Origin of the sequence: Aliiglaciecola sp. SL4 (assembly GCF_041538045.1) — a bacterium.
Classification (GTDB): Bacteria; Pseudomonadota; Gammaproteobacteria; order Enterobacterales; family Alteromonadaceae; genus Aliiglaciecola.
The window spans coordinates 173,014-230,684 of the sequence record NZ_JBGOSE010000006.1 but is presented as its reverse complement, the minus strand read 5'-3'; the positions used below and the strand labels follow the sequence as shown (position 1 = coordinate 230,684).

Here is a 57,671-nt window from a genome sequence, read left to right as displayed (position 1 = left end):
ACACACATGTATGACATATAATACTCTCCAGTGGGAGCATAAACGCCAAATTCCTCCAACTTCTCACAGACTTTGACCAATACGCTATACAGATTCTTTGATTTTGGATGCGGTAGTGTCCAATCATTTAAATCATCAATATCATTTAAAAAGTTGAACAATTTGTTTTGTTGTATATATCCAATAGTTGGACTTGCTTCAAGTGTGAAAGGAGCAACTTTTAAACTGCGGTGAGCACCTTTAACAGCGTTTTCCAAGGCATCGATTTCTTCTTGGCTTAACTCTAACTCAGGTGCATCGAGGGTTCTATGCAACTTACCTTCTGCAACTTCTTTAATCAATTTATTTGCAATGGTGTAAAACTTATATTGGTTTTCAGCGTCATGTGCAAAGGCTCCGGCTAGTGCCTGAAATACTGAATAGAGTTCCTCATTTAATGCTTTATAATAAGTGGGGATTTTTTCTTCATCACCATCATTTTCATCGAAATAATCTTTTACCTGCCATTCATCTGGTTCAATTATAAAAATATTACCAGCGAAATGTTCAAGCATTCTTCCGGCTCGACCAGTAATATTATTGATTTTCACATCATCCAACCTTTCAGGAGCACCCATTCCCTTTGATTGCATTGGCTTATATAGAAATAGGTTCTTGGCAGGTAAATTCACACCTTCAGCCAATGTACTCGTACATGCAACAAACTTTATCTGATCTTCTTTAACGAGGTTTTCGATCATCACTCTCAAAGAACTAGGCAATGGGCCATAATGAAAGGCAACTCCTTTACGCAGATTACTAGCCAATGTAAAACGGTTGTGGATAAACTCTTCCACATAGTCTGCGGCTTCTTCAAGCTCGTCAGTTGTATCAAAATTTTCTATTTCATTGGCAATATTTTGTGCAATATTTTCACAATGGTCTGTTTGATTTCTATAAATAATATTGCTTTGACCTTGCCCAAGCCTTAAGGAAATATTTGCTAGATGCTTACCTGTAAAATTTTTTGGAATTCGTATGTTATCTTCGGTATTGAGCCTATTAATCACTAGATCTCTTCCTACAGGCTTTATCTCCATCATAATTTTGGCAACGGGTGAAAAAGATGTAATTTCTTTTTTGAATTCAACATCTTTAAATACAGATGAAAAGGAATCTTGATAGCTTGCAGAAGGCATACTTACAATTACTTGAGGGAAGCTATCTTCCAGCAATTTATCTATTGTCAAGTGAAGTAATACGCCTCGGCTCTCATCAGTAATATTGTGAGCTTCGTCAATAAATAAAAAGTTAAAAGATATGTCACCTGATTGCAGTACATCAAATAACCTTTCTTGGGTCATTACGAAAAATGTTTTATCGGCATAACCACCATCTTGTGGAACAGTGCAAATTTCAATTTCCTGTTCAAAATTCTGCTCTTTGGCAATTTCATATAATTTACTAGCCACTTCAGAAATTAACGCTCTAGTTGGAACGATTATCGCAGCAAAAGCACCATCTGAGTCAATCATCCGCCGTGTTAAATAACTCAAGATAATATGAGTCTTTCCCGCTGACGTTGGCGCAACAGTAATAACATCATTATCGGACGTTAAATTCCCCCAGAGCGTTCTTTGGAAGTCCGTGAGTGGAAAATTTAATTCCTCTACTGTATTCAACTCTTGTCTGAACTCCATTTCAGCTTCAGAATAAAAACTATATCTAAAGTTGAGTTCGGGATAATTATTTTCAATAAGCGTAATATTAGGAAAATCACCTGTGCTTGAAAATACCTTATTCGCAATACCTATTATTTCAGGGTATGTATCACCACATACATCTATAAGCATTGAGAGCAATGCTGCCCCTTCTTTTCGAAATTTGCTATCATTAACTTGATATAAGTATTGGGCTACTGAAGCCAATTGTTTTACATGTGCCCTGTCAAGCTTCCAATTATCCCCTACCATCTTGAATATATAAGAGCGAAATAATTCATTGCTAGCACTTTTAAATTCATCACTAGCCATAGCTTTTAAAGTGAGCTTTTTTACAAATTCACTCATTTTTTAATATCCATATATTTAATAAACTGCTTAACGAGATCATCTATACACTCGAAAGGTAATATCATCAGTACCGTTTTATTGACAGACAACTCTTGCTTTTCAAGCTTCCTATAAAAATCACCAATATACTCACCAGCAATATCAATATACTTTTGCTGGAATTCATCTGAGGTGCATTCATGTAATTCCGGTTTAGCAAAGCCAATGAAGCAGGAGTTATGCAAAATGTCTTCGAGGTCAGAGTTAGACGCTGGGTTTAAAATTTCTAAAAGGTGCTCCTCCAATTCCACGTCCAAATTTGGAAAGTCCATGAAGCTATCTATTAGATCAAACTCATCTTGATACTTGTCTTTTGCTGATTTAATTGATTTAGTAGCGTCACTTGCAGCAGATTTAAAATCCTTATAGAGTTTAGATTCTCCTAAGAATAGTTTAAATTTACCATCATAAAATTGCCCATGTACGCCATCAGCACCAAAAACAGGAACCCTTCGAGAGGTCTTAGTAGATATCTTACTGAGTAACTTGGGTGCTTCTAAATAAACATCCATTAGCGTAAATAATATTAACTCTCCCAGTTCCCCTTGAGCAGTGTGTTGGCTTAATTTTCGAATTGCCTTTTCAAAGAGTCTATTGGCAGCCCCGTCTTTCTTAATGCCAAGTTTCTTTTCTATTTCTGAACACTTAAAAACAAAATTAGCCATTATTCCGTTTTTAATCGCTGAGAAAAAATGGGTGAGTGAATTATTTGTACTGTTAGGAGGCAAATATACCAGCAAAGTTTCGACGCTTCTCTCATCAGATAATTGATAGGTAACATCAACTTTTCTTAAAACAGTTTTTATTTCTTCATTATTTTGTATTTGCGGTTCTAAACGTGCTTCCATATCGTTTTTATTATTTCCCTTTTATTTAGATATATTTTAATGAAAACCACTTGTCAGTTAATAAATTAGGTATTATCACCAACATGCTCATCTGCTTCATCTTTAGCGAGGCTTGTATAGTGGAAACTGGTTAATTCAGAAGTTAAGAAATCATCCATTAATAGTTTTATAAATAAATTCTTTGATACTTTTGTATCTAATTGTATTTTATCATTGGTTGCATTAAATCTAATTTTCCCTTTCAATGACGGGAATGCCCTACAAAAAGCGACAATACGCTGATTTTCAATACCTGCTTTTAATACGGGTGAATCCTTTGCTATCTTAGTGAGTTTTCTAGCGGTTGTTACATCGTCAATTAACTCATGTAAAGTTTCTGGATTTTCCAACAATTCTATAGCTTCAACTGCTTCGACCCCTAGCATAGCCTCTTTTTGTATTACCTCGTGGAAGCCAAATGATTTTTCCAAAGTTTTTAGATCAATTACCAATAATGAACCATCTATTCTAAAAAATTGAAAATTTGGGCTTAATCGGAAAAACTCTTCTTTCAACTCTTCAAAGCGATGAGCTGATTTTTTTAGAAAGAAACTAGATCGCCCGTAAATATTAACCTGAGCCATCGTTTTATATAACACAACTTGATTTTGCTCATCACCTATTTCGATGATAAGAGCTGCTACAGAATTAATTTCATCATGCTCAAGATCAAAAGTTTCCTGTTCGTCTGACTCCAGTACTGACTGCAAACCCTGCAACGATTCAGGTATATCAATGTCATATTCATAAAGAACATTTTTTCTTTCGTCTGAAGTAGACAAGGGAACAACACTTAGCTCTTCATCACTAATTATTGTATCGACAAGGCTTCCAACAAACATTGATCTAATACTAGGAAGATCATCCGCTCTTATATCTAGTTTCTTGGGAACATTTTCGCCTTTCAAAAATACATATACTGTAGCGCCAATTTGCTCAATATTGTCAGAGAAGTATTGCAGCTTATTATTCAGTTCTTCCTTGTTCATTATTCAACTATTGCTCCGTAGTAAATTCTTTCATCTAATTTTATGTATGATACTCGGTCTAAACTTTTTAACTTACATCGAGTAATGATTATTATATTTTGCCTAGACTCATTGTTTTTGAAGTCACCGTCTGCCTTATAGATATGAAACCCCAATAAGGCCAATGAAGGGTTCGCATAAAATAAATCTGTCTTTATGTAGATCACTCCCATAAAAACTAATAACAAACCTAACACAATCAAATATCTAGTGCTTTCAAAATCAAAGGTAACCAATGGGATTATGTAAGTCGCCAAAAATGTTAAATGCTCGTAATTAATACTTTCAACTTTAACCAACTTAAACGGAATATTGGTTGAGCCTTTTATTGCAAATTCAAATACTTTGAATTCATATACGCCCCAGAGCAAACATACAAAACATATAACCGGGACAACAATGGAAGAATTCAAATTAGAAAAACCGATAAAGTGACAATCATCACCCCAACACATCGGAATTTTCACTGTAATGATTATTACTAATAAAAATAATAACCAAAGAGAAATAACGTATAGTCCAAATTTCCGTCTGATCATTGGCCCTCCCTTTTAGTAGCATTCTTCGCCACACGCTCTAATGTCCGATGCACTGTAGGTCTACCTACATCGTACTTTCTAGCAAGGCTAGCGATAGACTCACCATTTAATTTATCTTTTAATAATTCTTTAGCTTGCTCATCTGATAACGCAGGAGATCTACCGAGATGTTTTCCTTTAGCTTTTGCTTCTTCTCGCCCTTCTGCTGTTCTCACTTTTATTAAATCACGTTCAAGTTGAGCGAAGACTCCACACAAGTTAATCATGGCGTTTGAGAAAGGATTATCATTACTAGTATTAAGTGAACCGTCAATGATATTTAAGCAAGCACCCTTATTGTGGATACTATCAATAGAATCAAGAATGGACTTTAATGATCGCCCAAGGCGATCAAGGCGAGTAACAATAACTTCGTCACCTTCACGAATAAAATCGATCAGTTCCTTTAGCTTTTCTTCATTTTTGATAGAAGCACCAGATTGCTTTCCTTGAAAAATTTTTTCACAACCGAATTCATTCAATTTAGATAATTGAACATTTAAATCTTGTTCTTGAGTTGATACTCGTGCAAAACCAACTTTCATATGTACGAAACCTATAACTTTCGTACACACTAGCAACCAGATGAACGAAAGTCAACAAATACAGTTTCGTACATGAACGAATTAAAAAATATACATACGTTCACATTCGAGATAAAACGTTCAAAATAATCCAATATTTTATCGAACAGCCTAAAAGTGACTTTATTTGCACATTTAATTGAAAAAATCAAAAAACATACTAAAGTTAATTAAGTTAAATAACTTAATTAACTTATTTTGAGGGTGATATGGGTAGAAGAGCTGAATTTTCAGATCAACAGATAATTGAAGCTGGAAAAGCGATTACCGCTGAAGGTAAATTAGTTAGTCCATTTGCAATACGAAACAGGTTGCAAGGTGGAAGTTCTGAGCGTATTAAGATCGTTTGGTCTGAATATTTATCCCAACAAGAATCAATAGTTGAGGAAAAAGTAGAAGAAATTGAACTACCAACGGAAATAGCTGAAAAGTTGGAGAAGAACCAACAAACAGCTATAAATCAACTTGAGAAGCTAGCAATGGAAAGCTACAAAGTCGCACAACAAGTTGCAGAAAAAAGAGTTAAATCAACTATTGATGATTACCAATCAAAAATCCTTGAATATGAGGAATCTGAAAATCAAGCAAGCCTCGCTATTGAATCAAGCGACAATAAAATTGACGAACTAGAAGCTGAAATAGATGTTTTGCAATCTAGAAACGAAGAGCTAGTGGCAGAAAACTCAAGACTACTTGGGTTACTAGAAGCAAATGAGAGTCGTATCAAACAACTTGAAATTAAAGAAGTAGAGTTTGATAAGCTCCAACGAGCTTACGGCAAGCTAGAAGGGAGATTTGAGTTATTAAGCAAATAACCCATTAATTGATTTTAAATTACCTTTAAAACTCCGTGGTACATTTTCATCTGGTAATGAAACTCACACTCACCGGGTATTAGTTCTTTAATATTCACTTGATTTACTTCATTTAATTTGAGCTGTTCGTTTATATTTCGTGGAATATTTCGAAGACAGCTTTGATAGTCGGAAGAAGAAATAGCACTTAAATCTAACTGATGTTAACTGACCATATGATTTATTTATAAATAAACATGATTTCGATTTTTTTATGCATATTGAGCTTGCATTGTTTTCTGTTTATTGGGTTTTAAATAAAGATAATTAGAATTAAATGAGAGCACTTTTTGAAACTAATAAAGGAAAAATCGATACGAAGTACCCAATAATTTCTCACCTGCGCGTTGGTACGAATATTGAAAGTATTTTAATAATCTCGAAATATAGAAGTTATTTAAGAAAATATTTCAAAACATACGTATTACCGAGTAAATATTACATATGAAATGCATAAATTTGTAGCGATGATACTAACCTCGATAATTGTAATGTTTATTCTGATGAAGATAACGTTAAAGTAACTACCAATAATAAAGGTCAAGAAAATTAAGGAGATAACGATGAGTAAGACCGCAATAGTTTACAGGATGGTATCTAACGATCATATCTGTCCTTATGGGTTGCGCTCAAAAGACTTATTAAAAAGAGAAGGTTATAAAGTCGAAGACAACCATTTAACTTCGCGTGAAGATACCGATAAGTTTAAAGATAAGTACGGAGTTAAAACTACACCACAAACTTTTATTGATGATGAACGAATAGGCGGATATGACGACTTGCGCAAATATTTCGGTAAAGCAGAAGCAGGTCAAACGGGCACCACTTACACCCCCGTAATTGTAATCTTTTCCATAGCAGCGTTATTGACTTGGGCTTTTCAGCATTTTGCTACAGGTGAATATTTATCCACTCGAACCCTGATGCTTTTTATCGCGTTCTCTATGACGATGCTCGCAGTACAAAAACTCAAAGATTTGTATAGCTTTACCAATTCATTTATCACATATGATTTACTAGCGATGAAATGGATTCGGTACGGATATATTTATCCATTTGTTGAGGCATATGCGGGTATTGGAATGGTTGCACAATTACCAGCCTTGGCGGTAGCGCCCTTTTCTCTATTTATTGGAACAGTAGGCGCTATCTCAGTATTTAAAGCTGTCTATATAGATAAGCGAGAGCTAAAATGCGCCTGCGTTGGTGGTGATAGTAATGTCCCTCTCGGATTTATATCACTGTCTGAAAATTTATTCATGATCGCTGGAAGTTTAATTATGCTTTTGAAATAGTTAAACGTATATCAAGCCTTCGATTCACGGATGAGTCGAAGGCTTGATAAGCATCAGATATCGCCTAATACTAAAAACGTCAATATAGTTTATATAACTGACAAGATATCACCAAATTAACTGTGACAAAATCGCGCAATGATTATGCCGCCAATATTTCTTAGTAATCACACTGCACATTTTAAATTACCTTTAAAACCCCGTGATACATTTTCATCTGGCAATGAAACTCATACTCACCGGGTATTAGTGCTTTAATATTCACTTGAGTTATTTCATTTAATTTGAGCTGTTCACTTATTTCCAAGGACGGAAATAATAATGTTTCAGAGCAAGGATTCTGATCATTACGAAAAAACGTCAATAAAATAGGTCTGTCTGCTGCCACTTGAATTAAGGCTGGCGAATAAATTCCATCTTTTACTTCAATCATAATTTCATTATTTTCGACAACAGTTTCTTGTGGCTTATATAGCCAAAACCACCAAACTATTATTGCGATCAAAACTAGTCCAATTATATTGATTACAATCATGTGTATTATCCTTAGTGCTCTTGAGCTTTAAACAAACGGAGTCGATTAGCGTTAGACACTACTGTCAACGATGAAAGTGCCATCGCAGCGCCTGCTATTACAGGGCTTAGCAAGATACCGAAGAATGGATACATCACGCCTGCTGCTAATGGGACACCAGCTACGTTGTAAATAAACGCTCCAAATAGATTTTGCTTAATATTGCGAAGGGTTGCCTTACTTACTGCGATAGCATCTACCAAACCATGCAGAGAGCCTCTCATCAAGGTAATATCTGCACTTTCAATAGCTACATCTGTACCTGTACCTATAGCAAATCCAACATCAGCTAATGCAAGCGCTGGCGCGTCATTTATTCCATCTCCTGTCATGCCAACAATTTCACCACTGCGTTGTAATTCTTCAACTTTATTGGCTTTATCTTCTGGCAAAACTTCAGCTAGAAATTCAGTAATTCCTACTTTCGTAGCAACTGCGGTGGCAGTTTCCTTATTATCGCCAGTTAGCATAATTACGCGTATGTTATTCGCTTGAAGTCGCTTGATAGCTGAAATGGAATCAGGTTTTATTGGGTCAGCCACTGCAATAAGAGCTGCAAGGTGTCCATCAATAGCAAAGTACATTGGTGTTTTTGCTTCTTTAGCTAAGGTTTGAGCTTGCTCAATATGACCAGTTACATCGACACCTTTTATTTTCATCAGCTTTTCGTTGCCGAAAAGTAAAACGCGATTTTCACAGTTTGCCTCTACACCAAATCCTGTGATGGCTTTAAAAGAATCGATTTTTAAAAGTTCAATGTCTCTTTCCAAAGCACTCTCTACAATGGCTTGTGCTAAGGGGTGCTCTGAACCACTCTCTAGACTAGCGGCAAGCTGTAATACTTTTTTATCGTCCTTTGAATGTGCCAAAACGATATCTGTTACCTTAGGTGCCCCTTCGGTAATTGTGCCTGTTTTATCTAATATCATTGCTGTGATTTTGGAGGCTGTTTGTAATGCTTCTCCATTTCGAATAAGTACACCTGCTTCGGCTGCCTTGCCCACCCCAACCATAACCGACATAGGCGTTGCCAAACCTAATGCACAAGGGCAAGCGATAATTAACACCGTAGTTGCAGAAACGATTGCAAATGCTATCGCAGGAGCTGGCCCAAAGTTAAGCCATGCTAATGCGCTTAAAACCGAAATAATCATCACCACAGGAACAAAGTAGCCTGAAATCACGTCAGCAAGACGACCTATTGGTGGTTTAGAGTTTTGTGCTCTTTTCACCATATTGATGATCTGTGCTAGCGCAGTATCTTTCCCTACTCGTGTTGCCTTAAAGAAAATCACACCTGACTTGTTTAAAGTGCCCGCAACAACTTCATCTCCTTCAGTTTTCTCTACAGGCATTGGCTCACCAGTAAGCATTGATTCATCAATAGATGTGTGACCTTCAATGACAACACCATCAACAGGCATTTTTTCACCGGGCTTTACTTTAACCACATCTTTCAAAAGGACTTGCTCAATACCAATTTGAACTTCTTTTTTATCGCGAATCACCGTTGCTGTTTTAGCTTGCAGCCCAATGAGACGCTTTATCGCTTCCGATGTTTTTCCTCTGGCTTTCAGTTCAAGTGCTAAACCCAAATTAATCAAACCAATGATCATAGCGGTTGCTTCAAAATACACATGCCTAGCCATCATCGGGATAGCATCAGGCACAAAGACAACAACCATTGAGTAAATCCACGCTGTACCAGTTCCTAATGCAATCAGAGTGTCCATATTGGCAGAATGGTTTTTAAAGCTCTTCCAAGCACCAACATAAAAATGCTTACCTGAAAAGTACATAACGCCAAAAGTTAAAACACCAACCATGAACCACGACATTCGTTCAGCGTTTGTTTCTACTGTCATTTCGCCAATAACAATACTGTAGATCATAAGGGGTATGCCTAGTGAAAGTGCAATAAACGTATCTCTCATCAGCTTTTTGTAATAAGCCCAATCAGCCGCTTCTTTTTCATCTAGTACATCAGTTTCCGAGCTATCATCAATTGGTTTCGCGTTATAACCCACAGACTCAACAGCTTTGATCAATTCTTCGGTTTTAGCTGTCCCTGATACTATTACAGTCCTATCAGCAAAATTCATTTCCGCACTGACTACACCAAGAGTTGCCTTTAACGCCCCTTCAATTTTGCCTACACAGCTAGCACACCCAGCTCCTTCAATAATGAGATGAATATCGGATTTAGTATTAGTCATGGGAACCACCATATTCCTTTGTAGGTTCAAAACTATCTATGAGGTGACATACCATAGTTGACGTTGGAGTTTTATCTTCCTTGACATCCCATTGTGCTAGCGCATCGTTCATATTTTTACGCAACGCTAACATTGCCTGAAATTGTTTTTCGGTGTCAGCTAACCTTTCTTTAATAAGAGATCTAACTAAAGGGCATGCTGATTTTCCGAGACTTGCCTCATCAATAATATGTCGTATATCCGACACTGAAAATCCGAGATGTCTTGCACTTAAAATAAACTTCAGTCGAGAGATTTCTGTTAAAGGGTAATACTTATATCCGTTTTCTGACTTAGCTGGGTTAAGTAACTTTAAGCGAGTATAGTACCTGACAGTATCGGGTGTTGTTCCAAACTCTTTGGCTAATTCGGTAACTTTCATAAACAATCCTAACTCAATAAATTGATTAACTAAGCTCAGTTTAAACCTGTGTGTAAGACACAGGTCAAGCCTAATATAATAATTTCTAATTTAATGTGACCAGTGGATGTGTTTGATTTTACATTCACCGTTTTGTTTTTCTAGCACCATTGTTTTCATACCTTGGTAATCGCGCTATTTACGCTTGTGAATACCTATGGAGTGTCTACGCGAGGCTGATATTGGGTATTACCAAATACCATCACTTGGTGCTCTAGTGATTCGCTCTTCATAGCCGCAAAGCACTCATATCAGACAACATATGATGATGAGCGTATCCGTCTGCACTTCTTTGTTTCGACATGCCCCTCATAAATGGTGACATCATCAGCTAATTGAGCACGCGCAAGCTCTTTGTTACTTGGTTTTAACGCTTCATTAAAAGCTAATACAACCATTGCGGCAGGGGTATCTAGTCCTTTGAATATTCTTTTATCTTTTTGTTTGTCACCATGAGCCTGAACTCCAAAGTTAAACGTCATTAATAGAACGAGTAGTATATTTATTTTTTATTTTCATTCTCTTTTTAGGTTTAATTTACAGGGCCGACAATACTAGTAAGCACTGCTGTTACAGATAAAATGGCAATAGCTACAAACATTTCAATTGAGATTGATTTGGATAATGCTTTTCTGCCATCGTTGCTTTTGAGTTGCGGAACTAATTTCAATTTGTGTGTAGCGGCTATCGTCAATATGCTAGTCACTAGTAACAATTTAACTAATATGGTTTGTCCATAATTACTAGTAAGAAGAGCCTCTATTCCGCCAACCAACTGAATTACCAATAATAAGCCTGCGATTAAAAGTAAGCTCACCATGACGCTAGCTTGTTTTCCAAACCTTTCCATTATTTGATAGAGCTTTTCAAGTTCCAACATATCGCAGGCTTTTTTAAGAGGATAAAGGGCACCAAACCACCATGCCATAACTATGACATGTACCATTAATAGCCCTTTTTCAAATACTCCCATTTCGGAAACATGCCCAACCAACGTATAAGAGTAAGAAAAAACAAGTAGACATATGACTAGCAAGAGTTGTAGGACATTTAAACTTCGATTTCTTACTGTCATTGGAGAAGAAAAAACTACTAACATTATTGCCCCAATCAAACCAATTGAGCGCCAAATTGCAGTATCGCCTATGGATGAATCCCACATGATAATAATCATATCAAGGTCTAAAACCCCACCAATTCCTTCTTCAGCTATTGCACCCGTATTAGCAAAAAACCAGACAGTATTTGCTATAAAAGCGATTAAGGCGGTCATAAAGGTAATTTGACTAAACGACCTTTTATCTTCAGTTTTCATCGTATTGCCGCTATACGATCCTCCCCAAAATGTATATCCAGCTATGCAAGCAAAGCCCACGTAAAACAAAATTTTTGACAAAACTATGATTGCATTCCAGATATACATTTCCATAATGATTACTCTAATTAATGAACCATGAATCCAAAGCTATTCTTCATTTTATGACCGTCATTACCTAAGAAAGTCACGTCCACGATATAATTGGCGGGAGACAATTTAGGTAATTTCCACGAAAATGTGCCGTTTGCTTCTTTTGAAGGTATAAAACCAAATTTTACTTTTTCCCCTTGCTTATTTTTTAACGATACTTTGACTAAACGCACTTCTTTACTGAACTTAAGTTTAAGTTCTTCCGGTGTTTTCATTAACATTGCATTATCAGCAGGCACGGTTTTTTCAAGATGCACATGCGCAAATACCGCACTACTAAAAACGACACTGATTACGGTTAAAAATTTAATTAGTGTTTTCATATTTACCTCTTTTTTAAGTTTATAATTTAACGACGAAATTTATTTTTTGGATAACGCTTGGTTGAAGATATTTATGTCTCGCTTCTTAACAATTGAATAAATTGCTGGCAGTACAATGAGTGTTAGTAATACTGCGCTCGTCATACCACCTACCATTGGCGCAGCTATGCGACTCATTACCTCCGAACCTGTTCCTGTTCCATATAAAATAGGGAAAAGACCAATGATGATTGTAGCTACCGTCATCATGACAGGGCGCACACGCAAACCAGCTCCATGCAGTAAAGCTTCGCGGTACTCACCATCTGATATAGGTTTTACTTGCTCCTTGGCTTTTTCCTTAAGCTCGGTAAGAGCTTGATTCAAGTAAACCAGCATGATCACCCCAATCTCAACGGCAACACCTGCTAGCGCAATAAAGCCTACGCCTACTGCAACAGAGAAGTTAAACCCTTCTAAATACATCAACCATAGACCGCCAATCATCGCCATTGGCAATGTCACAACAATAATGGCCACTTCGCTAAATGAGCGGAAATTCAAATAAAGCAAGATCAAGATTATCGCTAGCGTTAAAGGCAATACATAAGTTAATTTTTCTTTTGCTCTTTCCATATATTCATACTGTCCAGCCCAAGAAATTGAGTAGCCTGCTGGTATGTCTAAATTTTTATCAAGATACTCTTTGGCATTTTCTACATATGTGCCGACATCAACGCCTTCAATATCAATAAATGCCCAGCCATTAATGCGAGCGTTTTCACTTTTTATTCCCGGTGCGCCATTTTCAACACGGATATCTGCAACATCACCTAGTGCGATGCGCTGACCATTCGGTGTAATAACAGGTAATCTTGCGAGTTGCTCTGGCGAATCTCGATAGTCTTGTGGGTATCTTAAATTGACGGGGTAGCGCTCTTGTCCCTCAACTGTTTGAGTGACGTTCATGCCTCCAATAGCCGTCGATACCACCTGCTGGACGTCAGCAATATTTAGCCCGAATCGACTCGCCTTTTCACGAGAGATATCGACCTTGATATAACGGCCTCCTGCAACACGCTCAGAATAAACAGACGCTGTTCCTTCTACCTTTGGCAACAATTGTTCTATCTGTTGACCAATTTCTTGAATCGTATCAAGATCAGGTCCAGCTACCTTTATTCCAACAGGCGTTTTGATGCCTGTCGCTAGCATATCTATTCGGGTTTTTATTGGCATTACCCAAGCATTTGTTAAGCCGGGGAATTTAACCAACTTATCAAATTCAGCTTTTAAACTTTCAGTGGTTACACCTTCTCGCCACTGCTCTTGTGGTTTCAACTGAATGAAAGTTTCAATCATAGTTAAAGGGGCTGGGTCAGTGGCGGTTTCAGCACGACCAACTTTACCAAAAACGGTTTCAACCTCAGGTACTGTGCGAAGTAACTTGTCCGTTTGTTGCAATAACTCACGAGCTTTACCAATAGAAATGCCCGGATAAGTGGTTGGCATATACATCAGGTCACCTTCATCTAGTGGCGGGATGAATTCACTACCAATCTTATTAACAGGCCAAAAACCAACTACCGTAATCAATATTGCTATTACAATTGTCGATTTAGGGAATTTCATCACTTGCCTTAAGACAGGCATATATAGCGCCGTTAGCACGCGGTTCAATGGATTTTTCTTTTCAGATATAACCTTGCCACGAATAAAATAGCCCATAAGAACGGGAACTAGCGTGATTGCTAATCCAGCAGAAGCTGCCATTGCGTAGGTTTTTGTATAGGCAAGAGGGGCAAACATTCTTCCTTCCTGCGCTTCTAAAATAAAGACGGGTAAAAATGATACTGTGATAATTAACAAACTGAAAAACAACGCAGGTCCAACTTCACTTGCTGCTTTAGCAACGATTTGCCAGCGATTTTCATCCGTTAAAGGTGTCTTTTCCATATGCTTATGCATATTTTCAATCATGACAATTGCGCCGTCCGTCATAGCTCCAATCGCTATTGCAATTCCGCCTAATGACATAATGTTGGCATTGATACCTTGCATATACATGATGATAAAAGACACCAAAATACCTAACGGCAACGTAATAACTGCCACAAAAGAAGATCGCAAGTGAAACAAAAATGCTGCACAAATAAGTGCTACCACTATTAATTCTTCAACCAATTTATCTGATAGGTTACTAACTGCTCGATCAATTAACTTAGATCTGTCATAAACAGGCACAACTTCAACTCCCTCAGGTAAAGAAGACTTCAATGAATCAAGTTTGCCTTTAACACCAATGATTGTTTGTTGTGCATTCTCTCCAAAGCGCATGACTATAACGCCGCCTACAACTTCTCCTTCACCATTTAATTCAGCTATCCCACGACGCATCTGTGGACCCAGTCCAACATCAGCAATATCGCCAATACGCAATGGCGTGCCCTGCTCATTAACGCCTAACGGAATTTCTTCAATGTCACCGACAGATTGAATATAACCAGTCGCCGTTACCATATACTCAGCTTCGGCCATTTCAACTACAGATGCACCTGTCTCTTGGTTACCTCTTTTCAGCGCCATTTGAACGTGAGTCAATGGTATGCCGTAAGCTCGCAACTTATCTGGGTCAACTTGCACTTGATATTGTTTAACCATGCCACCAATTGCAGCTACTTCAGAAACTCCCGGCACAGTTTGGAGTTCATACTTGAGGAACCAGTCTTGAATACTACGTAACTGACTAAGATCATGATTTCCTGACGTGTCCGTAAGCGCATATATATAAACCCAGCCCACACCTGTTGCATCAGGCCCTAACTGTGGTTTTGCCGAATCAGGTAAACTCGGAGCTACTTGACTCAAATACTCCAACACCCGACTCCTTGCCCAATAAAGGTCTGTATCGTCGTCAAATATAATGTAGACGTAAGAGTCACCGAAGAAAGAGTACCCTCGAACCGTTTGTGCTCCCGGCACTGAAAGCATTGCGGTTGTTAAAGGGAAAGTAACTTGATCTTGTACTACCTGAGGTGCTTGGCCCGGATAACTGGTTTTGATAATTACTTGTACGTCTGACAAGTCAGGTAGCGCATCGACTGGTGTATTTTTTAACGCAAACATACCACCAAAAGCGAGGATAAGCGTGGTTAATAAAACAAAGAAACGGTTGCCCACTGACCATCTAATTATTGATTCAATCATTACTAATCTCCCTATTTAATGATTCGAATGATCGACAACAGCTTTCTGTACATGATTTGTCTCATGCTCGTTGCTGTTTTGTTCATTTGATTCAAGGGACATTTCAGTGATAACCAATTCACCTCTCTCTTCAAATGTGAATATGACGCTGTCACCAACACTAAAGTCAGCGATTTCTATATTTTCCCCGACGACAAAATCCATCGTCGCAGCAGGTCTATCCCACTTCTCTACAGGGCCTCGACTAATATTGAAAGTGCGATTGCCTAAGGTTATTTCATTAATTAAACCTGAGACTGTTGCAGAGGATACTTCTGGCTCACTCATGATATGAATACCAGTTACTTCATATCCACTATCTTCGGTTTTAGACACCTCGAAGTGTAAAGATTGACCTGACTTTAAAGAATCAACATCGATTTTCTCAGCCACATCAAAGTCCATTGTCATTTCAGGCCAATCCCAAGCTTCAGCCGGGCCATGTGTAATATTGACCATACGATGTCCTGTCATGACGCTATTGACTTCACCTTGCATCCAAATTGAGTTCGGCACCTCATCATGGGTCATACGTTTAAAGTCGGATGATTTACTTGATTCAGAATCAATTAAGAATTGAGCAGACGTAACAACCACATCTTCTTCAGTTAATCCATGCAAAATCTCGATACTATCGATATCGACTCGACCAATAGTGACTTCAATAGACTTAAATTGTCCTTCACCTAAAGCAAGTACCACTCGGTCTTGCTTACCTGTGCGAATGACGGCCTCTTTAGGGACAATAATCGTACTGTCGGTTTGATTTGCATGAATCGAAACTTGTGCGAACATATTGGGCTTTAATTGAAAATCAGGATTATCAAATTTCAACCGAACTCTAAGGGTGCGAGTTTTGTTGTTTAAAGTTGGGTAAACATAATCAACAACACCAGTCCAATCTTCACCGGGCAGATAGTCCAGAGTCATTGATACTGGCAACCCTTCTTTGATCATCGCAGCATCTCGTTCAAACACTTCAGCTTCTACCCATACTTGGTCAAGTTTGCCGATACTAAGCAACGTATTTCCCGGCTTCACATAAAAGCCTTCTCGTATCTTTAACCCATCCACAACACCAGCTTGAGGTGAATAAAAAGTAATGGATTGCTGAACTTTTCTTGTTTGCTCTAATTCTTTAATAAAGTCTGCTGAAAGTTGCAGCGCTTTAAGACGATCTTTAGCTGCCGTAACTAGAGAGCTGTTATTGCGCTTTAAGGCAATTAACAATTCTTCTTGAGCATTAACTAACTGGGGAGAATATAAGGTGTAGAGTGGCTGCCCTTTTTCTACAGGGTTACCAGTAGCCTTGACATAAAGCTTTTCGATCCAGCCATCAACACGTGGGTGGATATGAATTAGCTTATCCTCGTCATATTGTACATAACCTACCGTAGAGATTTCAGTATGCATATTTTTTAGTTCAACAGGTGCGGTACGAACACCAAGATTGTTTACGACATGAGGAGAAACTTTAACTGCGCCGGGGCCGAAGTCATCACTTGATGATTCATCTTCATATACGGGAATTAAATCCATCCCCATAGGAGACTTACCGGGCTTGTCCCGGCGGTAGTTAGAATCCATCGGGGCAACCCAATAAAGCGCCTTCTTTTCTTCAGATTTGGCGATCGAGCTATCATAGTTCGAGTTTTGGAATATACTCAAGGTCCCAGCACCTATTGCAGCTCCTATGATGATTGCGATAATTATTTTCGTATTAGATGACATTACTTTTCTCCAAATTTACTGGTGTGCGCAAGTACTGGTTTGGTATTTGACTGTGCGAAGAAATAATTGATACGAGCGACTGTTTTTAATGCATCAACATCTATTTTTAAGGCTGATATTCTGGCATTAAGCCCAGCTATTCTTGCTCGAACCACTTCAGAAAAATCGCCATCATCGTTGGTGTAAGCAGTCAATGAAGACTCAGCCTGTTCGTTGGTTTGTTTAAGCAATTGATCTTTATATATCGATTGTCTTTCTGATAATCTTTTTAGCTGACGTAGCTCTTTTTCAATTGCGCTAATCATTTGTTTTATTAATAACAATTTCTCTGTTCTGATAGCTTCTGATTCAGCGATTGATGCAGCAACTTGTTTATCTTGTCTATCTTCAGTGAATAACGGTAAATCAAATGTCACGCCAACAGAAAACAAGTCCGATCGACTATCTCCTGATGGCATATCATCACGATAGGCATAGCTAGCGTTAACTCCCCACTGGGGCTTATATTGTTGTTTGGCTATAGTAATTGCTTTTTCAGACACTTTTTTCTTAACATCAATTGCACGAATGGCAGGATGGTTTTCTAATGCTAATGCCAGAGCATTTCGCGAATAATGAACCTCAGTTAAAACAGCAGGATTTTGCAATCGAATTGCAGGTAGATCTTCTGAGACATTGAACTCTATTGGCTGTGAATCAAAATCAAACGCTTTTTCAAAATCACTGTCATTATAAAGATGAAGCCATTCGTTTAGACGAGCGATAGACGTTTCTAATTTTTGCTTTTGAACTGTCAATCTATCTTCTAATTGAACGATTTCTAGCTGTGCTCGAATGACATCTTGTTGCCTTGTTTTTCCTACCGCATTCGAATAACTAGCTTTTGCAACCTCCGCCATTTGCTCGAATAGCTCCCAATCGTTTTCGATTAACTTAATCGTTTGTTGCGCTAAAAAAGCATCTAACCAAAGTTGGGAAACTTCACTTTTTAATTTTGCTTTACGGTCTTCACGTAACAATGGGTATTGAGTTGATTTAATTTTTAACTGTTGTTGTTTGAGTGCCAAACTATCTCCTCTAGGAAACATTTGAGACACTCCAACTTTAAATTGAGTCATACCTTCTTGGTCGAAGTTCCATGTATCTGTTGGCAAGTTCATCATACCAACAGATATTTTAGGGTCAGGTAATGTCCCGGAAGCTATACTCATATTCTCTACAGCCTGTTGTTTCAAGCTGCTGCCGTGTAACCAAGGATCATTTTGTTGAGCTAACTCTATAGCCTGTTGAAGTGAAATAACTTTTTCGGCTTGGGCGTAAAATGCAGAAAACCCAATCATTAAACCAACAGTAACCTTTGATAAGTTTTGAATTCCTAATTTCATTAGAATTGCTCCTCATAGGTATTCACTTTTGCATAGACTTTGCTAGTTCCATCCTTAAAAAAAACCAACACGTTATAAGGCATAAAACGTTCACCGACTTCCATTCCCGGAGAGCCAATAGGCATCGCAGGAACTGACAAACCAATGGCGTTGTCGTGTTTTTCAGATAAAAATTGTTTTATGAATTTGGCAGGTACATGACCTTCAAACACAAAGCCATTTCTTGTAACGGCTGTATGACAAGAGCGATAATTAGGTTTGATACCGTACTTAGTTTTTATATTGGAGATGTTTCGGAAATCTTTGGAGTCCGCAATAATTCCTTCATCTTCAATATGAGATATCCATTTTTTACAACATCCACAAGTAGGAGTTTTATAAACTAATAACTCGATTGGTTTAACTTCAGCATTACTTTTATGATTATGCTCGGTTGCGTGAGTAAATGCTGGTACTAGCAGCACAACTACCGCTAACTTAAAAAATATTTTGATCATTTTTGCCCCCAGACAATGCTGGACAATATTTAGGCGCAATAGCGCTTAATTAATTAACAAGAAAAGTTATTTTGTGCGTAAATTTTGGACGCACTAATCCTGTGTTAGGCAAATATTGGAGGGCGGTAAAGGGAAGTAGAAATTGACTTTGGGTGTTCAGCACCTTGGTTCACTATAGTGTCAGTAAACCCTAAAATATCAGTTGAACCACTGTTTGCATTCAAAAATGTGACTGATGTACATGCATTTGCAGGACAAATACAATCTTGGTCGCAGCAGTCTTCTGAACTTGAAGCACTAGTTTTCATATCACTATGATCCATTCCCTCATGAGAATTCATTGAAGAATGATCCATAGTCATAAGAGATTGATGAGAATTTTCCGACATTTCACAAGACATAGCTGTATAAGCTAATGCTTGCCCAACAAAGGCAATCAGCATAGCTACTAAAACTAAGACTTTTGAAAGTGGTTTAAACATAAAGTTCTCTAGATAAAATACCGAATAAATATTAATGTATATTTCGCCCAATGTAAATTAAGAACTATTTTTTAGTCGATTGAATTAACCCTAATGATAAGAACATTGATCACTTTTCGGATTAAGCGACCTTTGTAACCTTATATCTTTGGCAGATATGAGCCTAAAGCTGTCCTTATATAATCACAATAGTTAGCACAAATTAAACATTCACTTATGCTAACTGGCGCAACAATTATGTCCTTCTTGAATAGGTGGGCATTTTACTGTTCCATACGAACAGTAAACACAGCAGTCACCCTTTAATGGTTTTAACAAAACTTTGCATGATTCGCATTCATAATACCACTGACAAGCGCTAGTCGGCATTTTTTCCATTTTTCTATGCCCACATTCAGGACATGTAATAGTCGATTTAAGCTCTATATTTTGCATGCTTGTACCCTTACTGGTTTTACGATATCTAATACAGACATAACAACCATTAAACAAATACCTAAGTAAAATAGATATGTGCTCCAATCATATTGCCATAGAGGATAAAGCGTTAATAGCACTGCTACAGGCCCTAGAATGCTGAAGATAGCTCTGGTATGGCTTTTATTTTTATGCCAGTTGTATAAGTTTACTAATAATGCCAGAGTTGCAAATATAGGTAATAAGGTATTTACAGCAATCCCCTCAAAATGAGAAAGAAATCCTAACCCCAACGCTGATGCTAAAGAACCGAGTGCAGGGAAACACCCTGTACAACTAAGTGCCGCTAGCCAAACACCACCAGAGCCTACTTTGTCTAATATTTTATTTATCATTTGAAAGTCTATTGATTGATATGACCAACACTCTAAACTCCGTACATAAGTACAGAGTCAATCATTTTAATGCATCAATAATAGGGCAATATGTTGGATCATCGTTTTGTATACAGGTATTTGTCATATCCACAATTACTTTCTCTAAACGTTGAAGGTCGCTAATTTTTTCTCGAATGATTGCTAACTTTTGTCGGCTTAATAACTCAACTTGAGCGCAGTCGTTGTCCATAGACATTAGCGATTTAATTTCTTTTAACGTAAAGCCGAGCATTTTGGCTTTTGTGATGAACCTAAGTTGTCCTGCTATTGTTTCGTCATATTGTCTATAACCTGATATTGGTTTTGTAGGTTGTGTAATAAGTCCTTCTCGCTCATAAAAACGAATGGTTTCTACGTTTAAATTTAATGATTGTGCTAATTTACCAATGGTTTTCATAATTGCCTTTGCGACTAAGAATAGTTCAAAGCAGAATTTAGATTAACTATCCAACGACTTAATAATACCGCATCCTTCAATGGTATTATCAGAATTGCATGTACTTGCCATATGTTGTAATTCATTTTTTAAGGCCTTTAATTCTTTCATGCGTTTGTTGACTAAATTTAATTGCTGCTTAATCAATTCATTCACACTAGAGCAGCTTTCTTCTGGCTTATTCTTTAATTCAATAAGACGTTTGATATCATCAAGAGATATATCGAGGCTGCGACAATGCTTAACGAATTCCAGCTCTTTTAACGCCTTATTGGAATACAACCTAAAGTTACCCTCAGAGCGCTCAGGATCTGAAAGCAACCCTTGTCTTTCATAATATCTAATCGTTTGAATAGAACAGCCTGATGTCTTCGATAATTCGCCAATTTTCATAAAGCTTCCCAATAAACTTGACCCTATAGTTACTATAGGGTTTATAGTTAAAGCATACAAGTGAATAAGGGGTGAAAATGTGTGATAAGTATCTAACCAAGACCAGCATAGTCAATTTTGAACACAAAAATATCCAATCCCTCATAAATCAACGAAGGTGGAAAAGCTTGGATGATTTCAACAAAATTGGTGTAGCCTACCAATTTGTGAAAGATGAAATGTTGTTTGGCTACAACAAGAGCGATGATATTTCAGCGAGTGAAGTGCTGTCTGATGGTTATGGTCAATGTAATACCAAAGGCAATCTATTGATGGCTCTATTGCGTGGATTAGGCATTCCATGCCGATTTCACGGGTTTACTATAAATCAACAGTTGCAAAAAGGTGCCATACCAACCTATGTTTTTTGGTTAGCTCCTAAATACATTATCCACAGTTGGGTGGAGGTATACCTTGATGGTCGTTGGATCAACTTAGAAGGCTTTATCTTGGATGCACAATATCTAACATCCTTACAGCAAAGGTTTAGCCAAGAAAAAGATGTTTTTTGTGGCTATGGTGTTGCGACAAAGTGCTTTTCATCACCTGATACGGATTGGCGTGGAGAGGATACCTATATTCAAAAAGAAGGTATTCATGACGATTTCGGACTTTATGATTCCCCTGATGAGTTCTATCGTGAGCAAGGAACTAACTTATCAGGCGTGAAACGTTGGATGTATCAACGAGTGATCCGTCATCTGATCAACTTCAATGTCGCTAATATTAGAAAAAAGACAGTACTGGAGGTACAAAATGCACAACCATAACCACAGTCATCAACATGGACAAGACAACCGTATTGGTTGGGCATTTTTTCTGAATGTGACATTTACTATTATCGAGTTTATAGGTGGCTGGCTTACCAACAGTACGGCGATAATGGCAGATGCAGTTCATGATTTGGGTGATAGCCTGTCTATAGGGTTTGCTTGGTTATTGAGTCGTTTTTCAAATAAAGAAGCATCAGATAGGTTTAGTTATGGTTATCGTAGACTTACACTATTTGGTGCTTTGGTAAATAGTATTGTTTTAATTATTGGCTCTATTTGGGTTTTATTTGAAGCCATACCAAGGTTGTCCAATCCTGAAATGCCTGTAGTTGAGGGGATGCTGGGACTTGCCATACTCGGTGTTGCCGTGAACGGATATGCCGTATTCAAATTAAAAGCGGGTGAGACATTAAATGAAAAAGTACTGACATGGCACCTACTTGAAGATGTACTTGGTTGGGTTGCCGTTCTTATAGTCTCTATTGTACTGCTGTTCGTTGAACTGCCGATATTAGATCCTCTACTATCGATTGGCTTCACGTTATTCATCTTATTTAATGTTTTCAGAAACCTGAAATCAACACTCGTCTTGTTTCTTCAAGCCGCACCCGATAAAGAAACTCAAGAGCGTATTAAGCAATCATTAAATGAATTTCCTGAAGTTAATGGTATTCACCATATTCACTTTTGGTCATTGGATGGTGAAAGTCATGTTCTAACAGCGCATCTTGAGCTGAGAGACAACTTTGAAGTTAAAGAATTAATTAGACTTAAACAAGAAATTGCAGCTAAATTATCTTCCTATCACTTATCGCACACGACGATAGAGTTTGAGTTTTTAAATGAAAATTGTAGAGATGAAGCTCAGTAAGCTTTATCAACCAAATGTTAGGCATAAAATATAACAAGCAGCTTAATTAGGCATAACCTAGTAATTAAGCTGCTTTTTTGATTTTAAATTTCGTCGGATTGCTGTTTGCTACTCTCAGAGCCATGCGCCCATTGATATAAAATAGGTAATACAAATAAAGTTAAAATTGTAGAAGATATAATACCGCCGATAACAACTGTTGCTAGTGGTCGTTGTACTTCTGCACCAATACCAGTATTTAGCGCCATTGGAATAAAACCTAAACTAGCAACCAGTGCCGTCATTAAAATAGGTCTTAAACGAATGATGGCACCTTCAATGATCGCTACGTAAAGGTCGCCTTTTTCATGCCAAAGGTCTCGAATAAAAGCCAACATAACCAAGCCATTTAATACGGCAACACCTGACAATGCTATGAAGCCGACACCTGCCGAAATAGATAAAGGCATGTCTCTTAAATAAAGAGAAATTACGCCCCCAGTTAATGCTAACGGTACACCACTGAAAATGATCAATGCATCTTTTAATGAACCAAATGCAATAACCAAAATACCTAAGATAACAATTAGTGTGATCGGCACAACTAAGCTTAATCTTTTACTCGCTGACTCTAGCTGTTCAAAGGTTCCGCCATAATCAAGCCAGTATCCTGCTGGAATTTCTCCTTCCTGATTAATTTTAGCTTTCACTTCTTTGACAAAACCGCCTAAATCTCTACCACGAACATTGACGGTAACCACAACTCTTCTTTTACCGCTCTCACGGCTAATTTGAGCAGGTAAAGACTCAGATTTAAGCTCTGCCACTTCTTCAAGTGGCACATAGTTACCATTCTCAAGTGGAAGCGGCAGAAATTTCAAACCATCAATATCCGTTCTAGTTTGCTCCGGTAGACGAACAACTAACTCAAATCGTCTGTCTCCTTCATAAATGATCCCCGCAGATTCCCCCCCTATTGCAGTGGCAACCCAGTCTTGCAATTCGGTAACGTTCAATCCATACCTACCAAGTGCTTCGCGTTTAGGGATTACCGATAAAGATGGAACACCTGTGACTTGTTCCATTCTGGCATCTGCTGCACCATCTACGGTTTTCACAATATTTAGAATATCTTTTGCGGTAAGTAATAACCGATCCAAATCATCGCCAAATACTTTGATGCCCACATCAGCTCTAACGCCAGAAATCAATTCATTGAAACGCATTTGAATAGGCTGAGTGAATTCATAGTTGTTGCCCGGAATGTTTTTCAGTACCTCTTCCATTTCTTCAACTAATTCACTCTTTGGCTTTGAAGGTTCGGCCCAATCTTTACGTGGTTTTAAAATAACAAAGATATCAGCAATACTCGGTGGCATTGGATCAGTTGCTACTTCTGGTGTGCCGATGCGCGAGAATACTTTATCAACTTCAGGAAACGCTTTAATACGTTGCTCAAGTACTTCTTGCATTTCTACTGATTGCTCTAGGCCAGTCGATGGAATTCTTAATGCCTGTAGTGCAATATCACCTTCATTTAATTGTGGAACAAATTCTGTCCCAAGCGTAGTTGCTAACCAAAGGCTATACCCCATTAACAGCGTTGAAAATGAAACAATAATCCAACGAAATTTCATTGCTATAATTAGCATTGGTTTGTAAATAGACTTGGTTGAACGAATAACAACACTTTCTTTTTCGCTGATTTTACCTTTCATAAACACAGCTACAGCAGCAGGAACCAGTGTAACTGAAAGGATCATTGCGGAAATTAACGCCATAACGACAGTTGCCGCCATAGGGTGGAACATTTTCCCTTCAACGCCAGTTAGCGTGAAAATGGGGATGTAAACAACAGTGATAATTGCCACACCAAACAAGCTTGGACGTATCACTTCTGAAGTGGCTTCAAAAACGGTATTTAGGCGTTCTCTTAAGTCTTGCCTATGACCGTTGTGTTGGGCCTGTGCTAACCTACGGACAGAGTTTTCAACGATGATTACAGCCCCGTCCACTATCAAGCCAAAGTCCAATGCGCCGAGACTCATTAAATTGGCAGATACTCCTGCTTGCACCATACCTGTGATTGTCATTAACATGGAAATAGGGATAACAGCAGCGGTAATGAGAGCTGCACGTAAATTTCCAAGTAGAATAAATAACACAACAATAACTAAAAGCGCACCTTCAACGAGGTTTTTGGTAACGGTTGCAATCGCTTTATCTACTAACGTTGTTCTGTCGTAAACAGGCTCTGCGGTAATGCCCTTTGGCAGAGATTTTTGTATTTCGCTGAGCTTATGTTCCACTTCTAAAGCAACGGTGCGAGAATTCTCACCAATCAGCATCATGGTTGTACCAAGCACTGTCTCAATGCCATTACGAGTAGCAGCCCCTGTTCTAAGTTCTTTGCCTATAGCAACATTGGCAACATCACTTATTTTTACAGGAATACCATCGTTCTTTTTGATGATGACATTGAGGATCTCATCTATTGTCGCTAGTTGCCCAATGGAGCGTACTAAAACTTGCTGTCCGTTTTGCTCGATATAACCCGCGCCACGGTTATCATTATTTTTACGTAATGCATCAGATATTTCTTCAAAGCTCACCTGATGAAAAAGTAATTTTTCAGGTTTCGGTGTTATGTGATATTGCTTATTGTAGCCGCCGATACTGTTGACCTCAATGACGCCTTTAACTTGAGCCAATTGCGGTTTAATGATCCAGTCTTGAATTTCCCTCAGGGCAATAGCGGTGTAAGGCTCTCCATTAGGCATTTTAGCGTCAGGAGAAGCTTGTACGGTATACATAAATATTTCGCCAAGCCCTGTGGAAATAGGACCCATTTCTGGCTCTAAGCCAGAGGGAATAACGCCTTTTATCGCAGCTAGTCTGGCATTGATTAAGTTGCGAGCAAAATAAATATCGGTTCCCTCTTCAAAAATAACGGTTACTTGAGATAATCCATATCTTGACAGGGAGCGGGTGTGAGACAGCTTTGGCAATCCGGCTAAGGCTGTTTCTACAGGAAAGGTCACCCTTTGTTCCGCTTCCAAAGGTGAATAACCGGGGGCAGAAGTGTTTATTTGTACCTGCACGTTTGTTATATCTGGAACAGCATCAATGGGAAGTTTTTGATAACTCCACATACCAACGCCGATGATTACCATCAGCAAGCTTAATACTAAGTAGCGCCTATTTATTGCAAGACGCAAAATTGATTCAATCATATTGCGTCTCCTAATCGTCGTCTTCTACTTCAGATTTCAATATATCTGCTTTTATCAGATAACTGTTTTTGTTTACATATTCAGTGTCTTTACTGAGGCCACCAATAACCTCGATATAGTTCTTATCTGAACGTCCTAATACAAGCGGTGCAAATTCGTACTCTTCATCTTCTTTAACAAATACACCTAATTGTCCCCCCAGTTCTTGGATAGCTACTTTCTCAACGGCTAAATCCACCTTGAATTGATTTATTTTGACGTTGCCTTTTAATAATTGACCTGACGTTAGCTTTAACTCAGTGTTGTTTAATCGTACCCGTGCCAATACATAAGGTTGGTCTTTAGCTGGAATAATATTAGTGATGACTGAACTGAATGCGTGTTCACCTTGCTCAATATCAACATGCTGACCGACTTTGATTTGATTATATTGGCTGGTAAACACCTTAAATTCAGCCCACAAGGTGTCAAAATTGACGATTTCAAACAAGCTAGTGTTTTGCGTGATACCGCCAATATTTCCATTTCGCTGTAAAACAGTCCCAGAAACAGGCGATGTTATTTTATAAGTATTTAAGCTCTCATTAGATTCAATAACGGCTAATAGATCGCCTTTTTTTACCGTATCACCAACAGTGAAGTTTATTGTCTTTATAACGCCGTTATATCTAGCGCCAACTTGAAATAATTGTTCAGCGCCTATCGTCGTAGAGCCGTATGCAGGGATAGTTTGGTTCAACGTTTTTGAAGCTAAATAGGCTGTTTCAACACCAACCTTTTTTGCCATGTTATTGTCGATTTTGCTTATGCCTTCTTCGCCTTCATGTTCATCTTCACTAGCGAAAACACTTTGAATGGGTGACAAATACCCAATAAAAATCAATAGTGCGAGTAAATAGTTTTTCATTTTTAATTCCTAAACGATTCAGTTAATAACTGAATCAATAAATTGTTATTAAGCTTAAAGTGATGCTTTTTTTAGAGTGACAGCGCTTCGTTTGTTAGTTTTTCTATCTCTGCGCCATAAATTAGGGCAGCAGATGCCGCATCAATGAGGGTTCGCCGAGCATTTAACAGCTCTTGTCTAGCCGATACATAATCAAGATATCCATATCGACCTTTTTGATAGGCGTCTTGAGTATCTTCCAGTGCATCTTCAAGCATTGGGATAACCGACTGCTTTAATGAATTAGCTGTTAATATGGCTTGTTTTCTATTGGAGTATGCTCGTAGTAAGTGATTTCTAAACCTCAACTTAGTCGCCTCTTTCTCTATGGCAACTTGGTCACGCTCTGCTAGCGCACTAGCGATTGCACCAGAATTTCGCTTTTCAGCAAACAAAGGTAAGCTAAAGCCAGCGACCAGTGCCGTATCATTGGCTTCTTGAGAGCGCCTAACACCAACAGACCATTTGATATTGGCCGTTGACTCTGTTTTAGCTAACTGTATTTCAGCCTCTTTTAGTCGCTGTTCACTTGCATAGATTTGAATAGCAGGGTTCTTCTCTAACTTCGCAAAAAGGCTGTTAAAGTCACTATCATTGCCAAACTGAAAAAGATCCCCTTGTACTTCAGAGAAGGTTACAGAGTTTTCCCCCCAGTAGGCTGCTAATGAGAGCTTCAAATATTCCAAGCGCTTTTGTTCAGATTGAACGGTCAAATTTGCCTGAGCAATAACTGCTTTTGAACGTTTCACTTCAGCCTCAGGAGTAGCACCTGCACGGTTACGCTGAGATACAATCTCTAACGTTTCTTTCGCTAAACTCAGTGCATTTTTTGCCAATATTACTCTTTGTTGTGCTGCTAGTACTTCCACGTACTTTTCAGTGACTTGAGCCATTAAGTTTAGCGCTGCTACCTCTTTTTCAGCAGTGAGCAGTGCTCTTGAGTTTGAAATAAGCCCAATTCGCGCTGAGCGTTTGTCTCCCATTTCAATAACCGAAGATAGAGCGACAGTTAATTCAGCACTGCCGAATGCATTAAATTCACCTGAACCTGCAAAGTTCTCAGCTTCAATTTCTAGTTCATATTCGGGATTTAAACTTGCTGTTTGTTCTTGTCCTGTTAATGCCGTTTGCTTGAAATCAAATATTTTAAGTTCGGGATTTTGTTTAAGCGTCCACTGAATTGCTTCTTGAAGGTTTAACTGATTTTCAAACGCATAAACATTAAATGTAAAAAGTGACAAAGCGAGAAACGCGATATATTTAAGCCGAGGTGTTACACACCTCAAAATTGCTATCTTGCGATGCACACAGGTATTAAGTGCCATGTATACTTTCCTATAAATTTATATGTAATATTTAGGTCATTAACATGTGACCTTTCTTAATTTTCTATAAAATTTAGGCGTATTTAGGTGGGCGGAATGGCACCGACATATAGCCTTTTAGCTCAGGGGAAACTAAGGCGTAGGTAGGGAAATATTCTATTGCTTGTAAAATATTACAAGAAGAATCTGTATTTAAAAATAACTGACAGCAGCAACAAAAATTACAATTATCAATTAAAGTTTGGCTATTACCCTCCTCAAATAAATTAGAGCTTTCAGGAGCTTTTAGCGGGGTAATAGACTCAGTTAGTGATATATTAAAAGAACTTTCAATTAAGTTTCCTTCAATCTCTTCTTGCGAAAAAAACACAGACTGCACCGCGATTAAAATCATTATCACGTATGATATATATGGTTTTAAATATGACGGGTGCATTCTTTTAACTACTTTCTACTTAAGACTTTAGCTGTAAGATGCGGCGAGCACCGTTTAAAACGACAACAGCAATAATCAAACCAATCACTAAATCTGGATAACGGCTGCTTGTTACTGTAACTAAAAAGCCAGCTAAGATTACCCCAACATTTGCAATAACGTCATTTGCGGAAAAAATCCAGCTTGCTTTCATATGAGCGCCGTCTTCTTTATTACCAAATATTAAAAACAGACAAGCAATGTTAGCGATTAGTGCAATACCGCCAAATATCATCATTAAAGATGACATAGGCTCACTACCATAAATAAAACGTCTTACGACTTCACTCAAAGCTCCTAGCGCTAGAATAATTTGAAGCACACCAGATATATGTGCAGCTCTAAGTTTCATGCTGATACTTTTACCGACAGCATATATAGCTAAACCATACACCGCAGCATCAGCAAACATATCTAATGAGTCAGCAATAAGGCCAGTAGACTGAGCAATAATCCCGGCAATTATCTCTATAAAAAACATGACTCCGTTAATAGCCAATAACCATTTTAGTGTTAATGCTTCTTTAATCTCATTTTTTTGAGATAGATCTTTTACTTTTGCAGCTTCTGTACTGCAACTTTGTTTAGTTGATGCTAACTCTGCACCGAGTTTAAGTTGTTGTAACTTTTTTGTTATCTCATCTAAATTTTCATCATGAAAAACTTTGACTAATCGACTAGGAATATCAAATTGCAATCCAACTGAAGGCTGAATTGAGTCAAGTGCTAATCTGATCAATCTCTCTTCTGAAGGACAATCCATTTGAGGCACTTTAAATGTACTAACTAACGCGCCACTATAGTTATCTAATTGTGTATCAATTTTTACGTCTTCGTTGGTAGGAGATGATTGACACTGACCACTACATTTTTCTGACATATTTAACATTCCGAAACAATATTAAAATAAGTATAAAATCTATAGTGGCTATAGAGTCAAATAAAAAAGCTATTTAATGTAAAAGCGTGGAAACTGACAGGAAAAGCTAGTTTAAGTAAATAGTTCCTGCTAGTATTTTAAACTATATTTTAAGTGGTGATAACCTTGAACCTTAATGTTGTGCTAAAAATGCTCTTAGTCGTTTCGATTGTTTTGCAATCGTTATCGTCTATTGCGTCCGCAACTTATGATAGTCATCAAGTAGACGTTGAACACCTGCAAACACAACATGACCATAAAAATGACCCTAATATTATCAAAGAAAACGCAGGTGATAGTCAGCACGAAATTAAAGATTGTCATCACTGTGGGCATTGCAGTGGTAGCCACCTATCATGGATATTAGTTAGCAATTTAAACAGTACTGCTAAGTTACATTTCATAAACCGATTTTCCCCTCAGGTAGATCAAACAAAAGATTACCAAGACTCCATATTACGCCCTCCTAAATCTTAATTTATTTGATTATTAATGACCTTTATATCCTGTCACAAGGATAAAAAAGTTGGTGTTTATTAATTTAAAAATTAAGAGTTCATATGTATTTATATTTCAAAAATACAGGTGTATGCCTGTCTATGTGTCTTGCTATAAGCTTTTCAATTAATGCTTATGGCAAAGAAAAAAGTACTTCATGGTTAGAAAACCAAATAAATAAAGATCCTGAAATTATTGAGGCAAGAGAGTTACTCAAAGCTAGTCAATATCAGGCAAAAAGCTTGACTAAAGCTATCTATAACCCTGAGTTTGAGGCTAGTTATGAAAAGGAAGGTGATTTTAAAAACTTTTCAGTTGGTCTGAGTCAAACTATTGATTTATGGGATAAACAGTCATCCAACAAAAACATTGGTGAAATTGTTTTTTACATGAATCAACAGCAATTATTAGATTTACTTGAATCAAAGAAAGCCGAAGCACTAATCGCGCTTGTTAATTGGCAGGCTTCCAAAGATGCAGCAAAATTGTTAATTGAAAAAGAAGAACAACTGCGAACACTGGTTAGCATTGTTGATGAAAAGCAAAAAGTGGGACTACTGGACCCTATTGATGCTGAATTAGTGTATCTAAACCTAGCACAAACCTTTAGTGAAATTTCCGAATATCAAATTGCGTTAAAGCATGCGGAAGTTCAGGTACAAGAGTTACTGCCGGATTGGACTCCAGACATAGCCAAAGGACAGCAGTTTGAGTTTAAGACAACAAATTATTCCTTCAATACAGAATGGGTTAAACAACACCCTAAAGTAAAACTTGCTAAAGCGTATTGGCAAGAGCAACAAGCCAAGGCTCAACTTAGCACAATAGAAGCTAAAGCAAATCCCACCATTGGGATTAGCGCAGGTGAAAGTGGCAATGAAAGTACAGTTGGACTTACATTTTCAATGCCTTTAAATATCAGGAATAACTACTCCGATACTATTAAATTTGCCTACTCAAAATCTATTGCCGCAGAAGCCAAATTTCAGTCGGTTTTTCGCAAGCAGTCTTTTAAAGCAAAAGCTAACTATGAATCACTTTCGGTTAGTAAAAAATATTACGAACAGTGGTTAAAACTTACCCACGGCAGGTTGAATAACAGCGAAAAATTACTAAACAAACGCTGGGAAGCAGGTGACATAAATACTTCTGATTATTTATTTGCTTTAAATCAACGGGCAGAAGGACTTCACACAGGAATTCAACTGGAAAAGCAATTCAAGGTTGCCGAAATTTCCTTCATTTCAAGTATGGGTCAGTTATCCAAATTTGAGATTTAACAGCTCCAATTTTAAACAAGCGAAATCTCAAATTTATAAAATATAGGTTATAAAAATGAATACAATATTTAGTAAAAAATTATTAGCCGTAGTAATGAGCAGCCTTTTAGTTGGGCTTTCTACGAGTCACATTGCTTTTGGTCAATCGTCAGATGTTATGGATTCTGCCGCAAAGATTTCACAGCAAGATGTAAAAGAACATAAAGATGATCATGACGATCACGAAAAAGGACATGAAGAAGATAAAGGTGACCATGACGAGCACGGACATGGAGTTGAAAGTAAAGAGGAAAAGCATGAAGAAGGTATAACTCTTAGCCCAAAAAAGATGTCACTTGCTAACATAAAAGTGGAAAGCATTGTTCCAGAATATCAATACAGTTCGATATACGCACCCGGTGAAATCAAGGCAAATGGTTACAGAAGTTATGTCGTATCTCCTCGTACTGAATCGGTCATTATTAGTCGCCATGCAGCTCTTGGAGAACACGTAGAAATAGGCCAAAAGTTAGTCACATTATTTAGTGAAGCGATGGCACAAGCACAAGCGGACTATTTAATCGCTTCAACAGAATGGCAACGCATTAAAAAACTAGGCAATAAAACAGTCAGCGAAAGCCGCTTGTTGCTAGCTGAAACAACTTACAACGCTTCTTACGGAAAACTCATTGCTTTAGGGTTAACTGAAAAAGCAATTCAGAGTATTTCTAACAAAGACATTAAAGCATTTGGGCAATATACATTAACAGCACAGCGTGAAGGCGTAGTGCTTCAAGACGATTTTATCCAAGGACAACGCGTTAATGCTGGTGATACAGTGATGTTGCTAGCAGACGAAAAGCAACTATGGGTAGAAGCAAAAGTATCGCCTAATAAAAAGCTTGATTTGTCCAAAAACTCTCCGGGGATAGTCAAATTAGAGGGGCAAAGTTACAACGCAAAAGTCATTCAAGAAGCGCACACTATAGATCCATTAACTAGAACGAGGATAGTTCGTCTGTCAGTGGAAAACAAAGACGACAACCTCCATTCAGGTATGTTTGTAAAAGTCTATTTTCAATTTTCAACCCAAGAGAAAGTAATGGCTGTGCCGGAAGAAGCCTTGGTCCGCGGTGCTGATGGTGATTGGACCATATTCGTTGAAGACCACCCCGGAGAATTTAAAGCTGTAGAAATTGAATTAGGGCGAGCCTTAGGTGATTTTAGGGAAATAATCGGCGTTGAAAGTGGAACACGAATTGTCACCAAAGGCGCTTTCTTTGTTGCTTCTGAAATTGCAAAAGGCGGATTTGATCCGCACAACCACTAAGGAGAAATACAATGTTTAATAAAATTATTGATTGGTCCGTAAACAACCGACTCCTTATCTTAATCGCTCTTTTTGCCTCTATTGTTGGTGCAATAATGGTTATTCCAAAGTTAAATTTGGATGCCTTCCCTGATGTCACTAACGTTCAGGTTGCCGTGAATACTGAAGCGCCCGGATTGGCAGCCGAAGAAGTTGAACAACTTATTACTTATCCGATAGAAGCTGTGATGTACGCCTTGCCTGATGTTGAGCAAGTACGTTCGATTTCTAAAACAGGTTTATCTGGTGTCACTGTCGTTTTTAAAGAAGGCACCGATATTTACTTTGCTAGGCAACTTGTCTTTGAACGACTTCAAGCGGCAAAAGAATTGATCCCAGAAGGTGTTGGTACACCGAATATGGGACCGAACACCTCTGGGTTAGGTCAAGTATTTCAATATTTATTGATATCAGATAAAGACGCTGGTTTTGACGCGATGGCACTTAGAAGTCTCAATGATTGGATTGTCAAACTACTTATCATGCCCGTCGATGGTGTTACTGACGTTCTGTCTTTTGGCGGCAACGTTAGGCAATACCAAGTAAACATTGATCCTTCAAAACTTCTTGAATACGACCTAACCCAAGACGATATCGTCACAGCCCTAGATAGCAATAATGCCAATGTTGGCGGCTGGTATATGAATCGAGGCCAAGAACAACTGGTCATTCGAGGTACGGGGTGGTTTGAAAGTGGAGATGCTGGCATCGGTAATATCAAGCAAGTACCAGTAAAAACCTTCGATGGAACAGTAATAACCGTTTCTGACATAGCAAAAGTTGGAATGGGCAGCGAAATTCGACAAGGCGCTGTTACCATGACTCGCAAAACAGCAGAGGGCAAAGTCGAGAATCTAGGTGAAGTGGTTTCAGGTATTGTATTGAAGCGGATGGGGTCAAACACTAAGGCCACCATTGATGGAATCAATGCAAGAATACCACTGATTAATCAAGCGCTTCCAAAAGGCGTTCGCTTTGAACCCTTCTATGATCAAGCTGATTTAATTGAGAAAGCAGTTAATACCGTCGTTGAAGCACTAGCATTAGCTTTTGTTTTCATCTGTATTGTACTGGCGCTTTTCTTAATGAACCTACGGGCAACCTTTTTGGTTTTAATTTCAATTCCTATCTCAATTGGCATTGCTTTGATGATCATGGCTTGGTGGGGTATTTCTGCCAACCTTATGTCACTGGGTGGAATTGCTGTGGCTATTGGTATGTTGGTCGATGGTTCGGTGGTGATGGTTGAAAACATGTTTAAACATTTAAATAAGCCAGATTCAACTCACTCAGACAGTGTTCACGCTAGAGTTCCTGCCTCTGACACAGACCCACACGATGTTGAGCATGATGATCACGGTATTGAATTGCGTCTCAAGGAAGCAGGCAAAGAAGTCGCCCGTCCGGTATTTTTTGCAGCGTCTATTATCTTAGTGGTATTTACGCCATTATTTAGCTTCGAAGGGGTAGAAGCAAAACTCTTTCAACCTATGGCAATCAGTATCATCTTAGCGGTAGTATCTGCCATCATGGTGGCCTTGTTTGTTGTGCCTGCTCTGGCTACTTATCTGTTTAAAACTGGTGTAAAAGAAAAAGAAAGTTTCGTACTAAAACCTTTAGACAAACTTTACAGAAAAGGGCTTACTTTCGCATTAAAACGCACGAAGTTAGTCATTTCAGCTTCACTTGTTTTAGTTATCTCTGCATTTGCATTAGTGCCATTTATTGGCACTGAATTTGTTCCTGAGCTAGAGGAAGGGACGATTAATTTAAGAGCAACCCTCGCTCCTTCTTCTAGTTTAGATACAGCACTTACTGTTGCTCCAATTCTAGAAGAAAAATTAATGACCTTTCCTGAAGTAACTTATGCCCTGAGCAGAATTGGACGAGCTGAAATAGGTGGAGATCCAGAGCCTGTGAACAACATAGAAATTTATATAGGATTAAAACCAGTTTCTGAGTGGACAAGCGCTTCTAATCGATATGAACTTCAAGCTAAAATGGAAAGGTCACTGGAAGAGTTTCCGGGGTTGCTACTTAACTTTTCTCAGCCCATTGCCACTCGTGTTGATGAATTATTATCAGGTGTAAAAGCGCAATTAGCAATCAAGCTATTTGGACCAGAGCTTGATGTGTTAGCCAATAAAGGTCAGGAAATTGAAGCAGTTATTAAAGAAGTTGATGGTGCTAGAGATGTCGCTTTAGAACAAATTGCTGGTGAAGCTCAATTAGTGATCAAGCCTAATAGACAAGAATTATCACGATTTGGCCTGTCCGTCATCGACGTAATGGAGGTTGTGCGAGACGGCATTGGTGGCGTCGAGGCAGGGCAAATTATTAACGGCAATGAACGCTACGATATTTATGTACGTTTAGAAGAAGAATATCGTCGAAACAAAGAAGCTATCTCAGATATTCGACTTCAATCACCAACTGGGGCTTGGGTGCGCTTAGGTGATGTTGCATCCGTTTCATTTGAGTCTGGTCCACCGCAAGTCAGGCGCGATGATGTACAAAGACGAGTGGTTATTCAAGCAAACGTCCAAAATCGAGATATGGGTAGTGTTGTAGCTGATATCAGAGAGATAATAGCCAAAAAGGTTAATTTGCCTTCCGGTTATTCTATTTCTATTGGTGGACAATTTGAAAGCCAGCAGCGTGCGCAAAAAAGATTAGCTATAGTGGTTCCTTTATCATTAGGGTTAATAGCACTATTGCTTTACTTTGCCTTTGGCTCCGTTGGTCAGGCTATGTTGATACTAGTCAATGTACCTCTTGCTGTGATTGGTGGTGTGTTTTCTCTGTATTTGTCAAACCAATACTTATCAGTGCCTAGCTCGGTGGGGTTCATTACCTTATTCGGCGTTGCAGTATTAAACGGTGTAGTAATGGTAGAGAGCATCAATCAACGTATTAAAGATGGGTTAGACACCTCCAAAGCCGTTTTTGATGGCGCAACCTCTAGATTAAGACCCGTATTAATGACGGCTATCACTTCAGCATTGGGCTTAATCCCAATGTTAATGTCTAGCGGTGTTGGTGCTGAAATACAACGTCCTTTAGCAAGTGTTATTGTCGGAGGATTAATTACGGCAACCTTATTAACATTATTTGTGCTGCCTGTTTTATACAGTTGGTTTTCTAGGAAGAAAATAAAAGAATTATCTAGATAGAAAAATTTTTATAATGAACGAATATCTCACACTTAAGTGACGTTTTGTGTGGGATTACAATCTTAACTGTAGTGGCCAAAATCACTAAACCACAACATATTAACTTGAAAGACGATAGTAAAGATTTGAGGAAAACTAAGTGCTTGACGTTTTAATTCTTGCTCTAGCCTTAAGTATGGATGCCTTCGCTGTGTCTGTTGGCTTAGGTGCTAAACAACCAACTAATTTAAATAAACTAGCTTTAAAAGCTGCATTTTACTTTGGCTTTTTTCAATGTGTCATGCCATTATTTGGTTATTTTAGTGGCAAAGGCGTATCTTCATGGGTAGACGATTATGCGCCTTGGATAGCATTTATACTGTTATTCTGCGTCGGTGGTAAAATGATTTATGAATCATTTGCAGAAGGTATTGAAGAAGACATATCTCAAATCACTCACCGCGTTTTACTCACATTGGCTATTGCAACAAGCATTGATGCGATGGCCGCAGGTTACGTAATAACCTTAATGGACGTTAATGTTCTGACCGCTTGTTTGACTATCGGTTTTACCACCTTTGCTTTAAGTTGGCTGGGTATATATATTGGCTCTAAAAGTGGAACCTTACTTGAAAGTAAGGCAGAGCTACTAGGTGGCATTGTACTAATACTTATTGCTTTTAAGGTGTTACTGTAATCCCGGTATTTTTACTTGACACTACACATAAGAATTTAAATCGTTTATTTGCTAAAGCAATAACTTGCCCTTCTCGAATAGGAGGGCATTTACAGCTCCATTCCCCCAAAGGTATTAACCAACATTTCATAGATAGTTTTGACTCATCTAGTGCAATTTTTGAGGACGCAACCTCTAGATTGAGGCCAGTATTAATGACCGTAATAACTTTTACGCTAGGTTTATTTTCAAGGTTTAATATCTAACAATGTTGGCGCTGAAAGTCAGCGACAGCTTGCCAGTGTTATTGTTGGTGATTTGATAACGATAACACTGTAAACGTTATTTATATTACTTGTTTTATATGAGTGGTTCTCTGAGAAGAAAGTAGCAGAATTATACTGTTAATAGCTTAAAAATTTGTGAAGTTTCCAAATTAACGGTGTTTAAGGTAGCCTTTTTAGGCTCTATGTTAAGCAACTTTGGGGCATACTTGGATTTGAAACGAATGACTGCTTTTGGATGGGTCAGACGACATTAAACGAGGAATACTTCTACGTCATAATTCATAGACACCAGCATTCTCTTCTAAATATATGATAGCAATCTCTATGTTTCCGAAGACTTTTATTATTTTATTTTCGACTTCATTTTTATAATCTTTATCAATATCAGATTTAAGAACTTGAAGCCAAGTTTTGACTAGTACAACTGGAGGAGCTTGCATGATGATCGTCCGTGAATTCATTTATTATTAAAAATAGCTCAAAAGCTAGTGTTTTCAAGAAAACTTAGTTGGTTTAGTTCGTTAGAAAACTTGCTCATAATGTAATCTAACGTACGTGTTTTTTATTATTTTGGAGACAAATTTCGTTATTCAAGTAGTTTTCACACAGGCTGGGCCGAAGTCACGTTTCTGCTTGAAGGAGCCTGTCTATCTAACTGAACGTTTTAGATCTAGTCCGAACTTTTCATCCCTTAAATTTTTATTATCATCAAACATGAATATACTTCGGCGCTCATCTCTAAGTGCATAAATTGCTGTTTTAAAACATTTCTCACACAAATCGAGATGGTAAACATTGCCATCTTCATTTGAGCCATAGCCAAAGCTAGCTTTTAACTCACCGGATTCTTCATATTTGTGCTCATTTACTTCAATCATAACGCTCTGTTCACAAACATCACAAATTTTATCTACAATTGTTTCAACAAATTTTTCTGCGTAAACTTTCACTGATTTCTCCTACCAAAAAAAGCTAACAACTGTATGTAATGGTCAATTAAAGTTAGCTACACGTTATTTTAAAGCACATAAGTAGACTAGTTGAATGATTCCCACTCCGAGTTTCGAGAAACTGGATTTATTTATGAAAAGCCATGACCTAACATGATACTAATGTGGTTAAATGGCAATGCGGTAGCATTGAGATATTATATAATTTTTATGAATATAATCACTCGCAATGCTCAACACCAAAGTTATCAACTAATGTAATTGCTGAGTTTTTATTTAAGACATACTCGGCATTAGTCGTAAGTCGCAGATAAGCCTCGTACCGTCTACTATTAATCAGAATATGCTGTCGCGTAGCGCCTTCAAACTTCTGTAACACATCAGATAACTCTGTATAATAACTTTCAGCATCCCCAGTATATTTTCCTTCACTATCGACTTCAAATAGCTCTAAAGCAATTATATTGTCGCCAATACTAAATAAACACTTACCATTATTGATGTGGCTTTCAGTTAGATAAAACTCAGCACAGGATTTCATTTCTGCTCTCTCAGAAACTGGAAAACCTACAACATATAAAAATTCTTGGTCAAAATCACAATTACGGATGCTTGTTCCTACGAATTCATCAGTTAAAACTTGCATGAATTTATAAAGAGTATCTTGGAATTTTTTTTGAGTCTTAGTTACTGGTTCAACTAATTTACCAAACATTTTGTCACGACTGTCTTCGCTAAGACCAAATGAGTTAAAATAAGAGAACACTTTAGCTTCCCATTCATTAAAATCATGCCAAAGGATTGGAGCATGTTGGAATTTGGAAAGCTCATCTTTTAATACTGTTAGTTCATTTTGAGTGTTGTTAATAAACATATCAGCACAAACAAGTTTCGTAAGCAGCATTCTAAAAGACACATTATTTATTTTAAAGTCATTATACAGAACACTAACCTTATCTTTTGAGACGGGTTCGTAAGGCCGCCAGTTTTCCATAGGAAAATGAGGAAAAGCTTGATCTAACCGTGCTTTATTGTGAAACCCAAATATTTTCCAAATCAGATCTAATAATGAATATTGACACAAAGGAGCTGTTAAATATTTAGAAAGTCGCTCAGTCAAAATATCAATATTATTTAAAATATGGCTTTTGGAGTCCTCATCTGAATTTGGATGTAATTTGCAATATGGATAAACCGAAGCTTTTAAGCTGTAACTATCGAGTTTATTACACAGATCATTAAAATCATGGCATTGATAGATCGACTGAGCTATTAGTTTTTTAGCTTGAGTTAGGGGAATATCAAGGATTTTTGAGGTACGTTTTGCTTGAAGATAGATATTTTTAGTTAAATTATTATACATACTCACGTTACTCTTATTGTTAGAAAGAATGTAAAACAAACACCCGCCAAGGCTCGTTATACTAACGTAAATACAAATTTTCTGAATGAATCCACTTTGCCCTAAAATGCGAAGCATTCGGCAGGTGCAGGCTGTCCAGTCAACCAGCATCTATCATAATAACGTATTAAGAAAAATGGAAGTACTAGCTTTTAATATTCATCGGAAAACCGAAAACTTTCAGTACTAACTCTCTTGCATTGCCTTTACAAATCGCTGTTATTTGACTGTTTTGAATAGAAATTAATAAGTCATCTAAGTCATTTAAAAATGTAGATTGAACTTCTTCACAGCTTGTTGGAGATACATTAGCTAAGAACATTCTTCCGGTTGACTCACTAGACTTAATTTTAGTTTTAATATCGCTAAAAGAATTTTCAAGATAGATGTGCTTTGCAAGCAAAAATTGAGCTTGGGTGAGAGGAATATCTAAAGTTTTAGCAAGCCGTTTAGCCTGACGCTTAACGTTCTCCAGCCTTTGTTGATTATCATTTTCAATGGACATACTGATCCTGTAAGCAGTATGACAACCCATCGCGTCGTTTCTACTTTTCACACAGATACAATAATAATATGACGAGTGAATCCACTTTGTTCAGATGATCACAAGCAGCTCGCCGCTGCTAATGGTGCTATTATATAGTCTCTAATACTGATTTCTATTAATTAATATCAAAATGCAACTAAATTGAGTACTGGTGATTAGATGTTAAGATTCTAAATTAGCAGGTATGGTTTACCACAGCCCCCTATAAACAATTATTCATTCAAAGGATGAGTTATCAATGAACGTGGCTGCTCGTAAAGAATGGCTATTTTTTAAGATAGAAAGTCTGCTCCAAGTTCATTACTGCCATCAGAAAAGGAACAATTTTGAAGGCTTTTTTCTTTCGCGTCCAAGGGCATTATGATCTTCCCCTAAATCTGTAGACACTTTTTATTTAGAAAACGAAGTAAGGTGAAAAGTATAGATGCCAGTTTTAGTTACAGCTCTGAATCGGAAACCGATGGCTGAAATGAAGTAATAGTAAAAAGACCAAATTTGAATCCAAAGCCCTGCTCTTACCTGAAATAACGGAGCTTTTTTGTGGCTTCGTGGTGGTGAGGAAACTTAAAAACCGCGTTGGATCAGCGCTATAAGTTCAAGCTCCAATTTTTTCATCGCTTCAGTTTTGTTAGCAAACTGGGTCGGCAACTTTATTTCGCGAACAGTTATTTTGGTTGGTTTATGTCTTATTTCCACTCCGACATGAGCACCAATTCGAGGATCACACTTCGATGCACATGTGTGTATTTCTAAATCATCTTCGTTCATCTCTTGTTCGCTTTTATTCACTGGTGTTATATGTTGATGAATTGCCAATCGAAAATTATCCTACGATTAATTATTATACTGCTTAGTGCGATATTTTTAACTTGACTGAGTCTAAATTATCAACTTAGTAAAAGACTATTGAATCCAACCTCATCACCTTGTACTACAGTCTAAGCGTTTTGGGGCCTTTAACTGCTAGTGCTAAGCTTAATACCATGCTTGGTTGCAAATACTTTTAGCTTTTTCTCATACCGAAGCATCTCTTTTTCGTGACGACAAAAGAATCGAACGACCTCACCTTCATAGATGGCACGAATATCATTCTCGCCCGCATCTATCGAGTAACTGCCATTGCCTAAGTGATACGCTGCTCGTCCGCCGACGAAGTTCTCGATAGTAAAGGTCGATAATAATGACTCGACTTCATCAAGAGCTATTTGTTGAAAGACAGTATGGCAATAAGGCATATCTCTGACTCTTGAATTGCTGAAGTTTAAGTATAGCAAATGACAAACTTGGAAGATCTATAAATTTCATTTAATGTTGATAGCAATTAATCATAAATATCACACGCATACTGACAAAATATGCAAAGAAAATTGATACGTCTGCGTAAAAAACACTTAACTGCATTTTTCAAAAATCAGCATAATATTACTCGCGCTAATAGCACAATCGTTACTTTTGAATCTATCGCTAAAGTAAAGAAAATGGGCCAACAATATTATCATCAAAGGGTTAATCAGCTTCAAAAGTTGAACGCACGTCAACTTAAAAAATATAGAAAAAAGCAAATATTTTCTGGCCTGACAGGTAGTAAATTTGGCGCTATTTGTGAAACAAAATTAAAACCAGCTTCAGCAGTTTTTAAAAAACGCTAGTTGACTAATTTTGAGTTACAAACTCTCTGATCAATTGTTCAGTATCTAGTTTCTGATTATCTTTACATGCTGCAATTACTCTCTCTACTAGATGAGGATTTATCGATAAGCCATCAATTCGATTGTTAGCAATAGCCTCTCGGACATTTTTAATATTGATACGCTTAATAGGCGACAAGTCATCATCACTCGATTGGATATTTTGTTCTGATTGATGGGTATCTACGTTGCTCATCATTTGCTTTTTGCTGCCAGAAAACTCTGGCAGCCTCTGAATTAATTTTACATATTCTTTTCTGTAAATTCAGCTAAACTACTACGCTCAACTTCATCAAAAATTAATACACTTCCCTTTTCATAATTCCGAAAAATATTAACTGCTGCACTAGCTCCTGAAGATGCAGGTGTGACGAACCGATCATCTATCTGAGCGAGGTTACCAAGAACAATAGTGCGACAATTTTTACCACCGCGACTTAGCATTCCCTTCATTTGTGCGCGGGTCATATTTTGAGCTTCATCAATAATTAAAACAGCATCATCTATAGAACGACCTCTGAAATAGGCCATTGAAGTGAACTCTATATTAGCTCGCTCTATGATGTGTTCAACTGTAGCACGGGTACTTTTTTCATCATCACTATCATCTGCATGCATTGAAATCAACGCATCTGTAACACCAGCTAAAAGTGGTAATGACTTTTCAGTTAAATCCCCCGGCAAAAAGCCGGGATCATCGTCCATAAAGTCTCTGGATCGCACAACCACTATCTTTTTATACTGTTTCAACTCCAAAACTTGGTGGAGCGCCGAAGCCACCGCCAAAAATGTTTTTCCCGACCCAGCGGGGCCTAGGATGATATTTAAATCGTAAAATGGGTCTGTTAATTGACTAAGAGCTACAGACTGTCGAGGGTTCTTAGGTGAAATGCCCCATATCTTTTTTTGTTGTCTAGGTAGTAATTTAGTGTAAACACTGTCATCAGCAACTTCTGTAACAAGCCCAATGTGTCCAGCAGTGTCATACCAGTACATACTGGCCTGTACTTCATCATTGAATAAGCTGACTGGAAATTTGTACACCTCACCAGATAACTTAAAGTCTTTGTCCGACTTTATTCGATCGAATAAATCGCCTTCGAATGCTTGTACGCCCGTATAAAGCAAGTCAACATCTGAAATCTGGTTATCAACTAAAACATCTTCTGCATCAACACCAATAGTCCTAGCTTTGAGTCGCATATTAATATCACGACTAACAATCGTAACATTTTGCTTAAGCTCCTTCTGCATATGCAACGCATAATTAATAATACGATTGTCTGCGTCACTCCCTATTGCATGTTTTAATTCTTTAGCAAAATCTATTTGTGTATCTATTCCAATAAATAACTTACCGCGTTTTGCTGACTCTGTTGACGGTAGCTCAATTCCTTTCTCCATTTCTTCCGAAGTATGCCCATTAATTAAGTCTTCAAGCATTCTGATAACAACACGTGCATCTTGACTTACATTTTTATCAGTTCGTTCTTTTAAATTATCTAGCTCTTCAAGAACAGTTAAACAAATATAAATATCATCTTTGTATGCAAGTAAGCTTTTTGGATCATGTACTAAAGCAGAGGTATCTAGTATGCGGGGATTTCTGTTTTCATTTGAATTTTTCATAGTAGCTCCCCTTTTCCAAATTCACTTAATTTATTCATAATTAACTCCCTATATCTTGCAATTACTTCTTTTTGTTCATTCTTCATTCAAATACCAATTGAATTTACAATGTCGATCTAGATTACTATTAATCATTTTAGATTTATCCAAGCTTATTATTTTTGTTAGTGCTTTCTTGCAGGTTAAATCCATATTAATTTTATTCAAAAGCAAAGCCCCCATAAGACTGTTAATTGAGTTGCATTCGTTAATAATACTTTTGTTAATTTTTTGAGGTATTTTGAGGTATATTTATCTGTTACTTCTAGAGTAAGAAATAACATTATTGGAAGGGTATAAAACAGCCTAATTTTAACTATTTCAGTGCGCTCCTATCCTACGAACAAACATGCAAATATTAAACACCTATTAATTTACTTGAAAGATTATCAAAACACATAAAACCATTTAATTATTACTTTTCGATGATACAACATTGAAAAGTAAAATTAATCTAATACTTACCAATAACACTAACAAAAAAAATACTGTTAACTATCAAATTGTGAATAAAGCCAACGGTTAATTTAAGATTTTTTATATGTATGACGTGATTACTAAGCAACCACTTTCTAAGTAATGATTAACCACCCTTCGCTTTTCCATCCAAAAGTTCATAAATATCATCAAGTATATGCCCAACATCGTCCATTAATTCAGCCCCACTAATTTGACCCGATAAAATTTTATCTTTTAACTCTTTCACTTCATCTTTTGCAGAGCTAACACCATATACCACTTGTGCAGCATCCATAGCTTTATTAACACCCGATAACTCACTGAATGCTAAGTGAATGTAAGGAGACAAAGACTTTTCATGCTTATGCCCTGTCCAAGCCATAACTTTATCTTTAAATGCTTTTTCGACAGCAAACTTGGCTTTAAACTCCCCTTCATCTTGCAAATTGAATAGCTCTATTAACATTTCTATTTTGTCAGTAATAAAACTATGCCTAAATGCGTGAGCCATTAAACTTCCTGTTGCACCTATATCTTTTGCCCAACCATTAAAATAAGTGGTTATGGTATCTGGACCAAGTGGCAACCCACTATTTTCGCCTATAAACACAAAACCATGATCTACTAACGGACTAATTCCTTTTTCTTTAAGGGAATTATTAACTTTTTTGAGTACCCTTGAACGATTTCGCTTTATATATTTAGCGATAGATTTTAGCGTCGTCCTGTAGACAGGAACAAACCTTTCTTCTTTATCTTGTTCAAGCGCATGTTCCTTTTGCTTAAGTGTTATTAAGCGTAATAATGGAATTTTTTCTTCGCTTGCTAACGCTTTTTCAACATCAGATACTCGAAGATTCGCCACTTCTGTACGTCTTCCTCCAGTCGCTTTATAAGCTTTGACTAAACTCTTATTCCTTTCAACAAGATTCTTATTTTCTCCAGCAGAAATAAAAGCCATTAACTTCTTTACATCGCTTATAGCGACAGGTAAACGTTTTTTATATTCATCTTTAGTAGGAATACATACATGATTATAATAAGTAACTGTTTTTCCATACTCCTTGTATTCACACTCTGCCACCGTCAACCTACAGCCTGACTCCCCTATAAACGACTTGTCACTTAGCCTTTTTCCAATATCTACTAAAAAAGCTAATGTCTGACGGCCAATTTGTCCTACACGAGTGTTACTTCTCCTCTTTCGCCCTACCTTTTTACCTTTATTGTGCTTCTCAGCCATTAATCCGTTTATGAAAAATTCAAAATAAGCGTCATTTAGTTCACTAAAATGAATATTATTTTCAAAGCAGAAACGGATGATATGTGGTAATAAATCAGCATTTGCTTTTGCAGTTCCACCTTTGCCTTTTAATGACCAGCTTTTTGTAATAATACCTTTCATAATATACAAATTTGCTTCTATACATGGCAGTCCACTAGGCCAATAGAGCATAGGCATATTCGGTAATGTGCGATACCTGTAATCGCCTTTTAGTACATTATGAAATACTGGAATTTCAACATTTTCTAAGTTTATTCTTAATTGACGCTTTTTCATGGCTTATCTAATTTGAAGCTTTTCTTTAATAAAATATCAATACGATTTCTCTCTGACTCAATGATATTTAGAACTTTCTGTTCTCTTGATGAATCAGCCAAACTACCTAGAACTTCAAGCGTAACTTCAATGGCTTTAGACAGCATTAAATTTGATGCGCGAACATTTAGGAGTTGCTTTTCTAATTCAACTACTTTTCTATTCAATCCTTGTCGTGTATCTGCCCTCACTTCTCTTGTTTTACGGTTTTTCTCCCTTTCATATTCTTCGACACTTTTTAAGGCATTTTCTCTAAGCGCATCTAACGCACTAAATCCACCTAATAAAGCTTGTTCGCAATGACTCTTAAAAGAATTCAAAGACATTGATATAAATTCATCACCTCTACTAAATTTGGCCCAGCTTGTTTGAGAACGAAGCGCGTTGATCAACTCCTCATCTTTAACAAACTTTCCAACGTCTTCAGTTATTTCAAATAACTTGAGAAAATCACTTCTTCGTTGGATTGAGGCTAACTTTTTTTCTTTGTTTTCAGAGTGACTACTCATATTTCAATACCAAATCCATAACTTCAGCCTTACTTCCATTATCATTGGTTACTACAGCATAATCTGCTTTTAAATCAATTACTCCATCTACCAACATTTGCTCTATAGATACTAATAATGCTTCGTATCCACTGTATCTTTGCGGGATAACATGCTTATGCGCTGGTGACAACGAGATAATTTCATCTTCTACATCTTCACTTATCTCTTCATAAGTTCTAAATTCCAAGCTATTGATACCGAACCTATTTTTTAAAATGATTTCTAACTCACCTATCTTAGTAATGTCATCGTTTTTAATGCCATCGATTAATCTTTCAGCTTGTACTCCTCGTAATTCTTCCCCTGTCATTTCTTCCTTGATATATCGTTCTAAATGAGAAATATCTGTATGTGCCAAAAAATACCTTAGTGTTTCACCAGCTTCATAACCATATGACCAGTAAAAAGTCATGGCAAAGAAACGTCTCAATTGATGCTGTCTAATATAAAGCCTTCTTGTCATACCATATTCATCAACGTAGGTTCTAGTTTCAAAGTAATCACAAAAGGCATCTAAGTTATCGACAAAAGATTCCGAATTTCCTTCTTTAAAAGTCAAAGTTTGAAAGCTTAACGAGTTAAACAACCCCATATTATCAAGGTGTTCTACCAGTCTCAGCTCATTTATTTTTGCATTAAATGTTTGCCATTTATAAATTAGTGAGGCCAAACTATTCAATATGGGCCTACTCAACTCTTCTCTAAGAATTTCACCACCATAAGCGACACCTGACTTTCTGTTATCAAAAATAAGATTGAACTCCTGATCTTTTGACTCATCAGGATCTACATCTGATGGTGTAATTGCGTTCAATGGGTGCAGATCGACTAGTTCCCCCATTCTTCTTGCCATAGTCGCACCGACAATTATTTGTAATGAGCCTTGGAGGACGTTAAATAGAAAGAATAAATCTTTATTTTCCCTTCTTTTCTTATATCTATCCTTCTCGGTCGAAGCGTAACCGATCACTTCAACACCCAACTGTATGACCTCAGGAGATAAATATTTTTTGTAGCCAAAGTTAATGAACTCTAGTAGCGAAGTCTCTTCTATTTCCTTGGCTCCAGCATCAAGCACTCTTTCAATAGAATCAAAAAGAACCTCTCGATTATCATAGATGAATTCAAACGCATTTTTTATCTGAATTAGAATTTCACCAGCACCTATTGTTATGGTTCTACCCGCTCGCTTCGCAGGCTTTGCCATCAATGTTTCTAAATTTATTTCTCCAAACAAGCGACTACTAATTTCCACAACTTCCAGCCCACTATGTTCTGCTACATAAGGGATATCTGACAATAAAAAGAAGTTCTGGCGAATAGTCCTAAAATAAGCATGAGAAATCCCAACCTCAGATCTTTTACTTAAAGGATGCTGTTTAAATTCACTAGTTTGATTATAACTAGTCAATTCTGTTATCTGGTATGCCTTAGGTCTTGGAAGTTGAACCCTGTGACCATAGAGAGTGTTCGAGTAAAGCCTATTCCGCAGAAATGAAGCACTAATATTTCCATATCGATTACTTCCCTTTTTAAAATCAAAAGCCCCTTGCAACATCAAAAAAGTAATTTCTCGACTTTGTTTCTTATTACCTACTGTAGTGTCATCAAGCGTAAATTTCTTTGACAATTTCTCAAAGTGTTCATCTAATTTTTGATCAGTATACGAAGAACTATTCTGCTCAATATAACTAGCTAGTCGCTCTTCAGTGTTATAAACACCAACGGTTATTTTATCTTTATCAAATAGATCAGCTAACATTGAATAAACATAGTCAGAATTCCAGTTAGAAAAATGTTTTTCCAAATGAAATTTATCCGAGTTTAATAACAGATAATCAATTAAATATAGAGTATTCCTAATTTTTTTAGATATCGTAGCGTGCGATAGTTTTTGAAACCCACTATGTAATGAGGACGATTGAATTAACAACCAACATTTAAATGTATTGAGTAACTTATAGTGTGCTGGAGAAAGTAACTTTTCTAACCCTCCTTTACTGTTCACAAACACGACATCGAAATCTATCTTAACAGTAGCGCTATCTAGTTTTATGCTCCAAACTGTATCTTGATAGTTCGAAAGCAACCATTTGGGAGCTAATATGTCAGAGTCATATCCTTCAACATACTTATCAACCAACTCTTTACTTTGAACAAAGCTCTCCAATGGTGAAAGTCCGACGACCAAACGGTGATATTCACTTTTGTTTTCAACATCAACTAATTTCATATCATCCTCTCACTCTAAAATTACTTATCGTCAACGGATTCGTTTTGGCCTCTTTATACATATCTAGCACTTCTTCATCAAACGACTCTGATGTGACATCATTACTCGTCAACTGATACTCTAATTGAGTAATTATCAACGTTGATAGCTCTTCCCACGTATTGATAGTTTCAACCACATAATCTAATCGTTCAATTTCTTCACTTGTTGCCTCAAAGAAAAACAGTAATATCCGCAGTAGCGGTGTAGATAAAACTATCGACCCATCCTGTTTAGGTTTTGCATCATTAATATTAAAGACATTTCCATCTTTAACATGCCCATGCATACTATTTAGTCTATGGTTTCCTAAAAACTCTTCTAACGCATCAGGCGATACATCAATAGCTTTATGCAGATGCTTAGAATCCTTCATTGCTTCATATACGATTGCATTCTGAAAAATCCTTATCCAGCGATTTTTAAAATACTTCAATATTGGCAAAGGTAAATAACGATTAACCAAGTCAGCTCTTTCTTCTTTATGCCCTAGCGCTTCACACATTTTTTTAACTGAATTGGTTTTTAAGAAAACTTCAACACCTGAGCTAGATCTTAGCCTGTTAATAGTCAACATATTGGCGACTTCTTGTGCTCTTTCTTTAGATACATGCGGAGATGGCAAAGATAAACCTCTCGTGAATACAGAACTGGATGTTATTTTCTTTAAATTTGTAATACCTTTGAGCTTAGCTGGTGCTTTTTCCACAGATGCTATCAATAGCATATATTGATAGTCATTGTTTCCTTGTTGCTTTAAAAACGCCCTAGCCAACTTAGTATGTTCAACTATACGTTCAACAATAACTTTTGAAGTATCGTTTAGCGGGATAATCTGTTCTGCATTTTCCGAGCCTCTGCGTTTTTTGACACTTCGAATCACCCAGCCATCTTTCACTTTCACATAACCAAGTGGTTTTCCGCCATCATCATAAAATCGCCAATTCAATAACCATGAGTCTGTTATCTTAGGGTGCTCATGTACTAAAGAAAGTAGAAGAGGATATAGAACATGATATGTGGGAATACATAACAATTTGTTGAGATATTCAGTTTGATCTCTATAACCTAAAAACGTTGAATATCCCCCTTTTTTTCCGGGGTGCGCCCACAAGTAATGATTAAACGTTGCACACGCAATCTCTCTTTTTTGATCGATTGAGTGATAATCTATGACTTCGCCAAGCTCTTTCGGTGCTGCAAGAGCCGCATTTTGTTCAAAACGTCTTAGTCTTGAATAGTTAATATCACTTGCTCTTTCAGATATGCCGATCACATGACCTATATCCCTTCGAATATCCTTAATCACTTCTTTTATGGCTTCTTTATCAGTTCGCTCAAGTGGAATTTTCGTTAATAATTTATTATTAAAAATGCCGGAACTTTTTCCTTCAGACTTTCCCGATGAATTATGAGATCCTGATAAAGTGATCGCTTGCCTAAATCTAGGTACGGGTAATGGAAATATTGGCTCGTCAAAAATAGAGTAAGTTATTAAACACTCTCTATAAATGCTCATTTTTATCGACCAAGCTGTTACAAATGCACGTCCATTCAATCCATTATCGATATGGCTTTTCAGCTCAATATTGAAGATGACAGAGAGATACTTAACCGCCAAGCTAGGCTGAAGGTATTGTTTAAGGGTTGCAAAATCATCAGCTAACTTAATAAAGAACCTAAACAAGCCTTTAAAATGCTTTATTTTAGTTTTAACCGTCTGTTCTTTATGCTTCCGACAAAAACGTGAAAGTGCAGAAAATAGCTGTTGAGCTACTTTGTCACCGTATGCTTCTCTAATAAAAGAAAATTCTACTGATATTTTGCTGCCGGAATTGTCTTCAAGAAACCAATCTGAGAAAAAGCTTAGCTTTTCTTCGTCTATCCCACTTAAGCCATCAAGTATTTTTTGAACGTCGGCATGCACCTTTACTTTAGATAACAATGGAGGAGAAAATGCTACATTTGCCTTTTTAGCGACATGAGAAAACACTTGAATCATGTAGGTGCTGTAATTGTATTTATGAGTAAGAGAGCCTTCTAATCTTTCATAAATAAAACCAATCACTGATAAAAGATAACGGTTGATTTCGCTGCCACTATTGAATGACTTTAAAGTTAAGTGCTGTTCAGTAGAATAAAGATATGCGTCAAGAATTTTTAGAACAAGAGAATAGTTCTTTTGTACTTTGTCAGTACAACTAAGTATATGCTCTTCAAATGTAGATCGTTGCGATTCGGATAATACTTTATAAGGAAACTGCGATAATATTTTTGTATCGATTAAATTTGTCATTAGGATAAAACTTTACTTTTACCCAGCCTAACATTATTTTTTGACAGTTGTCAATAAAAACAAAAGCACAAAATAACGCCTCAAGCAACTAAATACGGTAACGCAATATCTTTTTGACAACTACTGTAAATTAGGAAATCTTCCGTACCGGGCAAGAAGCCGATAGATTCTGCTATTTCCGGGGTGCTACGAGTGACGATAATTTTATCGTACATATTTTTTTCGATGACCATTTCTAGGGCTGCAGCCAATGCGAGTAGAGTCTTACCACTTCCAGCAGGTCCAGTCAGAATCACCAAATCGATATGCGGATCAAGTAGCGCATGGAATGCCATGGCTTGACCGATATTTTTCGGTGATATTCCCCATGCATTGCGCCCCATAAGACGATCGTAACCTAAGTCGAGCACCTCTAACGTATCGCTGCTAATGTTTTCCACTAAACCTGCGAATTGCTCTTCATCATCAATTAAAAACTCATTGATATAGGCTTCTGGTAAGGCTTTTTTATCAATGGTGTGAATCGTATCTCTTCCCTCAGTGCGACTATCAACGGTTTTCACACATTGCCAAAAATCGCCGTTGAAGGTGTGATAGCCCTTAGATAAATACTTGATGTCACTGATTAACTGGTCGGTTCGATAGTCTTCAACATGGGCTAATCCAGCTCCTTTGGCTTTTAAGCGCATATTGATATCTTTGGTTACCAGCACCACCTGCCTAGGAAGCTTAATCTTCTGCAGATGCAAGGCCGCATTGATGATGCGGTTGTCATTATCATTACTTGTGAACACCTGCTGTTCAAAGGGCAATCCGTGATCAGCAAAAATAGAAAGTTGCCCCGTAGGAGCTGACTCACCAGAGCCAAGTCCTGACATTGCCACCCCATCTATCATTTGTTCAGGTGTCGCTTCGTGGAGTAAATCCTCCATTGCACGAATAGAGACTCTTGCATCCCGAGCTACGTCTTTTTTACTGTCTTTGATGTAATCTAGTTCTTCTAAAACCGTCATGGGGACGACGACATCGTGTTCTTTGAAAGAGAGAAAGGCGAGGGGTTCATGTAAGAGGATATTGGTATCGAGCACATAAAGTTTAGTATTTATTTCAGCTTTTTCTGGCATCCGCTACTCCGTTTAACTGCCCGCATAGAAAATAGGCGCATGGTTTTAACTAAATCCATAGTTACCATAAACCACTTTTTCAGCACTTTCACCAACTTTTACAAAAGACTTTAACGGTTATAAAAAACCACATATAGATCAATATCTTTTTTAGGGCCTAGGGATTCTTGATAAACAATTCAGTACCGCCAATTACCCTCAATTAAAACTTATAGGATGATTTTTAGTCTTTACTTTTTGCACCTATACTTATTTACTAAAAGCACAGTGATAACACACTGCAAAAGTGCATTATAAGCGTTATAATCTCGCTCTTTATGATTTGGCGAAAGCCCTTAATTGGCAAAATAGGCATGCTTAGAATTGGCCTGTAAAGCTCAAGAGATTTTCTACTATGACACAAACGAACAACTTTGCTTTAGGGCAACGTTGGCTTAGCAATACTGAGTCAGAACTTGGCCTAGGCACTATCATTGCCGTAAACAACAGAACCGTTGAGATACTCTTTCCCGCCATCGGTGAAACCCGCACATACGCCCCAGCATCAGCGCCCTTGACCCGCGTAACATTTGAAATTGGCGACAAGGTCACTAGTCATGAAAACTGGCAATTCATAGTGGCAAGCGTAAGCGAACAATCCAGCATGCTAACCTATCATGGCAAACGCATAGACACTGAGGAGCAAGTCGATTTAAAAGAAACCTTTATCGATCACCATTTTCAATTAAACCAACCACAAAAGAGGCTGTTAGCGGGTCAGGTCGATGAGCCTAAATGGTTCGATATTCGCGAAAAATGTATTACTCAGCAATATCAGCACGATACTTCAGACTTATTAGGTTTTTTGGGAGCTCGAGTTGATATTATTCCCCATCAATTACACATTGCATCTGAAGTAGGTCGCCGTCATGCTCCTCGAGTGTTACTAGCCGATGAAGTGGGTTTAGGAAAAACCATAGAAGCGGCATTAATTATCCATCAACAATTGTTAACCGGGAGGGCGCAGCGAATCCTGATAGTGGTGCCAAATAGCCTAGTCCATCAATGGTTAGTGGAAATGTTAAGACGAGTTAACTTGGCCTTTTCAATCTTTGATGAAGAACGCTGCCAAGCCATGGCTGAAGAAACTGGTAATCCTTTTGAAGGTGAGCAATTAGTGCTTTGTAGTCTCGACTTCCTTACCCACAATAGCCGTTATTTCCAGCAAGCTTGTGAAGCTCCGTGGGACTTAATGGTGGTCGATGAAGCCCACCATTTAACTTGGTCACAAGGGCAACCTTCCCAAGAATATGAAGTAATAGAACAGTTGGCACAAGTAACTAAAGGTGTGCTTTTATTAACCGCCACCCCAGACCAGCTAGGTCATGAAAGTCATTTTGCTCGTTTACGCATTTTAGATCCGGCTCGTTTCCATAGTTATCAAGAGTTTGTGCAAGAAGAGCAACAATATAGCCAGCTTGCTCAAGCAATAGAGCCGCTACTAACGATGGATGATACTGAAGTCAACCTCAGCCAAGAGGCTATTCAAGCGGTACAGGAATTCGCCGGTGAAGACTTAGTGTCTAGTGTAGAACTCGCCGATGAGGCGAGTAGAGAGAAGTTAATTCGCCAACTTCTAGACAGACATGGTACCGGACGAGTGTTGTTTAGAAACAGTCGTTCAGGTGTTAGCGGATTTCCTGCCCGAGAGTTGTTGTCCTACCCCTTACAAATGCCTGAAGAATATGAACAACACCTTGAAATTGAACTCGACTCAAGCCGCTTGTTATCTCCAGAGCGGATCCCTGAATTAGTCGATAGTTGGACCGACTTCGACCCCAGAATCGACTGGTTTATTGACCATTTACAGCAACTACGGGGAGAAAAAGTGCTGGCTATATGTGCCAAGGCATCTACCGCCCTAATGTTGGCTGAAGCGTTACGTCGTAAATCAGGTATTAGAGCAGGCGTATTCCATGAAGGATTGAGTATTGTCGAACGCGACCGTACAGCTAACTTTTTTGCCCAATCAGAAGAAGGCGCTCAAGTGCTAATCTGTAGTGAAATTGGTAGTGAGGGGCGAAACTTCCAATTCGCCCACCATTTGATTTTATTCGATTTGCCACAAGTTCCAGATTTATTGGAGCAACGTATTGGTAGACTCGACCGGATTGGCCAAAAACACGATGTGAAAGTGCATGTTCCATTTTTTGTGAACTCTGCCCAACAGGTTATGTTGGAATGGTATCACGATGGACTCAACGCCTTTGAATTAACCTGCCCTGCGGGGACCAGTGTTTATGAAGAAGTAGAAGAGATGTTACTGACGTCCCTTCAAAACCCTCATGATGAACTAGCCAAACGCAAACTCATTGAAAACACTCAAGTTATTTATGCTCAATTGAAAAGTAAATTGGAACAAGGCAGAGATAAACTATTAGAAATTAACTCATCAGGTAAAGGTAAAGTTCAACAACTTATCGAAGGGATTGAAGATTCAGATAACTCCCCTAAACTTGAGCGCTTCATGACCCAGTTATTCGACACCATAGGCGTTCTGCAAGAAGAAACAGACGACGACTGTTACCTGCTAAAACAGACCGAATCTATGCATACGCAACTTCCAGGGCTTGAAGAAGAAGGTATGACCATCACATATGAACGCAACACAGCCACAAAATTAGAACACGTACACTTTTTCAGTTGGGATCACCCCATGGTGCAACATGCAATGGATACCATCACAACCGATGTGCAAGGTAAAAGTGCTATTGCGATGAACAGGGATAAGTCTCTTCCACCTGGTTACTATTGGTTAGAGTGTTTGTTTGTTCTATCTACAAAAGCAGAAAAACACTTGCAAGTGAATCGTTATATGCCCGCCACACCGATTAAAATCACTATTGATCCCAAAGGTCAGCAAACCGATAAAGTGTTTTATATGCTCGATAGGGTGAAACCTAAAATGTCTGCTCAGCTGGTCAACGCGCTGCAATCGCAAATAGAAAAGGCGATACATCAAGCGACGGCTATAGCCACGGACTCAGCTGAAAATATTAAACAGCAGTGTATCGACAGTATGCAAAATAGTTTACAAGAAGAACTAAATCGCCTACAAAGTTTGAGTGTCGTTAACAAGTCTATTCGGGAAGAAGAATTGGACTTTATTCGTAATCAGTTGGACGCACTGAACAATGCTTTGGGAAATGCTGAAGTGCATTTAGAAGCGGTAAGATTAGTGGTTAATAATCATTAATGAACGATGACAAAGCAAGGGAAACAGCAGTATAAATGGCGATTTTAAATTATGCCCCCAGCCGATACCCCTATTTCGATATCATTTATCAAGACGAGAGCATGTTGGTGTTAAACAAACCTAGTGGTTTGTTAACCGTTCCAGGTAAAGCCCTAGAACATAAAGATAGCCTACAACTTCGAGTTAAACGTGCTTTTCCAACAGCGACTATTGTTCATCGTTTGGATATGGCTACCTCTGGGCTTATAGTTTTGGCGCTGAATATGGATAGCCATCGTAAGATCTCCAAAGCATTTGAGCTGCGTCAAACCTCTAAATCTTATATTGCTAGAGTATTTGGTAAACTTAAGGAAGAACAAGGAAGTATTGACTTACCGCTAATTTGTGACTGGCCCAACCGGCCAAAACAGATGGTTGATCACGAACGCGGAAAACAGGCGTTAACCCATTACAAGTGCTTGGCCAGTGATGAGCAAGAGTCTCTGGTAGAGCTCACGCCAATCACTGGACGTTCCCACCAACTAAGAGTACATATGCTGAGTATTGGCCACCCAATATTGGGAGATAGGCTTTACGCTCATGAGCAAGCTCTGCAAGGTGCTAGTCGTTTGCAGTTACATGCTCAATCTTTAAAATTAAATCATCCATTAACAAATGAACCCATGGCATTTGAGTGCCCTAGCCCGTTTTCATTCAAGTCTGCATCGGGTCTAACCGATATAGAACATAATGGAAATTAAATGAGCTGTGAGCACACGTGGTTAAAAAATCGTTAAGCACAATACTTGGCTTAGTCATATTGATGATCGGCCTCACCGCCCATGGTTTACAATCACCTGAAGCGGCCCTTAACGATATTCAACGCAGTCAGTTTGATGATCAATACGATGTGCTTTTAGTGGGTGAAAAACAAATTCCTTTGGTCATTGCAGAATCAAACACCCCCATCACTCGCGGTGTTGCAGTGATGGTGAGTGAATCAGGCAGAAACCCATTTAGCGAACATGGACTAGTTCAACTTTCTACAGCCCTGAACAACGTAGGCTGGGTAACCATGATAATGCCAGCCCCCACCAGTGGATTTGGGCCTGCCCCGGATCAAAATGCGAACGCGAATCAACAGGCTGATACGACCAATCAAACACCAAGTCCTAGCAGCAACGGCACAACTGACGATATTTTAAATAAAGCCTCTGTTAATAGAATAGAACAAGCAGCATTTGATCAACATGAACAACAAATTATTCTGCAAATGCGCGCCATTGCTGAAAAAACCCGTCAATATAATGGTTTCTTTTTAGTCATCGCCCAAGGAACTAGCGCGGCTTGGTTAACGAAAATTTATGCTGAAAACAAATTGGATTACCCAGACGGCATGGTATCAATTAGCCCACAATGGCCAGATCGTAGCTATAACCAGCAACTTCCTAAATGGGTGTCGCAAACCCCCATGCCTTATCTTGATGTGTACTCTGCTGCAGATACCTCATGGGCAAAAGCAACCGTGAGTCAGCGCAAAATACAATCCCTAAAGTCGTTGAAAATGATGTATCGGCAAAGGGAATTAATTGGCCAAACTATGGACAGCCAACAATATGCTCGTTTAGGAAAGGAAATTTACGGTTGGCTAACCCACATGGGTTGGTGAGGGTTTTAACCACAAATGTACCTGATCTATATCTTTTATATCTAATTAATCTCTCGTTATTTCAATCAGATATAAGTTTTCTTCCAATCCTAGGGAACATTCATCGTATTTGCGGTCTATACTTCATAATATTGCATCAACTTGAGTGATTCAAACTAACCGTGAATATTAAGAACTTTATAAATCATAAAGCTAGTCAATTAGCTTTTTTTGTAAGAGGGTATTGGTCTTATAAAATCCCTTATATAGAGTTAGATCTATATTTCTGGGATACCCTTGAAGAGTGGGCGCACGTAAAAAAAAGAGATGATGAACCTTACTCACAAAAAGAACGTGTTTTCTGGCATTTACTGCATCAATTAAATTATTGGCCAGAGCAAAAATTATTGCATGACAAGTATTTACGCTCTGAACTTGAAACCTGTATAAATTATCTAGAGGGTGACGGGCAATACCCACTAGATTGTATCGGTATCCGACCGTAACTTCCCACATCTATCATCTGCTACATTGCATTTTTGAATTAGATATTGAACTGTAAGGTCATACGTGATCCAATAGCTCTTTTCCTTAGCTATTGAACCTCTGTGTCTGAAACAATCAAAAATACTCTTCTTTGTTACAAAGATAAGCGTCTGCTTTTTGTCTTTTTATTCGGTATCGCTAGTGGTTTCCCATGGGTGATGATTGGCTCTGCACTATCTGCATGGCTACAAGAAAGCGGCCTAAGCCGCTCTTCTATTGGTTTAATTGGCTCAATCACCATTGCTTATTCAATCAACTTTCTATGGTCACCTTTATTAGATAGAGTTCGACCGCCAATTCTAGGTCAACGGCGGGGTTGGATTGTCACCACCCAAATAATGATTATTATGGCGTGCGTTGCTATGGCTGTAGTGCCAGCACAAGAGAACCTGTTAGCTATTGGTTTAGTCGGCTTCTCAATTGCTCTATTTTCAGCTACTCAAGATATTGCCATTGATGCATACCGTATCGATATCATCAAGCCCCATGAAAAAGACAAACTTGCTGCCGCATCATCAATGGCAACGGCAGGTTGGTGGACCGGT

General features: G+C 37.9%; 52 protein-coding genes and 1 pseudogene (2 of these 53 only partly in view). 15 read left to right on the top strand and 38 right to left on the bottom strand.

The window, feature by feature from the left end:
* The 5 genes from AB6T38_RS11245 to AB6T38_RS11225 form a co-directional block, all read right to left on the bottom strand.
* Nucleotides 1-2,048, bottom strand: the 5' portion of a protein-coding gene (locus AB6T38_RS11245; RefSeq protein WP_372547398.1) for a DEAD/DEAH box helicase. Its footprint begins 457 nt before the window's first position; the window shows 2,048 of its 2,505 coding nt (coding positions 1-2,048); the start codon lies at nucleotides 2,046-2,048; its stop codon lies off the left edge, out of view.
* Nucleotides 2,045-2,938 (bottom strand): DUF1837 domain-containing protein, encoded by an 894-nt coding sequence (locus AB6T38_RS11240; protein ID WP_372547397.1) that lies wholly within the window; start codon nucleotides 2,936-2,938, stop codon nucleotides 2,045-2,047. Before AB6T38_RS11240 ends, AB6T38_RS11245 begins: the two co-directional genes overlap by 4 nt.
* Nucleotides 2,939-3,003: 65 nt before the next feature.
* On the bottom strand, nucleotides 3,004-3,966 hold the full coding sequence (kwaB, locus tag AB6T38_RS11235) for an anti-phage protein KwaB (RefSeq protein WP_372547396.1): 963 nt from the start codon (nucleotides 3,964-3,966) through the stop codon (nucleotides 3,004-3,006).
* Entirely contained in the window at nucleotides 3,966-4,544 is a 579-nt protein-coding gene (gene kwaA / locus AB6T38_RS11230) for an anti-phage protein KwaA (protein ID WP_372547395.1), read from the bottom strand. Before kwaA ends, kwaB begins: the two co-directional genes overlap by 1 nt.
* On the bottom strand, nucleotides 4,541-5,128 hold the full coding sequence (locus AB6T38_RS11225) for a recombinase family protein (RefSeq protein WP_372547394.1): 588 nt from the start codon (nucleotides 5,126-5,128) through the stop codon (nucleotides 4,541-4,543). The genes kwaA and AB6T38_RS11225 overlap by 4 nt, the downstream gene beginning before the upstream one ends.
* Nucleotides 5,129-5,376: 248 nt before the next feature.
* Here AB6T38_RS11225 and AB6T38_RS11220 point away from each other — a divergent pair, with 248 nt between their 5' ends.
* Together AB6T38_RS11220 and AB6T38_RS11215 are read left to right on the top strand one after the other, a co-directional pair.
* On the top strand, nucleotides 5,377-5,982 hold the full coding sequence (locus AB6T38_RS11220; RefSeq protein WP_235312866.1) for a DNA-binding protein: 606 nt from the start codon (nucleotides 5,377-5,379) through the stop codon (nucleotides 5,980-5,982).
* 602 nt (nucleotides 5,983-6,584) lie between these two features.
* A complete protein-coding gene (locus tag AB6T38_RS11215) occupies nucleotides 6,585-7,316 on the top strand; it encodes a MauE/DoxX family redox-associated membrane protein (protein ID WP_372547393.1) in 732 nt (243 codons plus the stop codon).
* Nucleotides 7,317-7,497: 181 nt separating this feature from the next.
* On the opposite strand, the gene AB6T38_RS11210 is transcribed toward AB6T38_RS11215, so the two are convergent.
* From AB6T38_RS11210 to cadR, 15 genes are all read right to left on the bottom strand, one after another.
* The gene (locus tag AB6T38_RS11210) at nucleotides 7,498-7,851 is read right to left on the bottom strand and encodes a cupredoxin domain-containing protein (protein ID WP_235312862.1); all 354 of its coding nucleotides are present in this window, start codon (nucleotides 7,849-7,851) and stop codon (nucleotides 7,498-7,500) included.
* A gap of 11 nt (nucleotides 7,852-7,862) precedes the next feature.
* The gene (locus AB6T38_RS11205) at nucleotides 7,863-10,106 is read right to left on the bottom strand and encodes a heavy metal translocating P-type ATPase (RefSeq protein WP_372547392.1); all 2,244 of its coding nucleotides are present in this window, start codon (nucleotides 10,104-10,106) and stop codon (nucleotides 7,863-7,865) included.
* Nucleotides 10,099-10,527 carry a MerR family transcriptional regulator gene (locus tag AB6T38_RS11200; RefSeq protein WP_235312859.1) on the bottom strand — a complete coding sequence of 143 codons (429 nt, stop codon included), beginning with the start codon at nucleotides 10,525-10,527 and terminating at the stop codon, nucleotides 10,099-10,101. The genes AB6T38_RS11205 and AB6T38_RS11200 overlap by 8 nt, the downstream gene beginning before the upstream one ends.
* Nucleotides 10,528-10,817: 290 nt before the next feature.
* Nucleotides 10,818-11,048, bottom strand: coding sequence for a hypothetical protein (locus tag AB6T38_RS11195; protein WP_299082381.1), 231 nt, complete (start codon nucleotides 11,046-11,048; stop codon nucleotides 10,818-10,820).
* Between the two features lie 50 nt (nucleotides 11,049-11,098).
* Nucleotides 11,099-11,881: a copper resistance D family protein gene (locus AB6T38_RS11190; protein WP_372547391.1), complete on the bottom strand. Its 783-nt coding sequence runs from the start codon at nucleotides 11,879-11,881 to the stop codon at nucleotides 11,099-11,101.
* Nucleotides 11,882-12,009: 128 nt separating this feature from the next.
* A complete protein-coding gene (locus AB6T38_RS11185) occupies nucleotides 12,010-12,357 on the bottom strand; it encodes a copper resistance CopC family protein (RefSeq protein ID WP_235312855.1) in 348 nt (115 codons plus the stop codon).
* A 39-nt stretch (nucleotides 12,358-12,396) separates the two neighbouring features.
* Nucleotides 12,397-15,543 (bottom strand): efflux RND transporter permease subunit, encoded by a 3,147-nt coding sequence (locus tag AB6T38_RS11180; protein WP_372547389.1) that lies wholly within the window; start codon nucleotides 15,541-15,543, stop codon nucleotides 12,397-12,399.
* A 15-nt stretch (nucleotides 15,544-15,558) separates the two neighbouring features.
* Complete coding sequence (locus AB6T38_RS11175; protein WP_372547388.1) at nucleotides 15,559-17,313, bottom strand: efflux RND transporter periplasmic adaptor subunit; 1,755 nt, start codon at nucleotides 17,311-17,313, stop codon at nucleotides 15,559-15,561.
* Nucleotides 17,313-18,698: a TolC family protein gene (locus AB6T38_RS11170; RefSeq protein WP_372547387.1), complete on the bottom strand. Its 1,386-nt coding sequence runs from the start codon at nucleotides 18,696-18,698 to the stop codon at nucleotides 17,313-17,315. The genes AB6T38_RS11175 and AB6T38_RS11170 overlap by 1 nt, the downstream gene beginning before the upstream one ends.
* Complete coding sequence (locus AB6T38_RS11165; protein ID WP_235312849.1) at nucleotides 18,698-19,195, bottom strand: DUF411 domain-containing protein; 498 nt, start codon at nucleotides 19,193-19,195, stop codon at nucleotides 18,698-18,700. Before AB6T38_RS11165 ends, AB6T38_RS11170 begins: the two co-directional genes overlap by 1 nt.
* Before the next feature lie 104 nt (nucleotides 19,196-19,299).
* Complete coding sequence (locus tag AB6T38_RS11160) at nucleotides 19,300-19,677, bottom strand: hypothetical protein (protein ID WP_235312848.1); 378 nt, start codon at nucleotides 19,675-19,677, stop codon at nucleotides 19,300-19,302.
* A gap of 219 nt (nucleotides 19,678-19,896) precedes the next feature.
* A complete protein-coding gene (locus AB6T38_RS11155) occupies nucleotides 19,897-20,112 on the bottom strand; it encodes a GDCCVxC domain-containing (seleno)protein (protein WP_235312847.1) in 216 nt (71 codons plus the stop codon).
* Nucleotides 20,100-20,489, bottom strand: coding sequence for an organomercurial transporter MerC (gene merC, locus AB6T38_RS11150; RefSeq protein ID WP_235312846.1), 390 nt, complete (start codon nucleotides 20,487-20,489; stop codon nucleotides 20,100-20,102). Before merC ends, AB6T38_RS11155 begins: the two co-directional genes overlap by 13 nt.
* Nucleotides 20,490-20,550: 61 nt before the next feature.
* Nucleotides 20,551-20,928 carry a MerR family transcriptional regulator gene (locus tag AB6T38_RS11145; RefSeq protein WP_299082368.1) on the bottom strand — a complete coding sequence of 126 codons (378 nt, stop codon included), beginning with the start codon at nucleotides 20,926-20,928 and terminating at the stop codon, nucleotides 20,551-20,553.
* Between the two features lie 42 nt (nucleotides 20,929-20,970).
* The gene (gene cadR, locus AB6T38_RS11140; RefSeq protein WP_235312842.1) at nucleotides 20,971-21,360 is read right to left on the bottom strand and encodes a Cd(II)/Pb(II)-responsive transcriptional regulator; all 390 of its coding nucleotides are present in this window, start codon (nucleotides 21,358-21,360) and stop codon (nucleotides 20,971-20,973) included.
* Between the two features lie 77 nt (nucleotides 21,361-21,437).
* On the opposite strand from cadR, the gene AB6T38_RS11135 reads away from it, so the two are divergent.
* Complete coding sequence (locus AB6T38_RS11135; protein WP_235312841.1) at nucleotides 21,438-22,169, top strand: transglutaminase family protein; 732 nt, start codon at nucleotides 21,438-21,440, stop codon at nucleotides 22,167-22,169.
* Entirely contained in the window at nucleotides 22,156-23,043 is an 888-nt protein-coding gene (locus AB6T38_RS11130) for a cation diffusion facilitator family transporter (RefSeq protein WP_235312840.1), read from the top strand. The genes AB6T38_RS11135 and AB6T38_RS11130 overlap by 14 nt, the downstream gene beginning before the upstream one ends.
* 83 nt (nucleotides 23,044-23,126) lie before the next feature.
* Here AB6T38_RS11130 and AB6T38_RS11125 read toward each other — a convergent pair whose 3' ends face one another.
* The 5 genes from AB6T38_RS11125 to AB6T38_RS11105 all read right to left on the bottom strand — a co-directional run bounded on the left by AB6T38_RS11125 (nucleotide 23,127) and on the right by AB6T38_RS11105 (nucleotide 29,881).
* Nucleotides 23,127-26,255, bottom strand: a complete 3,129-nt coding sequence (locus AB6T38_RS11125) for an efflux RND transporter permease subunit (protein ID WP_372547386.1) — start codon at nucleotides 26,253-26,255, stop codon at nucleotides 23,127-23,129.
* A 10-nt stretch (nucleotides 26,256-26,265) separates the two neighbouring features.
* Nucleotides 26,266-27,162, bottom strand: coding sequence for an efflux RND transporter periplasmic adaptor subunit (locus AB6T38_RS11120; RefSeq protein WP_372547385.1), 897 nt, complete (start codon nucleotides 27,160-27,162; stop codon nucleotides 26,266-26,268).
* A 71-nt stretch (nucleotides 27,163-27,233) separates the two neighbouring features.
* Nucleotides 27,234-28,526 carry a TolC family protein gene (locus AB6T38_RS11115; RefSeq protein WP_235312837.1) on the bottom strand — a complete coding sequence of 431 codons (1,293 nt, stop codon included), beginning with the start codon at nucleotides 28,524-28,526 and terminating at the stop codon, nucleotides 27,234-27,236.
* A 73-nt stretch (nucleotides 28,527-28,599) separates the two neighbouring features.
* Nucleotides 28,600-28,896 (bottom strand): hypothetical protein, encoded by a 297-nt coding sequence (locus tag AB6T38_RS11110; protein WP_235312836.1) that lies wholly within the window; start codon nucleotides 28,894-28,896, stop codon nucleotides 28,600-28,602.
* An 85-nt stretch (nucleotides 28,897-28,981) separates the two neighbouring features.
* A complete protein-coding gene (locus AB6T38_RS11105; protein ID WP_372547384.1) occupies nucleotides 28,982-29,881 on the bottom strand; it encodes a cation transporter in 900 nt (299 codons plus the stop codon).
* Nucleotides 29,882-30,046: 165 nt separating this feature from the next.
* Here AB6T38_RS11105 and AB6T38_RS11100 point away from each other — a divergent pair, with 165 nt between their 5' ends.
* The 5 genes from AB6T38_RS11100 to AB6T38_RS11080 all read left to right on the top strand — a co-directional run bounded on the left by AB6T38_RS11100 (nucleotide 30,047) and on the right by AB6T38_RS11080 (nucleotide 36,895).
* Complete coding sequence (locus tag AB6T38_RS11100) at nucleotides 30,047-30,397, top strand: hypothetical protein (RefSeq protein ID WP_372547383.1); 351 nt, start codon at nucleotides 30,047-30,049, stop codon at nucleotides 30,395-30,397.
* 83 nt (nucleotides 30,398-30,480) lie between these two features.
* Entirely contained in the window at nucleotides 30,481-31,698 is a 1,218-nt protein-coding gene (locus tag AB6T38_RS11095; protein WP_372547382.1) for a TolC family protein, read from the top strand.
* A 55-nt stretch (nucleotides 31,699-31,753) separates the two neighbouring features.
* Nucleotides 31,754-33,007, top strand: coding sequence for an efflux RND transporter periplasmic adaptor subunit (locus AB6T38_RS11090; protein WP_372547381.1), 1,254 nt, complete (start codon nucleotides 31,754-31,756; stop codon nucleotides 33,005-33,007).
* Between the two features lie 11 nt (nucleotides 33,008-33,018).
* Nucleotides 33,019-36,219 (top strand): efflux RND transporter permease subunit, encoded by a 3,201-nt coding sequence (locus AB6T38_RS11085; RefSeq protein WP_372547380.1) that lies wholly within the window; start codon nucleotides 33,019-33,021, stop codon nucleotides 36,217-36,219.
* A 139-nt stretch (nucleotides 36,220-36,358) separates the two neighbouring features.
* Nucleotides 36,359-36,895, top strand: coding sequence for a manganese efflux pump MntP family protein (locus tag AB6T38_RS11080; protein ID WP_149981322.1), 537 nt, complete (start codon nucleotides 36,359-36,361; stop codon nucleotides 36,893-36,895).
* Between the two features lie 538 nt (nucleotides 36,896-37,433).
* On the opposite strand, the gene AB6T38_RS11075 is transcribed toward AB6T38_RS11080, so the two are convergent.
* From AB6T38_RS11075 to AB6T38_RS11050, 6 genes are all read right to left on the bottom strand, one after another.
* Entirely contained in the window at nucleotides 37,434-37,601 is a 168-nt protein-coding gene (locus AB6T38_RS11075) for a hypothetical protein (RefSeq protein ID WP_299073716.1), read from the bottom strand.
* A 207-nt stretch (nucleotides 37,602-37,808) separates the two neighbouring features.
* Complete coding sequence (locus AB6T38_RS11070) at nucleotides 37,809-38,111, bottom strand: hypothetical protein (protein WP_299073714.1); 303 nt, start codon at nucleotides 38,109-38,111, stop codon at nucleotides 37,809-37,811.
* A gap of 220 nt (nucleotides 38,112-38,331) precedes the next feature.
* On the bottom strand, nucleotides 38,332-39,474 hold the full coding sequence (locus tag AB6T38_RS11065) for a hypothetical protein (RefSeq protein WP_372547379.1): 1,143 nt from the start codon (nucleotides 39,472-39,474) through the stop codon (nucleotides 38,332-38,334).
* Nucleotides 39,475-39,658: 184 nt separating this feature from the next.
* Nucleotides 39,659-40,018 (bottom strand): hypothetical protein, encoded by a 360-nt coding sequence (locus tag AB6T38_RS11060; protein ID WP_372547377.1) that lies wholly within the window; start codon nucleotides 40,016-40,018, stop codon nucleotides 39,659-39,661.
* Between the two features lie 606 nt (nucleotides 40,019-40,624).
* A complete protein-coding gene (locus AB6T38_RS11055; RefSeq protein WP_372547376.1) occupies nucleotides 40,625-40,876 on the bottom strand; it encodes a hypothetical protein in 252 nt (83 codons plus the stop codon).
* Between the two features lie 140 nt (nucleotides 40,877-41,016).
* A complete protein-coding gene (locus AB6T38_RS11050; protein WP_372547374.1) occupies nucleotides 41,017-41,295 on the bottom strand; it encodes a hypothetical protein in 279 nt (92 codons plus the stop codon).
* A 120-nt stretch (nucleotides 41,296-41,415) separates the two neighbouring features.
* On the opposite strand from AB6T38_RS11050, the gene AB6T38_RS11045 reads away from it, so the two are divergent.
* Nucleotides 41,416-41,709, top strand: coding sequence for a hypothetical protein (locus tag AB6T38_RS11045; RefSeq protein WP_372547373.1), 294 nt, complete (start codon nucleotides 41,416-41,418; stop codon nucleotides 41,707-41,709).
* Between the two features lie 4 nt (nucleotides 41,710-41,713).
* Here the strand turns inward: AB6T38_RS11045 and AB6T38_RS11040 are convergent, their stop codons facing one another.
* From AB6T38_RS11040 to AB6T38_RS11010, 7 genes and pseudogenes are all read right to left on the bottom strand, one after another.
* Complete coding sequence (locus AB6T38_RS11040; RefSeq protein ID WP_372547372.1) at nucleotides 41,714-41,947, bottom strand: hypothetical protein; 234 nt, start codon at nucleotides 41,945-41,947, stop codon at nucleotides 41,714-41,716.
* A 44-nt stretch (nucleotides 41,948-41,991) separates the two neighbouring features.
* Nucleotides 41,992-43,377: a PhoH family protein gene (locus AB6T38_RS11035; RefSeq protein ID WP_372547371.1), complete on the bottom strand. Its 1,386-nt coding sequence runs from the start codon at nucleotides 43,375-43,377 to the stop codon at nucleotides 41,992-41,994.
* Nucleotides 43,378-43,999: 622 nt separating this feature from the next.
* Nucleotides 44,000-45,436 carry a tyrosine-type recombinase/integrase gene (locus AB6T38_RS11030; protein ID WP_372547370.1) on the bottom strand — a complete coding sequence of 479 codons (1,437 nt, stop codon included), beginning with the start codon at nucleotides 45,434-45,436 and terminating at the stop codon, nucleotides 44,000-44,002.
* Entirely contained in the window at nucleotides 45,433-45,984 is a 552-nt protein-coding gene (locus AB6T38_RS11025) for a hypothetical protein (protein ID WP_372547369.1), read from the bottom strand. Before AB6T38_RS11025 ends, AB6T38_RS11030 begins: the two co-directional genes overlap by 4 nt.
* The gene (locus tag AB6T38_RS11020) at nucleotides 45,977-48,259 is read right to left on the bottom strand and encodes a hypothetical protein (RefSeq protein WP_372547368.1); all 2,283 of its coding nucleotides are present in this window, start codon (nucleotides 48,257-48,259) and stop codon (nucleotides 45,977-45,979) included. The genes AB6T38_RS11025 and AB6T38_RS11020 overlap by 8 nt, the downstream gene beginning before the upstream one ends.
* A gap of 1 nt (nucleotide 48,260) precedes the next feature.
* On the bottom strand, nucleotides 48,261-50,594 hold the full coding sequence (locus AB6T38_RS11015) for a hypothetical protein (protein WP_372547367.1): 2,334 nt from the start codon (nucleotides 50,592-50,594) through the stop codon (nucleotides 48,261-48,263).
* Nucleotides 50,595-50,731: 137 nt separating this feature from the next.
* Nucleotides 50,732-51,718, bottom strand: a pseudogene (locus AB6T38_RS11010) (PhoH family protein); the annotation flags it as partial.
* A 394-nt stretch (nucleotides 51,719-52,112) separates the two neighbouring features.
* On the opposite strand from AB6T38_RS11010, the gene rapA reads away from it, so the two are divergent.
* The 5 genes from rapA to AB6T38_RS10985 form a co-directional block, all read left to right on the top strand.
* A complete protein-coding gene (gene rapA / locus AB6T38_RS11005) occupies nucleotides 52,113-54,953 on the top strand; it encodes an RNA polymerase-associated protein RapA (protein ID WP_372547366.1) in 2,841 nt (946 codons plus the stop codon).
* 35 nt (nucleotides 54,954-54,988) lie between these two features.
* Entirely contained in the window at nucleotides 54,989-55,693 is a 705-nt protein-coding gene (locus tag AB6T38_RS11000; protein ID WP_372547365.1) for an RluA family pseudouridine synthase, read from the top strand.
* Between the two features lie 17 nt (nucleotides 55,694-55,710).
* Nucleotides 55,711-56,601 (top strand): DUF3530 family protein, encoded by an 891-nt coding sequence (locus tag AB6T38_RS10995; RefSeq protein WP_372547364.1) that lies wholly within the window; start codon nucleotides 55,711-55,713, stop codon nucleotides 56,599-56,601.
* Nucleotides 56,602-56,762: 161 nt separating this feature from the next.
* Nucleotides 56,763-57,086, top strand: coding sequence for a hypothetical protein (locus AB6T38_RS10990; protein WP_372547362.1), 324 nt, complete (start codon nucleotides 56,763-56,765; stop codon nucleotides 57,084-57,086).
* A 102-nt stretch (nucleotides 57,087-57,188) separates the two neighbouring features.
* Nucleotides 57,189-57,671, top strand: partial view of an MFS transporter gene (locus AB6T38_RS10985; protein WP_372547361.1) — the 5' end (the start) only. Its footprint extends 873 nt past the window's final position; the window shows 483 of its 1,356 coding nt (coding positions 1-483); the start codon lies at nucleotides 57,189-57,191; the stop codon falls past the right edge of the window.

What these genes read in the sequence shown, in the direction of transcription:
- AB6T38_RS11240 (WP_372547397.1), bottom strand. Translation starts at nt 2,938, where the DNA reads ATGGAAGCACGTTTAGAACCGCAAATACAAAATAATGAAGAAATAAAA.
- kwaB (WP_372547396.1), bottom strand. Translation starts at nt 3,966, where the DNA reads ATGAACAAGGAAGAACTGAATAATAAGCTGCAATACTTCTCTGACAAT.
- kwaA (WP_372547395.1), bottom strand. Translation starts at nt 4,544, where the DNA reads ATGATCAGACGGAAATTTGGACTATACGTTATTTCTCTTTGGTTATTA.
- AB6T38_RS11225 (WP_372547394.1), bottom strand. Translation starts at nt 5,128, where the DNA reads ATGAAAGTTGGTTTTGCACGAGTATCAACTCAAGAACAAGATTTAAAT.
- AB6T38_RS11220 (WP_235312866.1), top strand. Translation starts at nt 5,377, where the DNA reads ATGGGTAGAAGAGCTGAATTTTCAGATCAACAGATAATTGAAGCTGGA.
- AB6T38_RS11215 (WP_372547393.1), top strand. Translation starts at nt 6,585, where the DNA reads ATGAGTAAGACCGCAATAGTTTACAGGATGGTATCTAACGATCATATC.
- AB6T38_RS11210 (WP_235312862.1), bottom strand. Translation starts at nt 7,851, where the DNA reads ATGATTGTAATCAATATAATTGGACTAGTTTTGATCGCAATAATAGTT.
- AB6T38_RS11205 (WP_372547392.1), bottom strand. Translation starts at nt 10,106, where the DNA reads ATGACTAATACTAAATCCGATATTCATCTCATTATTGAAGGAGCTGGG.
- AB6T38_RS11200 (WP_235312859.1), bottom strand. Translation starts at nt 10,527, where the DNA reads ATGAAAGTTACCGAATTAGCCAAAGAGTTTGGAACAACACCCGATACT.
- AB6T38_RS11195 (WP_299082381.1), bottom strand. Translation starts at nt 11,048, where the DNA reads ATGACGTTTAACTTTGGAGTTCAGGCTCATGGTGACAAACAAAAAGAT.
- AB6T38_RS11190 (WP_372547391.1), bottom strand. Translation starts at nt 11,881, where the DNA reads ATGAAAACTGAAGATAAAAGGTCGTTTAGTCAAATTACCTTTATGACC.
- AB6T38_RS11185 (WP_235312855.1), bottom strand. Translation starts at nt 12,357, where the DNA reads ATGAAAACACTAATTAAATTTTTAACCGTAATCAGTGTCGTTTTTAGT.
- AB6T38_RS11180 (WP_372547389.1), bottom strand. Translation starts at nt 15,543, where the DNA reads ATGATTGAATCAATAATTAGATGGTCAGTGGGCAACCGTTTCTTTGTT.
- AB6T38_RS11175 (WP_372547388.1), bottom strand. Translation starts at nt 17,313, where the DNA reads ATGTCATCTAATACGAAAATAATTATCGCAATCATCATAGGAGCTGCA.
- AB6T38_RS11170 (WP_372547387.1), bottom strand. Translation starts at nt 18,698, where the DNA reads ATGAAATTAGGAATTCAAAACTTATCAAAGGTTACTGTTGGTTTAATG.
- AB6T38_RS11165 (WP_235312849.1), bottom strand. Translation starts at nt 19,195, where the DNA reads ATGATCAAAATATTTTTTAAGTTAGCGGTAGTTGTGCTGCTAGTACCA.
- AB6T38_RS11160 (WP_235312848.1), bottom strand. Translation starts at nt 19,677, where the DNA reads ATGTTTAAACCACTTTCAAAAGTCTTAGTTTTAGTAGCTATGCTGATT.
- AB6T38_RS11155 (WP_235312847.1), bottom strand. Translation starts at nt 20,112, where the DNA reads ATGCAAAATATAGAGCTTAAATCGACTATTACATGTCCTGAATGTGGG.
- merC (WP_235312846.1), bottom strand. Translation starts at nt 20,489, where the DNA reads ATGATAAATAAAATATTAGACAAAGTAGGCTCTGGTGGTGTTTGGCTA.
- AB6T38_RS11145 (WP_299082368.1), bottom strand. Translation starts at nt 20,928, where the DNA reads ATGAAAACCATTGGTAAATTAGCACAATCATTAAATTTAAACGTAGAA.
- cadR (WP_235312842.1), bottom strand. Translation starts at nt 21,360, where the DNA reads ATGAAAATTGGCGAATTATCGAAGACATCAGGCTGTTCTATTCAAACG.
- AB6T38_RS11135 (WP_235312841.1), top strand. Translation starts at nt 21,438, where the DNA reads ATGTGTGATAAGTATCTAACCAAGACCAGCATAGTCAATTTTGAACAC.
- AB6T38_RS11130 (WP_235312840.1), top strand. Translation starts at nt 22,156, where the DNA reads ATGCACAACCATAACCACAGTCATCAACATGGACAAGACAACCGTATT.
- AB6T38_RS11125 (WP_372547386.1), bottom strand. Translation starts at nt 26,255, where the DNA reads ATGATTGAATCAATTTTGCGTCTTGCAATAAATAGGCGCTACTTAGTA.
- AB6T38_RS11120 (WP_372547385.1), bottom strand. Translation starts at nt 27,162, where the DNA reads ATGAAAAACTATTTACTCGCACTATTGATTTTTATTGGGTATTTGTCA.
- AB6T38_RS11115 (WP_235312837.1), bottom strand. Translation starts at nt 28,526, where the DNA reads ATGGCACTTAATACCTGTGTGCATCGCAAGATAGCAATTTTGAGGTGT.
- AB6T38_RS11105 (WP_372547384.1), bottom strand. Translation starts at nt 29,881, where the DNA reads ATGTCAGAAAAATGTAGTGGTCAGTGTCAATCATCTCCTACCAACGAA.
- AB6T38_RS11095 (WP_372547382.1), top strand. Translation starts at nt 30,481, where the DNA reads ATGTATTTATATTTCAAAAATACAGGTGTATGCCTGTCTATGTGTCTT.
- AB6T38_RS11090 (WP_372547381.1), top strand. Translation starts at nt 31,754, where the DNA reads ATGAATACAATATTTAGTAAAAAATTATTAGCCGTAGTAATGAGCAGC.
- AB6T38_RS11085 (WP_372547380.1), top strand. Translation starts at nt 33,019, where the DNA reads ATGTTTAATAAAATTATTGATTGGTCCGTAAACAACCGACTCCTTATC.
- AB6T38_RS11075 (WP_299073716.1), bottom strand. Translation starts at nt 37,601, where the DNA reads ATGCAAGCTCCTCCAGTTGTACTAGTCAAAACTTGGCTTCAAGTTCTT.
- AB6T38_RS11065 (WP_372547379.1), bottom strand. Translation starts at nt 39,474, where the DNA reads ATGTATAATAATTTAACTAAAAATATCTATCTTCAAGCAAAACGTACC.
- AB6T38_RS11060 (WP_372547377.1), bottom strand. Translation starts at nt 40,018, where the DNA reads ATGTCCATTGAAAATGATAATCAACAAAGGCTGGAGAACGTTAAGCGT.
- AB6T38_RS11050 (WP_372547374.1), bottom strand. Translation starts at nt 41,295, where the DNA reads ATGCCTTATTGCCATACTGTCTTTCAACAAATAGCTCTTGATGAAGTC.
- AB6T38_RS11045 (WP_372547373.1), top strand. Translation starts at nt 41,416, where the DNA reads ATGCAAAGAAAATTGATACGTCTGCGTAAAAAACACTTAACTGCATTT.
- AB6T38_RS11040 (WP_372547372.1), bottom strand. Translation starts at nt 41,947, where the DNA reads ATGATGAGCAACGTAGATACCCATCAATCAGAACAAAATATCCAATCG.
- AB6T38_RS11035 (WP_372547371.1), bottom strand. Translation starts at nt 43,377, where the DNA reads ATGAAAAATTCAAATGAAAACAGAAATCCCCGCATACTAGATACCTCT.
- AB6T38_RS11030 (WP_372547370.1), bottom strand. Translation starts at nt 45,436, where the DNA reads ATGAAAAAGCGTCAATTAAGAATAAACTTAGAAAATGTTGAAATTCCA.
- AB6T38_RS11025 (WP_372547369.1), bottom strand. Translation starts at nt 45,984, where the DNA reads ATGAGTAGTCACTCTGAAAACAAAGAAAAAAAGTTAGCCTCAATCCAA.
- AB6T38_RS11020 (WP_372547368.1), bottom strand. Translation starts at nt 48,259, where the DNA reads ATGAAATTAGTTGATGTTGAAAACAAAAGTGAATATCACCGTTTGGTC.
- AB6T38_RS11015 (WP_372547367.1), bottom strand. Translation starts at nt 50,594, where the DNA reads ATGACAAATTTAATCGATACAAAAATATTATCGCAGTTTCCTTATAAA.
- rapA (WP_372547366.1), top strand. Translation starts at nt 52,113, where the DNA reads ATGACACAAACGAACAACTTTGCTTTAGGGCAACGTTGGCTTAGCAAT.
- AB6T38_RS11000 (WP_372547365.1), top strand. Translation starts at nt 54,989, where the DNA reads ATGGCGATTTTAAATTATGCCCCCAGCCGATACCCCTATTTCGATATC.